Source organism: Streptomyces sp. NPDC048643 (assembly GCF_040650615.1).
In the GTDB taxonomy this organism is placed as follows: Bacteria; Actinomycetota; Actinomycetes; order Streptomycetales; family Streptomycetaceae; genus Streptomyces.
In genome coordinates, this window is record NZ_JBEZHO010000066.1 from 1 (window position 1) to 47,321 (window position 47,321).

41 protein-coding genes and 1 pseudogene are annotated in these 47,321 nt (G+C 72.2%); 23 read left to right on the forward strand and 19 right to left on the reverse strand.

What is annotated here, in order from left to right; genetic code table 11:
- Positions 1 to 104 precede the first annotated feature (104 nt).
- Positions 105 to 533 carry a hypothetical protein gene (locus AB0C62_RS38045; RefSeq protein ID WP_362981254.1) on the reverse strand — a complete coding sequence of 143 codons (429 nt, stop codon included), beginning with the start codon at positions 531 to 533 and terminating at the stop codon, positions 105 to 107.
- A 310-nt stretch (positions 534 to 843) separates the two neighbouring features.
- Here AB0C62_RS38045 and AB0C62_RS38050 point away from each other — a divergent pair, with 310 nt between their 5' ends.
- Positions 844 to 1,122, forward strand: coding sequence for an SHOCT domain-containing protein (locus tag AB0C62_RS38050; RefSeq protein ID WP_362981256.1), 279 nt, complete (start codon positions 844 to 846; stop codon positions 1,120 to 1,122).
- 87 nt (positions 1,123 to 1,209) lie between these two features.
- Here the strand turns inward: AB0C62_RS38050 and AB0C62_RS38055 are convergent, their stop codons facing one another.
- Together AB0C62_RS38055 and AB0C62_RS38060 are read right to left on the reverse strand one after the other, a co-directional pair.
- Positions 1,210 to 1,704 (reverse strand): NUDIX hydrolase, encoded by a 495-nt coding sequence (locus AB0C62_RS38055; RefSeq protein WP_362981258.1) that lies wholly within the window; start codon positions 1,702 to 1,704, stop codon positions 1,210 to 1,212.
- Positions 1,705 to 1,750: 46 nt separating this feature from the next.
- Positions 1,751 to 2,830 carry an ADP-ribosylglycohydrolase family protein gene (locus AB0C62_RS38060; RefSeq protein WP_362981260.1) on the reverse strand — a complete coding sequence of 360 codons (1,080 nt, stop codon included), beginning with the start codon at positions 2,828 to 2,830 and terminating at the stop codon, positions 1,751 to 1,753.
- 207 nt (positions 2,831 to 3,037) lie between these two features.
- Between AB0C62_RS38060 and AB0C62_RS38065 the strand changes: the two genes are divergently transcribed.
- Positions 3,038 to 4,189: a glycerate kinase gene (locus tag AB0C62_RS38065; protein ID WP_362981262.1), complete on the forward strand. Its 1,152-nt coding sequence runs from the start codon at positions 3,038 to 3,040 to the stop codon at positions 4,187 to 4,189.
- Positions 4,190 to 4,716: 527 nt separating this feature from the next.
- Here AB0C62_RS38065 and AB0C62_RS38070 read toward each other — a convergent pair.
- The gene (locus tag AB0C62_RS38070) at positions 4,717 to 5,961 is read right to left on the reverse strand and encodes a helix-turn-helix domain-containing protein (RefSeq protein ID WP_362981264.1); all 1,245 of its coding nucleotides are present in this window, start codon (positions 5,959 to 5,961) and stop codon (positions 4,717 to 4,719) included.
- A gap of 180 nt (positions 5,962 to 6,141) precedes the next feature.
- Here AB0C62_RS38070 and AB0C62_RS38075 point away from each other — a divergent pair, with 180 nt between their 5' ends.
- The 5 genes from AB0C62_RS38075 (at position 6,142) to AB0C62_RS38095 (ending at position 11,189) form a co-directional block, all read left to right on the forward strand.
- A complete protein-coding gene (locus AB0C62_RS38075) occupies positions 6,142 to 6,948 on the forward strand; it encodes an ABC transporter ATP-binding protein (RefSeq protein ID WP_362981266.1) in 807 nt (268 codons plus the stop codon).
- Between the two features lie 177 nt (positions 6,949 to 7,125).
- Entirely contained in the window at positions 7,126 to 7,911 is a 786-nt protein-coding gene (locus AB0C62_RS38080) for an ABC transporter ATP-binding protein (protein ID WP_362981322.1), read from the forward strand.
- The gene (locus AB0C62_RS38085; protein WP_266851557.1) at positions 7,908 to 8,798 is read left to right on the forward strand and encodes a branched-chain amino acid ABC transporter permease; all 891 of its coding nucleotides are present in this window, start codon (positions 7,908 to 7,910) and stop codon (positions 8,796 to 8,798) included. The genes AB0C62_RS38080 and AB0C62_RS38085 overlap by 4 nt, the downstream gene beginning before the upstream one ends.
- Positions 8,799 to 8,877: 79 nt before the next feature.
- The gene (locus tag AB0C62_RS38090) at positions 8,878 to 9,924 is read left to right on the forward strand and encodes a branched-chain amino acid ABC transporter permease (RefSeq protein WP_362981324.1); all 1,047 of its coding nucleotides are present in this window, start codon (positions 8,878 to 8,880) and stop codon (positions 9,922 to 9,924) included.
- Positions 9,921 to 11,189, forward strand: a complete 1,269-nt coding sequence (locus AB0C62_RS38095; RefSeq protein ID WP_362981268.1) for an ABC transporter substrate-binding protein — start codon at positions 9,921 to 9,923, stop codon at positions 11,187 to 11,189. Before AB0C62_RS38090 ends, AB0C62_RS38095 begins: the two co-directional genes overlap by 4 nt.
- Positions 11,190 to 11,257: 68 nt before the next feature.
- Here the strand turns inward: AB0C62_RS38095 and pssA are convergent, their stop codons facing one another.
- The 9 genes from pssA to AB0C62_RS38140 all read right to left on the reverse strand — a co-directional run bounded on the left by pssA (position 11,258) and on the right by AB0C62_RS38140 (position 22,200).
- On the reverse strand, positions 11,258 to 12,076 hold the full coding sequence (pssA, locus tag AB0C62_RS38100) for a CDP-diacylglycerol--serine O-phosphatidyltransferase (protein WP_081220192.1): 819 nt from the start codon (positions 12,074 to 12,076) through the stop codon (positions 11,258 to 11,260).
- A 22-nt stretch (positions 12,077 to 12,098) separates the two neighbouring features.
- Positions 12,099 to 12,755, reverse strand: coding sequence for a phosphatidylserine decarboxylase (locus AB0C62_RS38105; RefSeq protein ID WP_081220193.1), 657 nt, complete (start codon positions 12,753 to 12,755; stop codon positions 12,099 to 12,101).
- 170 nt (positions 12,756 to 12,925) lie between these two features.
- Entirely contained in the window at positions 12,926 to 14,131 is a 1,206-nt protein-coding gene (locus AB0C62_RS38110; protein WP_081220194.1) for an acyl-CoA dehydrogenase family protein, read from the reverse strand.
- 2 nt (positions 14,132 to 14,133) lie between these two features.
- Positions 14,134 to 14,646 carry a MaoC family dehydratase gene (locus tag AB0C62_RS38115; protein ID WP_362981270.1) on the reverse strand — a complete coding sequence of 171 codons (513 nt, stop codon included), beginning with the start codon at positions 14,644 to 14,646 and terminating at the stop codon, positions 14,134 to 14,136.
- 5 nt (positions 14,647 to 14,651) lie between these two features.
- Entirely contained in the window at positions 14,652 to 15,617 is a 966-nt protein-coding gene (locus tag AB0C62_RS38120; RefSeq protein WP_362981272.1) for a CoA ester lyase, read from the reverse strand.
- Entirely contained in the window at positions 15,614 to 17,662 is a 2,049-nt protein-coding gene (locus tag AB0C62_RS38125) for a protein meaA (protein WP_362981274.1), read from the reverse strand. Before AB0C62_RS38125 ends, AB0C62_RS38120 begins: the two co-directional genes overlap by 4 nt.
- A gap of 8 nt (positions 17,663 to 17,670) precedes the next feature.
- Complete coding sequence (gene ccrA / locus AB0C62_RS38130; RefSeq protein WP_362981276.1) at positions 17,671 to 19,008, reverse strand: crotonyl-CoA carboxylase/reductase; 1,338 nt, start codon at positions 19,006 to 19,008, stop codon at positions 17,671 to 17,673.
- A 431-nt stretch (positions 19,009 to 19,439) separates the two neighbouring features.
- Positions 19,440 to 20,258: a TetR family transcriptional regulator gene (locus tag AB0C62_RS38135; protein WP_362981278.1), complete on the reverse strand. Its 819-nt coding sequence runs from the start codon at positions 20,256 to 20,258 to the stop codon at positions 19,440 to 19,442.
- Between the two features lie 136 nt (positions 20,259 to 20,394).
- Positions 20,395 to 22,200: a 3-hydroxybutyryl-CoA dehydrogenase gene (locus AB0C62_RS38140; RefSeq protein ID WP_362981280.1), complete on the reverse strand. Its 1,806-nt coding sequence runs from the start codon at positions 22,198 to 22,200 to the stop codon at positions 20,395 to 20,397.
- A 370-nt stretch (positions 22,201 to 22,570) separates the two neighbouring features.
- Between AB0C62_RS38140 and AB0C62_RS38145 the strand changes: the two genes are divergently transcribed.
- Entirely contained in the window at positions 22,571 to 23,149 is a 579-nt protein-coding gene (locus tag AB0C62_RS38145; RefSeq protein ID WP_362981282.1) for an adenylosuccinate lyase, read from the forward strand.
- Between the two features lie 53 nt (positions 23,150 to 23,202).
- Here the strand turns inward: AB0C62_RS38145 and AB0C62_RS38150 are convergent, their stop codons facing one another.
- From AB0C62_RS38150 to AB0C62_RS38165, 4 genes are all read right to left on the reverse strand, one after another.
- On the reverse strand, positions 23,203 to 23,730 hold the full coding sequence (locus AB0C62_RS38150; protein WP_362981284.1) for a GNAT family N-acetyltransferase: 528 nt from the start codon (positions 23,728 to 23,730) through the stop codon (positions 23,203 to 23,205).
- Complete coding sequence (locus AB0C62_RS38155) at positions 23,727 to 24,125, reverse strand: RidA family protein (protein ID WP_362981286.1); 399 nt, start codon at positions 24,123 to 24,125, stop codon at positions 23,727 to 23,729. The genes AB0C62_RS38150 and AB0C62_RS38155 overlap by 4 nt, the downstream gene beginning before the upstream one ends.
- 60 nt (positions 24,126 to 24,185) lie before the next feature.
- Positions 24,186 to 25,769 (reverse strand): alpha/beta hydrolase, encoded by a 1,584-nt coding sequence (locus AB0C62_RS38160; RefSeq protein WP_362981288.1) that lies wholly within the window; start codon positions 25,767 to 25,769, stop codon positions 24,186 to 24,188.
- A 183-nt stretch (positions 25,770 to 25,952) separates the two neighbouring features.
- Entirely contained in the window at positions 25,953 to 26,993 is a 1,041-nt protein-coding gene (locus AB0C62_RS38165; RefSeq protein WP_362981290.1) for an Rv2578c family radical SAM protein, read from the reverse strand.
- A gap of 183 nt (positions 26,994 to 27,176) precedes the next feature.
- Here AB0C62_RS38165 and AB0C62_RS38170 point away from each other — a divergent pair, with 183 nt between their 5' ends.
- From AB0C62_RS38170 to AB0C62_RS38220, 11 genes are all read left to right on the forward strand, one after another.
- A complete protein-coding gene (locus AB0C62_RS38170) occupies positions 27,177 to 27,620 on the forward strand; it encodes an SRPBCC family protein (protein WP_081220206.1) in 444 nt (147 codons plus the stop codon).
- A 193-nt stretch (positions 27,621 to 27,813) separates the two neighbouring features.
- On the forward strand, positions 27,814 to 30,204 hold the full coding sequence (locus AB0C62_RS38175; protein WP_362981292.1) for an MFS transporter: 2,391 nt from the start codon (positions 27,814 to 27,816) through the stop codon (positions 30,202 to 30,204).
- Positions 30,205 to 30,433: 229 nt separating this feature from the next.
- On the forward strand, positions 30,434 to 31,267 hold the full coding sequence (locus AB0C62_RS38180) for a M55 family metallopeptidase (RefSeq protein ID WP_362981294.1): 834 nt from the start codon (positions 30,434 to 30,436) through the stop codon (positions 31,265 to 31,267).
- On the forward strand, positions 31,260 to 32,573 hold the full coding sequence (locus tag AB0C62_RS38185) for a M20/M25/M40 family metallo-hydrolase (RefSeq protein ID WP_362981296.1): 1,314 nt from the start codon (positions 31,260 to 31,262) through the stop codon (positions 32,571 to 32,573). Before AB0C62_RS38180 ends, AB0C62_RS38185 begins: the two co-directional genes overlap by 8 nt.
- A 9-nt stretch (positions 32,574 to 32,582) precedes the next feature.
- Complete coding sequence (locus AB0C62_RS38190; RefSeq protein WP_362981298.1) at positions 32,583 to 34,556, forward strand: prolyl oligopeptidase family serine peptidase; 1,974 nt, start codon at positions 32,583 to 32,585, stop codon at positions 34,554 to 34,556.
- Positions 34,557 to 34,761: 205 nt separating this feature from the next.
- A complete protein-coding gene (locus AB0C62_RS38195; protein ID WP_362981300.1) occupies positions 34,762 to 35,709 on the forward strand; it encodes an LD-carboxypeptidase in 948 nt (315 codons plus the stop codon).
- Between the two features lie 191 nt (positions 35,710 to 35,900).
- Positions 35,901 to 37,691, forward strand: coding sequence for a CocE/NonD family hydrolase (locus AB0C62_RS38200; RefSeq protein WP_362981302.1), 1,791 nt, complete (start codon positions 35,901 to 35,903; stop codon positions 37,689 to 37,691).
- 110 nt (positions 37,692 to 37,801) lie between these two features.
- On the forward strand, positions 37,802 to 38,050 hold the full coding sequence (locus AB0C62_RS38205) for a DUF1049 domain-containing protein (protein WP_362981304.1): 249 nt from the start codon (positions 37,802 to 37,804) through the stop codon (positions 38,048 to 38,050).
- Between the two features lie 23 nt (positions 38,051 to 38,073).
- Positions 38,074 to 38,622, forward strand: a complete 549-nt coding sequence (locus AB0C62_RS38210; protein WP_362981306.1) for a GNAT family protein — start codon at positions 38,074 to 38,076, stop codon at positions 38,620 to 38,622.
- Positions 38,623 to 38,717: 95 nt separating this feature from the next.
- Positions 38,718 to 39,614 carry an arginase family protein gene (locus tag AB0C62_RS38215; RefSeq protein WP_362981308.1) on the forward strand — a complete coding sequence of 299 codons (897 nt, stop codon included), beginning with the start codon at positions 38,718 to 38,720 and terminating at the stop codon, positions 39,612 to 39,614.
- A 51-nt stretch (positions 39,615 to 39,665) separates the two neighbouring features.
- Positions 39,666 to 41,642: a DUF5107 domain-containing protein gene (locus AB0C62_RS38220; protein ID WP_362981310.1), complete on the forward strand. Its 1,977-nt coding sequence runs from the start codon at positions 39,666 to 39,668 to the stop codon at positions 41,640 to 41,642.
- Positions 41,643 to 41,714: 72 nt separating this feature from the next.
- Here AB0C62_RS38220 and AB0C62_RS38225 read toward each other — a convergent pair whose 3' ends face one another.
- Positions 41,715 to 42,062 (reverse strand): VOC family protein, encoded by a 348-nt coding sequence (locus tag AB0C62_RS38225; RefSeq protein ID WP_362981312.1) that lies wholly within the window; start codon positions 42,060 to 42,062, stop codon positions 41,715 to 41,717.
- A 145-nt stretch (positions 42,063 to 42,207) separates the two neighbouring features.
- Between AB0C62_RS38225 and AB0C62_RS38230 the strand changes: the two genes are divergently transcribed.
- The 4 genes from AB0C62_RS38230 (at position 42,208) to AB0C62_RS38245 (ending at position 47,190) form a co-directional block, all read left to right on the forward strand.
- Complete coding sequence (locus AB0C62_RS38230; RefSeq protein ID WP_362981314.1) at positions 42,208 to 42,702, forward strand: phage holin family protein; 495 nt, start codon at positions 42,208 to 42,210, stop codon at positions 42,700 to 42,702.
- A gap of 417 nt (positions 42,703 to 43,119) precedes the next feature.
- Positions 43,120 to 44,517 (forward strand): NAD(P)/FAD-dependent oxidoreductase, encoded by a 1,398-nt coding sequence (locus AB0C62_RS38235; RefSeq protein ID WP_362981316.1) that lies wholly within the window; start codon positions 43,120 to 43,122, stop codon positions 44,515 to 44,517.
- Positions 44,514 to 46,361, forward strand: a complete 1,848-nt coding sequence (locus AB0C62_RS38240; protein WP_362981318.1) for a transketolase — start codon at positions 44,514 to 44,516, stop codon at positions 46,359 to 46,361. The genes AB0C62_RS38235 and AB0C62_RS38240 overlap by 4 nt, the downstream gene beginning before the upstream one ends.
- Before the next feature lie 103 nt (positions 46,362 to 46,464).
- On the forward strand, positions 46,465 to 47,190 hold the full coding sequence (locus AB0C62_RS38245; RefSeq protein WP_362981320.1) for a GvpL/GvpF family gas vesicle protein: 726 nt from the start codon (positions 46,465 to 46,467) through the stop codon (positions 47,188 to 47,190).
- A 56-nt stretch (positions 47,191 to 47,246) separates the two neighbouring features.
- Here the strand turns inward: AB0C62_RS38245 and AB0C62_RS38250 are convergent.
- Positions 47,247 to 47,321: pseudogene (locus AB0C62_RS38250) on the reverse strand (uracil-DNA glycosylase); the annotation flags it as partial.

Genomic DNA, 47,321 nt, shown 5'->3' on the forward strand with positions numbered 1-47,321 from the left:
CGCAGGCCGTCCCCGAGGGGCTCGACGCGCAGGCCGCCCTCTACCGCAGCGTCCTCGCCCGCCGCCGCGTGCTGATCGTGCTCGACAACGCCCGCCGAAGGGGACTACCGGGCGTGCGCCTCGCGACCCGGGCCCACACACAGGGCCCAGATGACGAACGCGTCGATGGCGATCAGCACGATCGCCCACACCGGCTGGTACGGCAGCCACATGAAGTTGGCGATCATGGACAGGCCGGCCAGGGCGACACCGACGATGCGGGCCCACAGCATGCCCCGGAACAGGGCGAGACCCGCGATGACGACGAGAATGCCGAGGATGAGGTGGATCCAGCCCCAGCTCGTCAGGTTGAAGCTGTACGTGTAGTTGCGGGTCGTGACGAAGACGTCGTCCTTGGCGATGGCGGAGATGCCCTCGAAGATGGCCATCACGCCGCCGAAGATCAACATGACCCCGGCGAACGCGGTCCAGCCGGACACCCACATTCCCGAACTGCCACCGGTGTCGCGCCGGTGCGTATCCGTCGTAGTCATCGCGAGCTCCTTGTGCGTAGACCTCACCACCGACCGGTGACGGCCGGTGGCCCACGATTCAGCTTGCCACGGGAATGACGGACCGGCAGATCTCGGAAAAAGGGGAATACCGATCCCGCATCGACATGCGGAAGAAGCCCCGCGGTGCTCCAATGGAACGGTCTGTCCGGAGCGGTCGGACCCGGAACGCGGGGATTTCTTTCGGCCCTGCGCCCGGGGCTCCGCATCGTCCGTGCGTACCGGAATCACGGCGCGTGGCGGAATTCCGTTCCGGCTCTTCCAACCGCCTTGTGCTCGAGAGGAAAACGCCGTGCCAGGTCTCCTCCGCGGGGTCGCCCGCACCGCTGTGGTGGCCGGTACGGCCACCGCCGTCTCCAACCGTGTGTCACGCCGTCAGGCGGGGCGCTGGGCCCAGCAGGAGGCGCCGGCCCAGGCCTACCAGGAGCCCGCTCCGGCCGCCGCGCCGCCGCCGCCCGCCGACGACATGACCAGCAAGATCGACCAGTTGAAGCAGCTGGGCGACCTCAAGAACCAAGGCGTCCTCACCGAGGCGGAGTTCGAGGAGCAGAAGCGCCGCATCCTCGGTTGAGCGGTTCCCCGGGCCGCCCGGTCCGAACCGCGCCGCTGGGCCGAACCCCTCCCCGCCGGGCCGAACCGCCCGGCGGGGTCGCCCCGTTCAGCTCACCCGTCGGCCGTTCTCCAGCTCCGCTGCCCCCGCGCCTTCCGCCTCCAGCACGTCGAGTGCCGTAAGGACGCGCCGGCCCAGGGCACCCGGCAGGTAGGCGGACAGCTCCGCGCGTGGCACCAGGCGCCAGGACAGCAGCTCCTCCTCCTGCAGCCGGATCGCGTCGAAGTCGCCGTCGCCGAGGACTCCGCCGTCGTACAGGTAGGCCACCAGGGGCGGCCGGCCGGGGCCCTGTACCCAGTCGACGGCCAGGAGCCGGCCGAGCTCCACGTCGAGGCCGATCTCCTCCGCCGTCTCGCGGCGCGCTCCCTGGCGCGGACTCTCGCCGTCGTCGGACTCCACCGTGCCGCCGGGAAGACCCCAGCCCTCACGGTAGTTCGGCTCGACGAGCAGGACGCTCCCCTCGGCGTCGCGGAAGAGGGCGGCGGCCGCGGCGAGGACACGCGGCAGGCCGGCGATGTAGGCGGCGAAGTCCGAAGTGGTCATCCAGGAAGGGTAACGAGCCCTCCGTCCGCACCCAGGACGCGCGGCACTAGGCCCGCGTACCCGCCTCGACCAGTGCGAGCGTGCGGGTGGCCAGCTCGCCGATGCCGACACCGTCGAAACCGAACACCGCACTGCGGACGGTGTCCTCCAACGGGTCCTTCCACTGGGCGGGAACCGCCGCGGCGCCGCACAGGACGCCCGCGACGGACCCCGCGGCCGCGCCGTTCGAGCCGGTGTCCAGGCCGCCGCGGACGGCCAGCGTGACGGTACGGGTGAAGTCGCCGTCGCCGTACAGCAGGCCGGCCGTCAGCACCGCGGCGTTGGGGACCGTGTGGAGCCGGCCGAGCGTCGCTGTCTCCTCGGACACCGTGGTGAGCGTGTCCTCCCAGGTCATCCGGGTCTCGTGGAGGGCGAGGACCCGGCGCACGGCACGGGCGAGGCGGCTGCTCGCCGGGATGACGGTGAGCGCCGTGTCCAGCGCGTCCCGGACGGTCGCGGCGCTGAACGCGGCGGAGATCAGCGCCGCCGCCCACATCGCGCCGTACACGCCGTTGCCGGTGTGCGAGAGGACCGCGTCCCGGCGGGCCAGGGAGGCGGCGCGGCGCGGCAGCCCCGGGCAGGTCCAGCCGTAGATGTCGGCGCGGATCAGCGCGCCGATCCACTCCTGGTACGGGTTCTCGTACGTCGCCGTCAACGGGGGCCTCAGCCCCTGGGCGAGGTTGCGGTAGGCGGCCCGCTCCGCCGTGAACGTCCGCAGATACGGCAGACGCAGCAGCCACAGGTAGCCGACCTGTTCGGTGCTGAAGGAGAAGCCGTGGGTCTCCAGCAGGTACAGACCGAGGATGGCGTAGTCCACGTCGTCGTCCCGGACGCTGCCGTGGATCCGGCCGCGCACGCACCCCTGCAGCTCGGGCCGCGCCGTGAAGTCCTCGCCCGCCCCGTCACCGGCGGGCGCGGGGAGGAGGTCGGTGAGGGGCAGGGCCGAGGCCTGTCGCAGGTGGCGGTCGATGCGGTCCCGCGTCCAGTGGTCGCCCTCCTCGACCGGCTTGCCGAGCCTGTTGCCCGCGATCCGGCCCAGCCAGCCCCCGAGGACGCGGTCGGCGAGTTCGGTGCCCACAGGGGTCATGGCTTGGGTGTACCCGTTTCCGGACGCTCCTGCCCGTCCGGCGCGGAGCCTTGCGTTCCGGAGGCCCCCGGCCAGGGATCGGGAGCCGGCCCGCGGGCCGTCCCGCGGGCCGGGCGGGGCATGACGGCGAGGGCTTCCTCCGGTTAAGGTCGCAGCGGCGCGACTGGCCTTGACGTGTGCAAGGCCCGAAAGCAAGGGGAATACAAGGTGGCGGACGCTGCAGTGGATCGGACCCCCCGTGTGCTCATCGCCGCGGACAAGTTCAAGGGATCGCTGACGGCCGTACAGGTCGCCGAGCGCGTGACGGCCGGACTGCGCCGGGCCGTGCCGGACGTCGAGGTCGAGTCGCTGCCGGTGGCCGACGGCGGCGACGGCACCGTCGACGCGGCGGTCGCGGCCGGGTTCGAGCGCCGCGAGGTGCGGGTCGCAGGGCCGCTCGGCGACGAGGTGACCGCCGCGTACGCGCTGCGCGGGGACACCGCGGTGGTGGAGATGGCCGAGGCCAGCGGGTTGCAGCGGCTGCCCGCGGGCGTCTTCGCGCCCCTGACGGCCTCGACGTACGGCTCCGGGGAGCTGCTGCGTGCCGCGCTGGACGCCGGTGCGCGCACCATCGTCTTCGGCGTCGGCGGCAGTGCGACCACGGACGGCGGCGCGGGCATGCTGGCCGCGCTCGGCGCGCGTTTCCTCGACGCGGACGGTACGCCGGTGGCGCCCGGCGGCGGCGCGCTGCGTGACGTGGAGAGCGCGGACCTGTCCGGCCTGGACAAGCGGCTCGCCGCCGTCGACCTCGTCCTCGCCAGCGACGTGGACAACCCGCTGACGGGGCCCAAGGGGGCGCCCGCCGTGTACGGCCCGCAGAAGGGCGCGAGCCCCGACGACGTGGCGACGCTGGACGCCGCGCTCGCGCACTTCGCCACGGTTCTGGAGAAGGCGATCGGGCCGAAGGCCGCCGAGTACGCCGCCGCGCCCGGCGCGGGTGCCGCGGGTGGCATCGGCTACGGGGCGCTCGTCCTCGGCGCGCGCTTCCGGGCCGGGATCGAGGTCATGCTCGACGTCCTCGGGTTCGCGCCCGCCCTGGAGCGGGCCACGCTGGTGATCACCGGCGAGGGGTCCCTCGACGAGCAGACCCTGCACGGCAAGGCTCCCGCCGGGGTCGCGGCCGCCGCCCGTGCCGGGGGCAAGGACGTCGTCGCGGTCTGCGGCCGGCTCGCCCTGCGGCCGGAGGCCCTCGGCACTGCCGGGATCCGCCGGGCCTACCCCCTCACCGAGGTCGAACCCGACATCGCCAAGTGCATCGCCGACGCGGGCCCCATCCTGGAACGCGTCGCGGAGAACATCGGGCGCGACTTCCTGTCCTGACCTCACGGGGCGGGCCGGCCACGACTTCTCGTCCCGGCCGGCCCGCCCCGCGAAGGACCCGCGCCGCACGACCCACGCCGCCCCCGTTCCGCCTGCGGCGACCCGCCGTGCTCTGCGACCGGGCCTTCCCGGCGCGGGCCGTACCGCCGTAGGAAGCCGACGTGCCGCACCGTGCCGCTCCGTGACGCATCGTGCCGCTCCGTGATGCGGAGGCTCCACCTCCGCACGCGGCGCGCGGCGGCAGGCCGTGGTGTCCGATCTCGCCGTTCTCCCCGCGCGGGCTCGCGAGGGCCGCCCGCGGTCTCTCGGCGAACCGCCGCGCACGTGCCGGCGGCCTCGGCTGCCGCTCGTGGTGTTGCACCGTGCCGCTCCGCCGGGGGCGGGCATCCCCTCCCAGCGCGGTCTGCGCGACCGGCCGCGGTGTCGGGCCACGCCGCTCGCCGCGCGGGCCCGCGGCGGTGATCCCTGGTGTCTCGGCGGGTCGGCGCCCGCGGCCCGTACCGCCTTCGGTAGCGGCTCGCCGCGGCTCACCGAGCCGTCCCCGTTCCCGTCCCCGCCAGCCGGTACGCGTCCAGGGCCAGGGTCATCTCGATCAGGTCGCGGGGGCGGGCCAAGGAGCGGGACGTCAGTTGCTCCAGGCGGCGCAGCCGGTTGAAGACGGTGTTCCGGTGGCAGTACAGGCGGCCCGCGGCCCGGCCCGCCGAGCCCTCGCAGGCCAGCCACATGTCCAGCGTCTCGATCAGCACGGCCCGGTCGCCGGGTTCGAGCTCCAGCAGCGCGCCGAACACGTCCGACACCAGCCGGCCCGCCAGTTCCGGCTGGCTCACCACGAGCGCGGTCGCCATCCGCTGGTCGAGGCGTACGACGCCGGTCGCGTCCGGCGGACAGGTGCGCAGCGCCAGTTCCGCCCAGCGCCTGGCCCGCCCCAGCTCGCCGAGCCCCGAGACGACCGGGCTGATCCCGCCCGGACCCGAGCGCCGCCCGTCCAGCAGCCGGGCCACGGCGTCCAGGCCCTGCCCGGGGTCCAGCGCCACCACGCCGATCTCGCAGTCGGCCCGCATCCGCCAGATGAACCGCAGCCCCGCGCCGAGCATCGGCCGGACACACCCGTCACGCCCGTCCCGCACATCCCGTCCGTCGCGTGCGTCGTGGCGCTCGGTGCGCAGGACGACGACGGCGTACGGGCCGTGCTCGGGCAGGTCGAGCCCGGCGGCGGCGCGGGCCGCGAGACCCGGCGCCTCCTGCCCCTCCAGCAGCGCGTCGAGCAGGGCCTGCAACCGCTCGTCGGTGCGCCGCCGCAGCTCCCGTTCGGTCGCGAGATAGGACTCCGAGGCGGTCGCGGCCTGCACGTCGACCGCCGACCACACCATCGTGGCGCACCGCATGAGCACGGAGAGCCGCTCGGGCTCGCGGCCGGCCGCGCTCTCCATCAGCGCGTCCCACACCAGATAGCCCGCGGAACGGTAGGCGTGCACGAGGAGTTCGAGCGGCAGCCCCTGCTGGGCCCGCCGCCGGCCGGCCTCCTCGGCGTGCTCCAGATCGCGGCGCGGTGAGTCCCGTGGGGCGGAGATCGCCTGGATGCCGATGCGCATCGCGGTCTCCGCCTCCCGCCACTGCTGGTCGTGCGGCAGCACCTGTCCGTAGACGGGGGAGTACTCGGTCAGCTGCCTGATGTGCTCGTCGACGAGCTCGGGCAGCCGTTCCAGCAGAGCCACACACGACTCCGCGAGCAGCTTCCAGTCATGACCGGTTCGCGGTCTGCGCCCACCCATGGCCGGAGGATGCCACCCCGGCGGGGGCCCGCACAGGCCCCTGACACGCGGTGTTGTGCGCGTGCACAACGGGCGGGCACCACCGCTGGGCTGCCGCCGCGATTCGGCCGCGGGCCGTGGACGGGCCGTTGTGCCGGTGCTGAGGTGAGCGCCACACCGAGCGAGAACAAGGGAGGTGCCATGGGCGGTTCCGCTCTGCTCGTGCGGGAACTGTCGGTCGGATACGGCCCCGTACGCGCACTGCGCCACGTGTCGTTGGAGGTGCCGGAGGGGACCGTCGTGACGGTCCTCGGCGGCAACGGCGCGGGCAAGTCGACGCTGCTGCGGGCGGTGTGCCGGACGCTCTCCTTCCACGGGGGAGCGGTGACCGGCGGCACGGTCACGCTGGGGGGACGACCGCTGGACCGGCTGGCGCCGGACCGGGTGGTGGCCGCCGGGGTGTCCCAGGTCCCGGAGGGGCGCCGGGTGTTCGCCCGGATGACGGTCGCGGACAACCTGCGCGCCGGGGCGCTCGGCGGCACCGGCGGCCGGGTGGACCGGGCGCGGGCCCTGCGGCGCGTGCACGACCTGTTCCCGGTGCTCGCCGACCGCGCCCAGCAGCGGGCGGGACTGCTGTCCGGAGGGGAACAGCAGATGCTCGCCGTCGGCCGGGCCCTCATGGGCGCCCCCAAGGTGCTGCTGCTCGACGAGCCCTCGCTCGGGCTCGCCCCGCTGATGGCCGCGCGGATCGCCGACACCGTGCGGGAGATCAACGAACAGGGCACCTCCGTCCTGCTCGTCGAACAGAACGCCGCCCTCGCCCTGCGGCTCGCCACCACCGCCTACGTGCTGGAGGTCGGCGAGGTGACCCTGTCGGGTGCCGCGGACGAACTCGCCGCCTCCGACGAGGTGCGCCGCCGCTATCTCGGCGTCGTCGACGAGGACGCCGCGGCCGACGGGGCGACCACGCGCGACGGCCTCCCGTCCCTGTCCCGCTGGAAGGGGTGAGCCGCCGTGAAGGAACGCGACGGAGCGGCACCGCACGACACCACGCAGACCACCGGCGCCGCGCGGACGGGGCAGCCGGCCGGGCCCGTACCGGACCCCCCGTCCGACCCGCCCGGGCACGCGCCGGGCACCGGCACCGGGGGACCCGCCGGGGCCCGGGACGGCGCGGCCCCCGGCATCCCGCCGCTGGAGGTCAGGGACGTGACGGTCCGGTTCGCCGGGCTGACCGCGCTCGACGCGGTGAGCTTCACCGTCCGCCCCGGCACCGTGCACGCCCTGATCGGGCCGAACGGCGCGGGCAAGTCGACCTGCTTCAACGTGCTGTCCGGCGTCTGCCGGCCCGCCGCCGGCAGCGTCCGGCTCGGTGACCGGGAACTCACCGGGCTGCCCCCGCACCGCATCGCCGGTCTCGGCGTGGCCCGCATCTTCCAGAACCTCGCCCTGCCGCCGCACGCCACCGTCGAGGACTGCCTCCTGCTCGGCCGGCACCGGCTGACCCGCACCGGATTCGTCGCCGCCGGGCTGCGACTGCCGGCGGCGGCCCGCGAGGACCGGCGGCACCGCGAACGCGTCCGTGAGATCGCCGCGTTCGTCGGACTCGAAGGACAGCTCGACCGGCCCGCTGGCTCCCTCCCGTACGGGCAGCAGAAACTCGCCGAGCTGGCACGGGCGCTGTGCATGGAACCCCGGGTGCTGCTCCTCGACGAGCCCGTCGCCGGCATGACCGCCGACGAACGGCGCCGTACGGCGGCGGTCGTCGCGGGCGTCCGCGACAGCCTCGGCATCTCCATCGTCCTGGTGGAGCACGACATGGGGGTGGTGATGCGGCTCGCGGACGCGGTGACCGTACTGGACTTCGGGCGCCGCATCGCCGACGGCGCCCCCGCAGACGTACAGAACGATCCGGCGGTGGTGCGGGCCTACCTGGGCGAGCGCGCCGAGCCAGAGGAGACCGCTTCATGAGCACCTTCGTCGAACTCCTGCTCAACGGCCTGTCCATGGGCTCCGTCTACGCCCTCATCGCCCTCGGTTTCGTCGTCATCTTCCGGGCCACCGAGGTCGTGAACTTCGCGCACGCCTCGCTGCTCCTCGCGGGCGGCTACGTCACCGCGACCCTCCACGACGACATCGGCTTCTGGCCCGCCCTGCTCGCCGGGGTCGCGGGCGCGGCCCTGGTGGGGGCCGCCGTGGAGTTCCTCGTGATGCGGCGCTACCGGGGCACCGACCAGAGCGTCCTCGCCATCGTCACCATCGGCGTCGACATCCTGCTCACCACCGAACTGACCCGGCGGATCGGCACGGACGTCCTCGCGATGGGCGACCCCTGGGGCAACGCCGTCCTCACCGTCGGACCGGTCTCCCTCGCGCACACCAGGATCGCCGCGTTCGTCACGGCGGCCCTGCTCATCACCGTCTTCCTGCTCGCCTTCCGCTTCACCTCCTGGGGCGTGGCCATGCGGGCCGCCGCGGAGAGCCCGGAGACCGCGGCCCTGATGGGCGTGCGGCTCGGACGGGTGTCGCTGGGCGCCTGGGCGGTCGCGGGCGCACTCGCCGCCGTCGCCGCGCTGTTCCTGACCGTCTTCCCGACCCCCGGGCTGGAACGCGCCACCTCGCTCGCCGCGCTCAAGGCGTTCCCCGCGGCGATCCTCGGCGGCCTCGACTCGACGACCGGCGCGCTCGTCGGCGGCCTCCTCGTCGGGGTCACCGAGTCACTCGCCACCGGCTACCAGAGCGACCTCACCTTCCTCGGGCGCGGCCTCGGCGACCTCGCGCCCTACCTCGTGATGGTCGCGATCCTGCTCATCCGGCCCGCCGGGCTGTTCGGTACGAAGGAGCTCGCCCGTGTCTGAGGTCCTCACCCGCGACGAGGCGAGCAGCGCGCCGCCGACCGCTCCACGCCGGGCCGTCCGACGGCCCGGCACCCGTGCCGTGCTGTGGGCCGCGGGCGTCCTCCTGCTGCTCGCCCTGCCGTTCTACCTCGACCGGTTCTGGCTCCAGGCGGGACTGTTCGCGATGGCCGCGGCGATCGGCGCGATCGGCCTGAACCTCCTCACCGGAGCCACCGGCCAGCTCTCCATGGGTCACGCCTTCTTCCTCGCGGTCGGCGCCTACGGCTACTGCGTGTTCGCCGCCGACGGGGGCGAAGGCCTGACCGGGCTGGGCCTGCCGACCTGGCTGGCGGCCGTGCTCGCCGTGGCCGTCTCCGGGATGGCCGGAGGACTGTTCAGCCCGATCGCGGGCCGGCTGCGCGGTGCCTACCTCGGCATCGCCACGCTCGCCCTGATCTTCATCGGGCAGCACGTCCTGTTCAACGCGACGGATCTGACCGGCGGCTTCAACGGCCGCGACGTACCGCCGCTGAGCCTCTTCGGCCTCACCTTCGACGAGCGTGAGGTCGTCGTCGCGGCCGTGCCCTTCGGCTCGGCGGAGAAGCTCTGGTACGCGGGTCTCGTGCTGCTCCTCGGCTGCGGGCTGTTCGCCCGCGGGGTGCTGCGCGGCCGTCCGGGGCGGGCCATGAACGCGATCCGCGACCACCGGATCGCGGCCGGGGTGATCGGCGTGCCGGTCGCCCGCTACCGCGCCGCCGTGTTCGTCCTGTCCTCGATGTACGCCGGAGTGGCCGGGGTGCTGCTCGCCCTGGTCTTCCAGCGGACGGTGCCCGACTACTTCGGGATCACGCTCTCGCTCGAATACCTCGCCATGATCGTCATCGGCGGGCTCGGTTCGGTCTCGGGGGCGGTGGTGGGAGCCGTCTTCGTCTCGCTGCTGCCCCAGCTGCTCACCCGTTACAGCGACGCGCTGCCCCTGGTCTCCGACCCGGGCACCGGCGGGATCGCACCCGGTGAGGCAGCCCGGTACCTGTACGGCGCCGCTGTCGTGGCGGTGGTGCTCTTTCTGCCGGGCGGCCTGGTCAGGGTGGCCGCCCGGCTCCGCGTCCGGCCCCGTCCCGGGGCCATTGCAGGGGAGGAACGATGAGAACGACACATACGGCCAGGATGGCCGCCGGGGCGCTGGCCGCACTGCTCGTGCTGGCCGGCTGCAGCTCCAAGGCCAAGGACGACGACGGCGGTGACAAGCCCGCGGCAGGCGGGGTGAAGACCGGCGACGGGATCTCCGGCAAGACGATCAACCTCGGCGTGCTCACCGACATGACCGGCGTGTACGCGACACTCGGCAAGAGCGTCACCCAGGCCCAGCAGCTGTACGTGAAGCAGACCAACGCCGACGGCGGGGTCTGCGGCTACAAGCTGGCGCTGACCGTCCGGGACCACGGCTACGACCCGCAGAAGGCCGTCTCCGGCTACACGGAGCTGGCACCGAAGGTGCTGGGCTTCACCCAGTTCATCGGCTCGCCCTTCGTGGCCGCCGTCAAGCAGCGCATCGACGGCCAGGACAAGGCGCTCGTGCTGCCGCAGGCCTGGTCGGCGACGCTGCTGGGCAGCCCGTACATCCGGGTCATCGGCTCCACGTACGACATCGAGACGATCAACGCGATCGACTTCCTGATGAAGGAGAAGGGCCTCAAGAAGGGCGACAGGATCGGGCACGTGTACTTCGAGGGGGACTACGGCGAGAACGCCCTGACCGGCTCCCGGTACATGGCGAAGGAGGCGGGTCTCAAGGTCGTCGAGCAGAAGATCAAGCCCACGGACAACGACATGACCGGGCAGGTCGTCGCCCTGAAGAAGGCGGGGGTCAAGGCCATCGTGATCAGCGCGGGCCCGCGGCAGGCGGCCTCGCTCGTCGGGGTCGCGGCGGCGAGCAAGTTCGGCGTCCCGATCATCGGGAACAACTCGGCGTACGCCCCGCAGCTCCTCGCCACCCCTGCCGCCCCCGCGCTGGAGGCGAACTACTACGTGGCCTCGCCGTCGCTGCCGATCGGGGCCGACACCCCGCAGGCGAAGAAGCTGGTCGCGGACTACAAGGCCGCCTACCCCAAGGACAGCCTCGACAACGGCGTGGTGGCCGGCTGGACCGCCGCCTCCGCGTTCGGGGAGGCCCTGAAGAAGGCCTGCGCGGCCAAGGACCTCACCCGCGAGGGCGTGGACAAGGCCCTGCTGACCATCGACGCGTTCGACCCGGGCTTCGGCGTCACCCAGAACTTCGGCGACCCGAAGGCGGCCTCCTCCAAGGAGAGCGTCATCCTGCGGCCCGACAAGAGCGCCGTGGGCGGCATGAAGGTCGTCCAGGAGGCCGAGGCCTCGTCCGCCGCCCAGGGATACACCCCTGGCGCTTCCTGACCCGTCCCGCTCACGCACAAGGGCCCCGAACCGGATGGTTCGGGGCCCTTGTGACGATGTACGCGGGGTTACGGGAGCTGAGCGGCCCGTGCCTCGCGGCGGTTGTCCCGGAAGTTGTTCACCCGGCGGGCCGTGGCGAACAGCGGGATGACCGCTCCCATGACCAGCTGGAGCGCACAGCCGGTCTGCAGGAGCAGCTGACCGCTCGGGGCGTCGAACGCCCACGCGGCCAGGAGACCCATCGAGAGGACGATCCAGGAGAGCATCGCGACCGCGAGGCGGCCCCGCGGCTTCGGGTACTCGACCCGGCTCACCATCAGCCAGGCGGTGCCGATGATCGCCATGAGCGTGGCGACGAACGGCAGCTCCAGCAGCACGATGGAGACGACGGTGAGGGCTCCGAACGGGGACGGCATGCCCTGGAAGGTGCCGTCCTTGACCGTCACGCACGAGAACCGCGCCAGTCTCAGCACCACCGCCAGCAGCACCACGATGGCACCGACGGCAGCGACCCGCTGATGCGCGTCGTCCGCGACCATGCCGTAGACCAGGACGAAGTACGCCGGCGCGAGGCCGAAGCTGATCAGGTCCGACAGGTTGTCCAGCTCGGCGCCCATGGGGGAGGAGCGCAGCTTGCGGGCGACCAGACCGTCGAAGAGGTCGAAGACGGCCGCGCAGAGCATGAGGATGACGGCCGTGGCGGCGCTGTGCCGCGCCATGCCCGTCTCCTGGCTGCCGGTGAGGTGCGGGATCAGAATGCCCGTGGTGGTGAAGTACACCGCCATGAAGCCGCACGTGGCGTTACCGAGGGTGAGGGTGTCCGCTATCGACAGACGGAGCGAGAGGGGCATCTCCTCGTCGTCGTCGATGTCGTCGGCCTCCGGCACCCAGCCGGCCTGTGTCTCAGGATCAACCACGGTCAATTCGAGTCACCCCAGCCACGGTCTTCTGACCGACCTCCACATCGACCTCGACACCCTCGGGCAGGTAGATGTCGACGCGCGAGCCGAAGCGGATCAGTCCGATCCGGTCGCCCTGCTCGACCTTGGTGCCCTGGGGGATGTAAGGGACGATGCGACGAGCCACGGCGCCGGCGATCTGGATCATCTCGATGTCACCGAGCTCGGTGTCGAAGTGCCAGACGACGCGCTCGTTGTTCTCGCTCTCCTTGTTGAACGCCGGAACGAACCCGCCGGGGATGTGCTCCACCGACGTCACCGTGCCGGAGAGGGGCGCACGGTTGACGTGGACGTTGAGCGGGCTCATGAAGATCGCGACGCGGGTCCGTCCGTCCTTCCACGGCATGATGCTCTGCACCACACCGTCGGCGGGCGAGATGACCCGGCCCTGAGCGATCTCGCGCTCGGGGTCGCGGAAGAACCACAGCATCCCGGCCGCGAGCGCGGTGGCGGGTACGGCCACGGCCCGGGCCGCGCCGGAGCGGCGCGAACGGGCCAGGCTGAGTGCTGCGGTGGCGACGGTCGGGAGGAGCCACGGCGATGCTCCGCGCGCGAGGCGGACGCCGGTCCGGCTGTCGCGAGGTGCAGAGGTTTGGCTGTGGGGCATGGATGACCTTCGTAGCGGATGATGCCGCGCTCTTACGGGGGACGGCGGCTTTCACGCGATCGTACCGGTCGCGCACCACAACTGGGCAAGCCAGGAAGCGGAGTCGACGGCCGAAGAGTGTTGACGGGGTGTGATCTTCTTCGCGATGAAAACACCCCGAACCAGGACATCTAGCCCTGGAGTCGATACTCTTCGAGCAGCCTGCGGCCGATGATCATTTTCTGGATTTCGGCGGTACCTTCACCGATCAACAGCATCGGCGCCTCGCGGTAGAGGCGCTCGATCTCGTACTCCTTGGAGAAGCCGTAGCCGCCGTGGATCCGGAAAGCATCCTCCACGACCTCCTTGCAGTACTCGGAGGCGAGGTACTTCGCCATCCCTGCTTCGAGGTCGTTTCGTTCCCCGGAGTCCTTTTTGCGAGCCGCGTTCACCATCATTGCATGGGCCGCCTCGACCTTGGTAGCCATCTCGGCCAGCTTGAACTGGATGGCCTGGTGCTGGGCGATCGCCTTGCCGAAAGTGTGGCGTTGCTGGGCATACGAGACGCCCAGTTCGAAAGCACGCTGGGCGACACCGCAGCCACGGGCCGCGACGTTGACCCGGCCGACCTCCACTCCGTCCATCATTTGGTAAAACCCTCGGCCCGTGGTGCCGCCGAGCACCCGATCGGCCGGAATGCGCAGTCCGTCCATGATGAGTTCGGTGGTGTCGACCCCCTTGTAACCCATCTTGTCGATCTTCCCGGGGATGGTGAGGCCGGGGCGGACCTCGCCGAAGCCGGGCTCCTTCTCCACCAGGAAGGTCGTCATCGACTTGTGGGGCGCCGTGCCCTCGGGGTGTCCTTCGTCACTTCGGACCAGAACGGCCACCAGCGTCGACGTCCCGCCGTTCGTCAGCCACATCTTCTGGCCGTTCAGGACGTACTCGTCGCCGTCCTTCACCGCCTTCGACGAGATCGCCGACACGTCCGAGCCGAGCGCCGGCTCCGACATCGAGAACGCGCCGCGCACCTCGCCGAGCGCCATCCGCGGCAGGAAGTGGTCCTTCTGCTCCTGCGTGCCGTGCTGCTTGAGCATGTACGCCACGATGAAGTGCGTGTTGATGATGCCGGAGACGGACATCCAGCCGCGCGCGATCTCCTCGACGCACAGCGCGTACGTCAGGAGGGACTCACCGAGACCGCCGTACTCCTCGGGGATCATCAGGCCGAACAGGCCGAGTTCCTTCAGGCCGTCGACGATGTCCTGCGGATACTCGTCGCGGTGCTCCAGCTCGGTCGCGACCGGAATGATCTCCTTGTCCACGAAGTCCCGGACGGTGGAGAGGATCTCCCGCTGGACGTCCGTGAGACCGGCGGTCTGGGCGAGTCGCGCCATGGCTACTTCTCCTGCTCCTTGAGCCGGGGGCGGCCGGGCTGCTCGCCGCCGCGCTCCTTGATGTACGTCTCGGTGGGGACCATCACCTTGCGGCGGAAGACACAGACCAGCGTGCCGTCCTGCTTGTAGCCCTTGGTCTCGACGTACACGATCCCGCGGTCCGACTTGGAGCGGGAGGGCGTCTTGTCGAGGACCGTCGTCTCGCCGTAGATCGTGTCGCCGTGGAAGGTCGGCGCCACGTGCTTCAGCGACTCGATCTCCAGGTTGGCGATCGCCTTGCCCGACACGTCCGGTACGGACATGCCGAGGAGCAGCGAGTAGACGTAGTTCCCGACGACGACGTTGCGGCCGAAGTCGGTGGTCTTCTCCGCGTAGTTGCTGTCCAGGTGGAGCGGGTGGTGGTTCATGGTCAGCAGGCAGAACAGGTGGTCGTCGTACTCGGTGACCGTCTTGCCGGGCCAGTGCTTGTAGACCGCGCCGACCTCGAACTCCTCGTAGGTGCGTCCGAACTGCATGGTGCTCAGGCCTCCGGGGCTTCGAAGGTGGACGTGCGCCGCATGCCGGCGGCCCGGCCCTTGCCGGAGATGACGAGGGCCATCTTGCGGCTGGCCTCGTCGATCATCTCGTCGCCGAGCATCGCGGAGCCCTTCTTGCCGCCCGCCTCGGACGTGTAGTAGTCGTACGCGTCCAGGATCAGCTCGGCGTGGTCGTAGTCCTCCTGGGAGGGGGAGAAGATCTCGTTGGAGGCCTCCACCTGGCCCGGGTGCAGCACCCACTTGCCGTCGAAACCGAGCGCGGCGGCGCGCTGCGCGACCTCGCGGTAGCCCTCGACGTTGCGGATCTGCAGGTAGGGGCCGTCGATCGCCTGGAGGTTGTTGGCGCGGGCGGCCATCAGGATCTTCATCAGGATGTAGTGGTAGGCGTCCGCCGGGTAGCCGGGCGGCTGCTCGCCCACGACCAGCGACTTCATGTTGATGGACGCCATGAAGTCGGCCGGGCCGAAGATGATCGTCTCGACGCGCGGGGAGGCCTGCGCGATCGCGTTGACGTTGTTGAGCCCCTGGGCGTTCTCGATCTGCGCCTCGATGCCGATCTTGCCGACCTCGAAGCCCATCGTCTTCTCGATCTGCGTCAGCAGCAGGTCGAGCGCCACCACCTGCTGGGCGTCCTGGACCTTCGGCAGCATGATGCAGTCGAGGTTCGGCCCCGCGCCCTCGACGACCGTGACGACGTCGCGGTACGTCCACTCGGTGGTCCAGTCGTTGACGCGCACGACCCGCGTCTTGCCGGTCCAGTCGCCCTCGTTGAGGAACTTGACGATGGTGTGCCGGGCGTCGGGCTTGGCCAGCGGCGCGCACGCGTCCTCCAGGTCGAGGAAGACCTGGTCCGCGGGGAGCCCCTGCGCCTTCTCCAGGAACCGCGGGTTGCTTCCCGGCACCGCGAGACAGGAGCGGCGCGGACGCAGACGGTTGACGGGCGTAGTCATGCGGGGACCTCCAGGGGGCCGAGCTTGTTCGCTTTGCGGATCTCGTCGACGATACGGCCGATGATTCCGGTGATGTCGAAGTCCTTCGGGGTGAAGACGGCGGCCACTCCCGCGGCACGCAGTTGTTCGGCGTCGGCGTTCGGGATGATCCCGCCCGCGATCACCGGGATGTCGGCGGCGCCGGCCTTGCGCAGTTTCTCCAGGACGTCCGGCACCAACTGGGCGTGTGAGCCGGACAGGATGGACAGGCCCACGGCGTGCACGTCCTCGTCGACGGCCGCGTCCACGATCTGTTCCGGGGTGAGCCGGATGCCCTGGTAGACCACCTCGAACCCGGCGTCGCGGGCCCGCACGGCGATCTGCTCGGCGCCGTTGGAGTGCCCGTCGAGGCCCGGCTTGCCCACCAGGAACCGGAGCTTGCCGACCCCCAGGTCCCGGGCCGTCAGCTCCACCTTGCGGCGCACCAGGGCGAGTCCGGTGCCCTCCCCGGCGCTGACCGCGACGGGCGCGGACGAGACGCCGGTGGGGGCGCGGAACTCGCCGAACACCTCGCGCAGGGCCCCGGCCCACTCGCCGGTCGTGACGCCGGCGCGGGCGCACTCCAGGGTGGCCTCCATGAGGTTGCCGGTGCCCTCGGCGGCCTCCGTCAGCCGCTCCAGCGCCTTGCACGGGCGCGGGTGGTTGAAGGGCGGCTGGTAGCGCGTGTCCCGCCAGGTCTGGAGCGCGGCGACGACACGGGCCTCGACGGCCGGGTCGACCGTCTGGATCGCCGCGTCCAGGTCGGCCGTGAGCGGGTTCGGCTCGGTCGACTCGTAGATGTTGACGCCGACGATCTTCTCCTGGCCGGACTCGATACGGCCCCGCCGCTCGGCGTGCGAGGAGACGAGCTGCGACTTCAGGTAGCCCGACTCGACGGCGGCCATCGCGCCGCCCATCTCCTCGATCCGGTCCATCTCGGCGAGCGACTCCTCGACGAGGGCCGCGACCTTGGCCTCGACGACGTGCGAGCCCTCGAAGATGTCCTCGTACTCCAGCAGGTCGCTCTCGTGTGCGAGGACCTGCTGGATGCGCAGCGACCACTGCTGGTCCCAGGGGCGGGGCAGGCCCAGCGCCTCGTTCCAGGCGGGCAGTTGGACGGCGCGGGCGCGGGCGTCCTTGGAGAGCGTCACGGCGAGCATCTCCAGCACGATCCGCTGGACGTTGTTCTCCGGCTGCGCCTCGGTCAGACCGAGGGAGTTGACCTGGACGCCGTAGCGGAAGCGGCGCTGCTTGGGGTTCTCGATGCCGTACCGCTCGCGCGTGATCTTGTCCCAGATCCGGCCGAACGCCCGCATCTTGCACATCTCCTCGATGAAGCGGACGCCCGCGTTCACGAAGAAGGAGATCCGGGCCACGACATCGCCCTTGCGGTCCTCGGCGATCTGTCCGGACGCGAACACCGCGTCCAGGACGGCGATCGCGGTGGACATCGCGTAGGCGATCTCCTGGACCGGTGTGGCGCCCGCCTCCTGCAGGTGGTAGCTGCAGATGTTGATCGGGTTCCACTTGGGGATGTGGTTCACCGTGTACGTGATCATGTCCGTCGTGAGACGGAGGGAGGGGACCGGCGGGAACACGTGCGTGCCCCGCGACAGGTACTCCTTCACGATGTCGTTCTGGGTGGTGCCCTGGAGCTTGGTGATGTCGACGCCCTGCTCCTCGGCGACGACCTGATAGAGCGCCAGCAGCCACATGGCGGTGGCGTTGATGGTCATCGAGGTGTTCATCTGGTCCAGGGGGATGTCCTGGAACAGCCGGCGCATGTCACCGACGTGCGAGACCGGGACCCCGACCCGGCCCACCTCGCCGCGGGCGAGGATGTGGTCGGGGTCGTAGCCGGTCTGGGTGGGCAGGTCGAAGGCCACGGACAGGCCCGTCTGCCCCTTGGCGAGGTTGCGGCGGTACAACTCGTTGGACGCCTCGGCGGTGGAGTGTCCGGCGTACGTGCGCATGAGCCACGGCCGGTCCTTCTCCGCCCTCGCCGGGGCGGGCTGACGCTCGGTCATGGCGGACCTCAGACGTTCCGGAAGCGGTTGATGGCGTCGATGTGCCGGGCGCGCTTCTCCTCGTCGCGCACGCCCAGACCCTCCTGGGGTGCCAGCGCGAGCACGCCGACCTTGCCCTGGTGGAGGTTGCGGTGCACGTCGTAGGCGGCCTGCCCGGTGTCCTCCAGGGAGTAGACCTTGGAGAGCGTGGGGTGGATCTTGCCCTTGGCGACGAGCCGGTTGGCCTCCCACGCCTCGCGGTAGTTCGCGAAGTGCGAGCCGATGATCCGCTTGAGCGACATCCACAGGTAGCGGTTGTCGTACTCGTGGTTGTAGCCCGAGGTCGAGGCGCAGGTGACGATGGTGCCGCCCTTGCGGGTGACGTAGACGCTCGCGCCGAAGGTCTCGCGGCCCGGGTGCTCGAAGACGATGTCCACGTCCTCGCCGCCGGTCAGCTCGCGGATCTGCTTGCCGAAGCGCTTCCACTCCTTGGGGTCCTGGTGGTGCTCGTCCTTCCAGAACTTGAAGTCCTCGGCGTTGCGGTCGATGATCGCCTCGGCGCCCATCTTCCGGCAGATCTCCGCCTTCTGCTCGCTGGAGACGACACAGATCGGGTTGGCGCCGCCGGCCAGCGCGAACTGCGTGGCGTACGAGCCGAGGCCGCCGCTCGCGCCCCAGATGAGGACGTTGTCGCCCTGCTTCATCCCGGCGCCGTTGCGGGAGACCAGCTGCCGGTACGCGGTGGAGTTCACCAGACCGGGAGCGGCGGCCTCCTCCCAGCTCAGGTGGTCGGGCTTCGGCATCAGCTGGTTGGACTTGACGAGCGCGATCTCGGCGAGGCCGCCGAAGTTGGTCTCGAAGCCCCAGATGCGCTGCTCGGGGTCGAGCATCGTGTCGTTGTGGCCGTCCGAGGACTCCAGCTCGACCGACAGGCAGTGCGCGACGACCTCGTCGCCGGGCTTCCAGGAGTTCACGCCGGGGCCGGTGCGCAGTACGACGCCCGCGAGGTCCGAGCCGATGATGTGGTAGGGCAGGTCGTGGCGCTTGGTGAGGTCGCTGAGCCGCCCGTAGCGCTCCAGGAAGCTGAAGGTCGAGACCGGCTCGAAGATCGACGTCCAGACCGAGTTGTAGTTCACGGAGGACGCCATGACGGCCACCAGGGCCTCGCCGGGGCCGAGCTCCGGCACCGGCACGTCGTCCAGGTGGATCGACTTGCGGGGGTCCTTGTCGCGGGTGCTGAGCCCGTCGAACATCTCCGTCTCGTCCTTGTGCACGGTGATCGCGCGGTAGGACTCGGGGAGCGGAAGAGCGGCGAAGTCGGCGGACGTGGCCGTCCGCGACTGGATCGCGTCCAGGATTTCCTTCACGTGGTGCCTCCGGCGATGAGCGTCCTGAGGGGAACGCTGAGGGTTACGTCGGTGCTGCTGCTGAGGGTGGAGGTGTGCCGTCGGTCCGGCGGAGGTGGTGCTGGGCAGCGCTTGGTGTGCGCGAGAGGTTGCCTGTGACGCAGGCGTCCGGGCGCGCAGGCCATCGGCTTGCGGGGACAGCCGGCGTACGAAGGGTCTCTGCACGCCGGCCGCCCGGACTCCTTCAACGTATGGCACGCCGTGTCACCTGACAAGGCACGCAGTGCCAAAAGTTGCGCTCAGATGAAATCTTTACGTAACACGTGAGCGATGATCGATCAGGTCAGGGCATAAAAACACCGGACGCGCTCAAAAGGAGCCCGTCCGGTGCTGAATCAACCCGTCCGGCCACTGCGGAGGGGCGGTACTGCCGAAGGTGTGTAAGGGGCCCGTTACGACCGGTCCTTGAGTGCCTGCTCGATGGTGCGCATCACCTGGTCCAGCGGTGCGTCCACCCGGGCCACGGTCACCAGTACGTCCCCCTCGGTGAAGGACGAGGCGGCGGCGGCCGGTCGCGGCGCGGTCTCCCGTCCCGCGCCGATCCCCGTGCCGAACGTCTTGCGGACGATGGCGAAGGCGTGGTCCAACTGCGTCTCCACGTCGCCCTGGCCGCCCGCCCGCAGCCACCGTCGCAGGACGTGGTTGTGCGCCGTGACCACGGCCGACGCGGCGACCTCCGCGAGCAGCGGATCGTCGTTGGCGTCGTCGTCGTGCGCGTGCTCGTCGAAGTGGCCGAGGAGATAGCGCGTGAAGAGCCGCTCGTAGCGCGCCACGGAGGCGATCTCGGCCTCGCGCAGCGTCGGTACCTCGCGGGTCAGCTTGTAGCGGGAGACGGAGATCTCCGGCTGCGCCGCGTACATCCGCATGACTTCCTTGATGCCGCGGCACACGGTGTCGAGCGGATGCTCGTGCGCCGGCGCCGCCTTGAGCACCGCCTCGGCCCGGATCAGGGTGTCGTCGTGGTCGGGGAAGATCGCCTCTTCCTTGGAGCGGAAGTGGCGGAAGAAGGTGCGGCGGGCCACCCCCGCCCGCGCGGCGATCTCGTCGACGGTGGTCGCCTCGTACCCCTTGGTCGCGAACAGCTCCATGGCCGCGGCCGCCAGTTCCCGGCGCATCTTGAGCCGTTGGGCCGCCGCGCGGTTGCCCGCGGCGCTCTCCGGAGGAGCGTCGGACGTGGCGGGGGTACGTGAGGACTTGGCGGGCTGGGGCATGACCCGAACGTACTGCATGTGTGCAGGAGAGCGCGCATGTCCGGGGATCCCCCCGCCCGGGACGGGCGAGGGGTTTCCGGCCGGTTCGAGCAGTCCGCCCCAGTCGGCGTCCGCCGCGAACGAGTCGCCCGGACGCTCAGCGGCGGGCATATTCGCGGAAACCGCGGCCCGTCTTGCGGCCGAGGCAGCCCGCGGCCACCAGGTGCTCCAGGAGCGGCGCGGGGGCCAGTCCCGGGTCGCGGAACTCGCGGTGCAGGACCTTCTCGATGGCCAGCGAGACGTCGAGACCGACCACGTCGAGCAGTTCGAACGGGCCCATCGGGTAGCCGCCGCCCAGCTTCATCGCGGCGTCGATGTCGTCGAGCGAGGCGTAGTGCTCCTGCACCATCTTGATCGCGTTGTTGAGGTACGGGAACAGCAGCGCGTTCACGATGAAGCCGGCCCGGTCACCGCAGTCCACCGGGTGCTTGCGGATCTTCGCGCAGACCTCGCGCACGGTGGCGTGCACGTCGTCCGCGGTCAGCACGGTCCGCACGACCTCGACGAGCTTCATCGCCGGGGCCGGGTTGAAGAAGTGCATGCCGATCACGTCCTGCGGGCGCGAGGTGGCGCGGGCGCAGGCGACGACGGGCAGCGAGGAGGTGGTGGTGGCGAGGATCGCGCCCGGCTTGCAGACCTTGTCGAAGACGCCGAACAGCTGTTGCTTGACCTCCAGGTCCTCGGCGACCGCCTCCAGCGCCAGGTCGACGTCGGCGAAGTCGTCGTAGCTGCCGGTCGGCGTGATCCGCTCCAGGGTCTGCGCCGCCGCCTCGGCGGTCAGCCGGCCCTTGTCGACGGAGCGGGAGAGGGACTTGCCGATCCGCGCCTTCGCGGCCTGCGCCTTCTCCTCGCTGCGGGCCGCGAGGACGACCGTGTGGCCGGCCTTCGCGAAGACCTCCGCGATGCCGGAGGCCATCGTCCCGGACCCCGCGACACCGACCGAGCGGACGGTGCGGCCGGGGGCCTGCGTGCCTCCCTCCGGCGGCGTCAGCGCGTCCCGCACGACGGTGGCGCCGCCGGGGGCGTCGTAGGAGTAGAAGCCGCGCCCGGACTTGCGCCCGGTCAGGCCCGCCTCGCTGAGCTGCTTGAGGACGGGCGCGGGGGCGTGCAGCCGGTCCTGCGACTCGGCGTACATGGCCTCCAGGACCGTGCGCGCGGTGTCCACGCCGATCAGGTCGAGCAGCGCGAGCGGGCCCATGGGCAGTCCGCAGCCGAGCTTCATGGCCGCGTCGATGTCCTCGCGGGAGGCGTACTTCGCCTCGTACATCGCGGCCGCCTGGTTGAGGTATCCGAACAGCAGTCCGTCGGCGACGAATCCGGGGCGGTCCCCGACCGCGACGGGCTCCTTGCCGAGTTCCAGGGCCAGGTCGGTGACCGCGGCGACGGCGGCCGGCGCGGTCAGCACCGAGGAGACGACCTCGACGAGCTTCATGGCCGGCGCCGGGTTGAAGAAGTGCAGGCCGAGGACGCGCTCGGGGCGGGAGGAGTCGGCGGCGAGCCGGGTCACGGACAGCGCGTTGGTGCCCGTCGCGAGGATCGTCTCGGGCCGCACGATGCCGTCCAGCGCCCGGAAGACCTGCTGCTTGATGTCGTACGACTCCGGAGTCACCTCGATGACGAGGTCGGCGTCGGCGGCGGCCGCGAGGTCGGTGGAGGTGCGGAACCGGCCGAGGGCGTCCGTCCGCTCCTGCTCGCTGAGCCGCCCGCGCCGCACGGCGCGTTCGGTGGAGGCTTCGAGGGCGGCGACGGCCTGGACGGCCGCGGCCTCGCTGACGTCGATGCCGATGACGTCGCGGCCGGCCCGGGCCAGGACTTCGGCGATGCCGGTGCCCATGGTGCCGAGGCCGACGACGGCGACGGTCTTCAGCGGGGACAGGGGGGTGTCGGACAGGGGAGTGGCCATCGCGGGACTCCTGGGAGAGGGTGACGACTGAGGAGTGCACCCGGGTACGCCGACAGGCGCACACAGTGCGGAGGTTGCGGGTGTTGGCCGGGCTGACGAGCGCACACGCCCGGTTGCGAACGGGGCGCCGAAGAAAGCGCGCCCGTGTGGCGGTGGAGCCGACCGGCCCTGTCCCGGAGCCGTGTCGTACTGCGATACCTGAGGTACCGAACCGACTGCTCTCACGGCGGCTGCGTCACCAGGCCACCGAGAGGTCCAACACGAGTGGGTAACTCGCTCGTCTGAGCTTAACCCGCCGGTAACGAGCGCGCCAGCCCCCGACTTTGTGATGTAGGTCCCCGCACCTCACGGGCGTGCCTAAGCTCGGCCCATGGACGAAGCGTTGCGATCACTCACGGAGCGTGTGCGGGCCGAGGCGGGGGGCTCCGCGGGGTACGAACGACTCGCGGCGACCGAGGACCCCGACGTCCTGGCGGCGGCGCTGACCGAGCCGGGACAGCCGCTGTGGGCAAGGGAGTTGGTCGCCTTCCGGCTCGGGACCGCCGGTGACCGCCGCGCCTTCGAGGCACTCGTCCTGCTGCTCAACCACCGCGACCCCGAGCGCTGCGCGTCCGCGGCCCGCGCCCTGGCCCGGCTCGGCGATCCGCGGACGGCCCGCGCCGCCGCCGCGCTCGCCACGAACGAACTGCGCGTCGCCTACGCGCTCCAGCCGGTCCTGCTGCTGGTCGAACTCCGCGCCCCCGAGGCCGTACCCGCGCTGATCACCGTCCTGCGCCGCAGGCTGCTCCCGCACGACCCGTACCGCAGGGTCGCGCTCGCCTGCGCGGAGGGCCTCGGCGCCCTGGGCGACGCCCGGGCCCGCCCTGTCCTGAACGAGGCGCTGGCCCACCCGGCATTCGCCGAGACCGCCGTCCGCGCACTGGCCCGGCTGCCCCGGGAGGAGAGCTAGCGGCACGGCTGTGACCGGTGCACGGCTGCCGGGTCAGGTGTTCGGCGGCCGGGTCACTCGGGGGTCAGTGCCCGGACGTAGCGCACCTCGGGCACCTCGACACCGGCCGCCTCGAAGGGCTCCTCGGCGCCGTCGGCGCCGAAACCGGCCCGCTCGTAGAACCGGCGGGCCGGGGCGTTCTCCCTGAGGACCCACAGCAGCATGCGCTCACGCCCGGCCGCCACGCACCGGGCGACGGACGCCCGCAGCAGCGCCTGCCCGACCCCCTGGCCCACCAGGTCCGGGTGTACGTAGATCGCGTACAACTCGACGTCTGCGGGGCCTACTTCGCCGTCGCGGTAGGGGCCGTGGCACACCCAGCCGACCACCGCGCCGTCCCGCTCCGCGACCAGGTTCACCACGGAGCCGTCGGCGCGTTCGAGGTGGCCGCGGCGCCGCGCCGCGTCCTCGGTCACGCTGAGCGCGTCCAGATACGACTGCGGCATCAGGCCCCTGTACGCGCTCTGCCAGCCGCGCACACGGATCTCGGCCACCCGCGGACAGTCGTCGAGGGCCATCTCGCGGACCCGGAGCGCGCTCACGCGCCGACCACGGCGAACGCCTCGATCTCCATCAGGAACTCGGGTCTCACCAGCGCGGCGACCTGGACGGCGGAGGCGGCCGGAAGCCGGTCGGCGGGCAGGTGCGCGGTCCGGGCGGCCCGGATCGCGGGCATGTGGGCCATGTCCGTGACGAAGTAGGTCAGTTTGACGACGTCGTCGAAGGTGGCGTCCGCCGCCGCCAGACAGCGGCGCAGGTTCTCGAAGACCTGGCGGGCCTGCGCCGCGGCGTCGCCCTCCCCGACGATCTCGCCGGCCTCGTCCAGGGGGAGCTGGCCCGAGACCGCCACGAAGCGCCCCGTGGCCGTCACCACGTGGGAGTACGCGGCGGCGGGGGCGACCCCGTCGGGGGCGGAGACACGCGTCGGATCACTCATGGGTCCATGGTGGACCACGGGTCCGACAGCGCCCCCGACGGGGCATCGCTCAGCGGGGGTTCAGCCCCGGAAGCCGAGCAGTCCGTGCAGCGCCGAGCCCCGCGCGGAGGGGGACGCCGCCTTCGTGGTCAGCGGCTTGGGGTCGGGCAGCGTCTTGCACACCGCGTCGACCTCACCACCGCCGCGCGGCACCTTGCCGTCGGTCAGATACGTCGCCAGGTACGTGTCCAGGCAGGTGTTGCCGCTCAGCGTGATGCCGTGGTTCCCGCCGCCCTGTTCGACCACCAGGCTGGAACCGCGCAGCTGCTGATGGACCGTGACGCCGCCCTCGTACGGGGTGGCCGCGTCGTTGGTCGCCTGGAAGAGCAGGGTGGGCGGCAGCCGGTGGTTGGAGATGTCCACCGGTCGCAGCGAGTCCGTCGGCCAGAACGCGCACGGCGCATTGTACCAGGCGTTGTTCCAGGCCATGAACGGCGCCTTGTCGTACACCGCCCAGTTGTCCTTGCGCCACTGGCGCCAGTCGCGCGGCCAGGAGGCGTCACGGCACTGCACCGACGTGTAGACGCTGTACCCGTTGTCTCCCGAGGCGTCGACGGCCGCGAAGTTGTCGTAGGCCTCGACGAGCGGGTCCGGGTCCTTGCTGTTCACGTAGGACGCGAACGCCTGGGCGAGGTAGGGCCAGTAGCCGTTGTAGTAGCCGCCCGGGATGAAGGTGTCCTCCAGCTCGGAGGCGCCCACCTTCTTCTGCGCCGGCTTCTTGGCCAGCGCCGCGCGCATCGCGTACCACTTGGCCTCGACCTTGGCCGGGTCGGTGCCGAGCTTGTAGGTGGCGTTGTTCTTCGCGACCCACGCGAGGAACGCCAGGTGACGGTCGTTGAAGGCGTAGTCCTGGCTGAGGTTGTCCTCGTACCAGACGCCGGTGGGGTCGACGATGGAGTCCAGGACGAGCCGGCGGACCCGCTGCGGGTAGAGCTTGGCGTAGACGGCCCCGAGATAGGTGCCGTACGAGTACCCGAAGTAGTTGATCTTCTTGGCGCCGAGCGCCCCGCGGATCGCGTCCATGTCGCGGACGGTGCTGATCGTGTCGATGTACGGCAGCAGGTCCGCGTACTTCGTGCCGCAGGCCTTGGCGAAGGACTTCGCGCGGTCGAGGTTGGCCTTCTCCAGGGCCTTGGTGCTCGGCACGGAGTCCGGGCGGACCGGCTTGAACTGGCCCGGTTTGCAGTCGAGGGCGGGCCTGCTCGCGCCGACGCCGCGCGGGTCGAAGCCGATGACGTCGTACTGCGCCGCCACTGCCTTGGGCAGCGCGGAGGCGACGAATCCGGCCAGCGAGAGACCGCTGCCGCCGGGACCGCCGGGGTTCACCAGCAGCGGCCCCTGGTACGTCTTCGCGGTGTGCGGGACGCGGGACAGGGCGAGGGTGATCCGCTTGCTGTAGGGATTCGAGTGATCCAGCGGCACCTTCAGGGAGGCGCACTGGAGCGTCGGGTAGTCGCTGGTGGCGCACTTCTTCCAGCTGAGCTTCGCGGCCGGGGCGCTGCGCGGTGCGGCCGCGAAGCCGGCGCTCGCGTCGGCGGGGACCGACGTGATCATCCCGGCCAGCACGGCGGCAGCCCCGCACAGAGCAGCTGCGCGTTTCTTCACAAGGCCTCCCAGGACGGAGGATTTCGAGCCGTGCACGCCACGGCCTTCGCCGTATCGTCCCGGACAGGGGCCCCGGACGAACGCCTTCCGGCAAGACTCGACCCGATTGGTCCGCCCGATGCGCTCGGATGCCGCCCCGGACCGGCCCTTCGGCCCTTTTCGGCCACACGTCCTGAGGGAGTGTCAGAGCAGGGTCAGCTGGGTGGGCTCCGGGGCCGCCGGCGCGGTCGGCTCGGGGGCGGTGATCCGGCGCGGCATCCCCGCGCGCGTGGGACCGATGCCGTACTCCTCGGCCAGTTCGTGGACCTGACGGGTGATCCGGCGCTGGTACCACTTCGGGGCGTAGGCGCCCTCCGCGTACAGCCGCTCGTAGCGCGGCACGAGATGCGGGTGGTGGTGCCCGAGCCAGGCCATGAACCACTCGCGGGCGCCGGGCCGCAGATGCAGCACCAGCGGGGTCACGGAGGTCGCCCCCGACGCCGCGATCGCCCGTACGGTGGCGCGCAGTTGGGCGGGGTGGTCGCCGAGGAACGGGATCACCGGCGCCATCAGGACGCCGCAGTCGATGCCGTGGTCCGTGAGGGTGCGGACCACGTCGAGGCGGCGCTCCGGGGCCGGTGTGCCCGGCTCGACGGTGCGCCACAGCTCGGCGTCGGTGAAGCCCACGGACACCGAGATCCCGACGTCGGTGACCTCGGACGCCTGCCTCAGCAGGTCCAGGTCGCGCAGGATGAGCGTCCCCTTGGTCAGGATGGAGAAGGGGTTCGCCCGGTCGCGCAGGGCCGCGATGATGCCCGGCATCAGCCGGTACCGGCCCTCGGCGCGCTGGTAGCAGTCGACGTTGGTGCCCATCGCGATGTGCTCGCCGTGCCAGCGGCGTGAGGCGAGCTGGCGGCGCAGCAGCTCCGGAGCGTTGACCTTGACCACGATCTGCGAGTCGAAGCCGAGGCCGGTGTCGAGGTCCAGATAGCTGTGCGTCTTGCGCGCGAAACAGTAGACGCACGCGTGCGTACAGCCTCGATACGGATTGACGGTCCACTCGAACGGCATCCGCGACGCCCCCGGCACCCGGTTCACGATCGAGCGCGCCCGGATCTCGTGGAACGTGATTCCCCGGAACTCGGGGGTGTCGAACGTTCGTGTCGTCACCCGGTCCGCGCCGAACAGCGCGGCGTCCCGGGCGGGGTCCCCGGCGGGGTCCACGGTCAGGTTCTCCCAGCGCATGACGCCTCCTCGGTAGCACTGACCACAGAATAGAACACATGTTCCCTTGATCGTGCGACCGTGTTTCCCCGGAGTCCCGGCCGACCCCGCCCGTACCCCACGGGCACCCCGATTTGGGCGGCCGGGCCGCCGGGTGGTTGGCTGACCGCACACCCCGAGGAACCAACTGCTGGAGGAAGTGCCATGGCGCAGGTCGAGGCGACGACGGAGCGGGTCATCGCGGCGGACGCGGAGGCGGTGTTCGACGCCCTGGCCGACTACAGCGGCACGCGGCAGAAGCTGCTGCCCGAGCACTTCAGCGAGTACGAGGTCCGCGAGGGCGGCGACGGCGAGGGCACCCTCGTGCACTGGAAGCTCCAGGCCACCAGCAAGCGCGTCCGGGACTGCCTCCTCGAGGTGACCGAGCCCACCGACGGTGAACTCGTCGAGAAGGACCGCAACTCCTCCATGGTGACCACCTGGCGGGTGACCCCGGCCGGCGAGGGGGCGTCGCGTGTCGTGGTGACCAGCGTCTGGAACGGCGCGGGCGGCATCGGCGGCTTCTTCGAGCGGACCTTCGCGCCCAAGGGACTCGCCCGCATCTACGACGCGGAGCTCGCCAACCTCGCGGCCCACGCCGAGAAGTGACGCCGGTGACGCGGCGGTGACCCCCCTGCCGGGGATCGCCGCCGTCAAAAGGGGCCGCCCGAGGGCGTGTTGATCTCTCACCGGTTCGAGTGGATCTCCCGTCCACCGGCGTTCGTGCCGTAACTCGTCGCGCTTGCTCGCAGTTGTCGCCATAAGCGGCAATTGTGCGTGGGTGCGACGAGGGGAGCGGTACGTGGGCGGGATCACTCTGGTGCAGGACGAACCGGTCGTCGCACCCACGCCGGAGGTCGCGCCACCGGCCGTCGAACCCGCCGGACTCGCCCCGCGCCAGGTCAGGTTGGTCTTCTGCGGGCTCATGCTCGCGCTGCTCCTCGCCGCCCTGGAGCAGATGATCGTCGCCACCGCGCTCCCCAGGATCGTCGGGGAGCTGCACGGCCTGGACAAGATGTCCTGGGCGATCACCGCCTACCTGCTCACCTCCACCGTCGGACTCCCGGTCTACGGCAAGCTCGGCGACCTCTTCGGCCGCAAGGGCGTCTTCCAGTTCGCCATCGTCGTCTTCGTCATCGGCTCGGCACTCGCCGGACGCGCGCAGACCATGGACCAGCTGATCGCCTTCCGCGCGGTCCAGGGAACCGGCGCCGGCGGCCTCATGATCGGCGTGCAGGCGATCATCGCCGACATCGTGCCGCCCCGCCAACGAGGCCGTTACATGGGCCTGATCGGCGCCGCGTTCGGGCTCGCGTCGGTCGCGGGACCGCTGCTCGGCGGCTACTTCACGGACCACCTCTCCTGGCGCTGGTGCTTCTACGTCAACGTGCCCTTCGGCCTGCTCACCCTCGCCGTCGTCACCGTCGTGCTGAAACTGCCGAAGCCGGCCGTCCGCGGCCGTGTCGACGTCCTCGGCGTGCTCCTCCTCGCCGCCGCGTCGACCTGCCTCGTCCTGCTGACCAGTTGGGGCGGCACCGAGTACGCCTGGGGCTCACGGGTCATCCTCGGGCTCGCCGCCGGCGCCCTCGCCGCGACCGCGCTCTTCCTCGTCGTCGAGCGCTTCGCCGTCGAACCCCTCATCCCCCTGCGGCTGTTCAGGGACGGCGTCTTCAACGTCACCGCCCTCGTCGGCCTGGTCGTCGGCGTCGCCCTCTTCGGCGCCGCCAGCTACCTCCCGACCTTCCTCCAGATGGTCGACGGCGCCAGCGCCACCGAGTCCGGCCTGCTCATGCTGCCCATGATGGGCGGCATCGTCGGCGCCTCCATCGTCTCCGGCCAGCTCATCAGCCGTACCGGCCGCTACAAGCTCTTCCCCGTCCTCGGCAGCGCCCTGTCCGTCGTCGGCATGTGGCTCCTGTCGCACCTGGAGGTCGACACCCCCCGGCTGCACTACAGCCTCTGGATGGCGGTCCTCGGCGCGGGCATCGGCATGGTGATGCCGGTCCTGGTGCTCGCCGTCCAGAACTCCGTGCGCCCGGCCGACCTCGGCACCGCGACCAGCGCCAACAACTACTTCCGGCAGATCGGCGGCAGCGTCGGCGCCGCCATCTTCGGCACCCTGTTCGCCAACCGGCTGGCCGACGCCCTCGCCGAACGCCTCCCCGCGCGCGCCGACACCCCCGCCGGGGACTCCGAGTCCATCACCCCGCAGCTCGTCCACGCGATGCCCGCCGCCCTGCGCGACCAGTACATCGGCGCGTACGCGGACGCCATGCCGCGGATCTTCCTCTACCTCGTACCGGTCCTCGTCCTCGGACTGGTCATCGCCTGCTTCCTCAAGGAGAAACCGCTGGTGTCCCACAACGCCCCCACCGCCGAGCCGGACTCCGCGCAGGTGAACACCCCCATTCCACCGGCCCGTTCGGGACACGCCGCCGGGATCCCCGTCTGCGGCACGGTGCAGCACTCCGACGGCACGGTCGTCCCCCGGGCCGCCCTCACCCTCATCGACGTCGGGGGACAGCAGATCGGGCGGGGCGCGAGCGGCGAGGACGGGCGGTACGCGCTCTCCACGCCCGGCGCGGGATCGTACGTGCTGATCGCCGCGGCCGGCGGACACCAGCCGCAGGCCGTCTCCGTGACCGTCGGCGAACGACCCGTCGAACTCGACGTCGTGCTCGGCGGCGCGGGACGTCTCGCCGGCGGCGTGCTGACCGCGGACGGCACCCCGGTGCGGGAGGCCACCGTGACCCTCACCAACGTGCACGGCGAGGTGGTCGCCACCACCCGCAGCGGACGCGAGGGCGCCTACGTGATCAGCGAGCTGGTGGCCGGCGAGTACACCCTCGCCGCCAGCGCGCCCGCGTTCCGTCCCGCCGCGCTCCCGGTGACCGTCCAGGCCGCGCGGGAGACCCGCCAGGACGTCGAACTCGCGGGGGGCGCCGTGCTGCGCGGTACCGTCCGCGCGGGCGGCGGACGCCCCGTCGAGGACGCGCGCGTGACCCTCCTGGACGCCGCGGGCAACGTGGTGGACACCCTGACCACCGGACCCGACGGCACGTTCCGGTTCGTCGACCTGGCGTCCGGCGAGTACACGGTCATCGCGGCCGGCTACCCGCCCGTGGCAACCGTGCTCCAGGTCGCCGGGGGAGGCCGGACGGAACGGGACCTGCAACTGGGCCACGAGGACTGACCCGGCAGATGGGGCGCGAGCACTGACCCGGCCGGGAGGCGCTCTCCGACCGGTGCGCTCGACCGCGCTGCCGGGCCCCCTCCGCAGCCTGCGCGACGGAGGGGCCGCGCCGCGGACCGCGTCGAAAGGACTGGTGGCGGGGCACGCCGAACGATGCCAGTGGTCTGGACCGGTGAGAGTTGTCCACAGGCTCTGCCGGGCCCGGGCACAAGCGCGTACGGTTTCCGGCATGAAGATCCTCATCAGCGCCGACATGGAAGGCGCCACCGGTGTGACCTGGCCGGCCGACGTGCTGCCGGGCACCCCGCAGTGGGAGAGGTGCCGCGCGATGTTCACCTCGGACGTGAACGCCGCGGTGCTCGGCTTCTTCGACGGCGGCGCCGACGAGGTGCTCATCAACGAGGCCCACTGGACCATGCGGAACCTCCTGCTGGAGCAGCTCGACGAGAGAGCCGAGATGCTCACCGGGCGGCACAAGTCGCTGTCCATGGTCGAGGGCGTGCAGCACGACAACGTGGACGGCATCGCGTTCGTCGGCTATCACGCCGGCGCCGGCATGGAGGGCGTCCTCGCCCACACCTACCTCGCGAACTCCATCACCGGCGTGTGGGTCGACGGCGTGCGCGCGAGCGAGGGCCTGCTGAACGCCCGGGTGGTCGCGGAGTACGGCGTGCCGGTGGTGCTGGTCACCGGCGACGACGTGGCATGCGAGGACGCCCTCGGCTACGCGCCAGGCGCCCTGAAGGTCGCCGTGAAGGACCACGTGTCGCGGTACGCGGCCGTGTGCCGCACCCCCGCCAGGACCGCCGCTGACATCCGGGCGGCCGCCAAGGAGGCGGCGGCGCTCGCCGTGCGGCACGAGCCCGTCGCCGCGGGGCCGTTCACCGTCGCCCTGGAGTTCGACGCCGAGCACCTGGCGATGGCCGCCACCGTCGTGCCCGGAGTGGACCGCACCGGCGAGCGGAAGATCGCCTACACCAGCGACACCATGTACGAGGGGATCCGGACGTTCAAGGCGGTCACCACGATCGTCTCGGCCGCGGTGGAGGAGCAGTATGGCTGACGCACAGGCGCTGGACGAGGTGGTCCGGTTCACCTCCGACCTCATCCGGTTCGACACGACCAACCGGGGCGGCGGCGACTGCCGCGAGCGCCCCGCCGCCGAGTACGCGGCGGCGCGACTGGCCGAGGCGGGCCTGGAGCCCACACTCCTGGAGCGCACCGCGGGGCGGACCAACGTCGTGGCCCGCGTGCCGGGCACCGACCCGTCCGCCGACGCCCTCCTCGTGCACGGTCATCTGGACGTGGTGCCCGCGCAGGCGCAGGACTGGACCGTCCACCCGTTCTCCGGCGAGGTCCGCGACGGCGTGGTCTGGGGGCGCGGCGCGGTCGACATGAAGAACATGGACGCGATGATCCTCGCCGTCCTCCGCTCCTGGGCCCGCGAAGGGGTACGGCCCCGCCGTGACCTCGTCATCGCCTTCACCGCGGACGAGGAGGCGAGCGCCGAGGACGGCTCGGGCTTCCTCGCCGACCGGCACCCGGAGCTCTTCGAGGGCTGCACCGAGGGGATCAGCGAGTCGGGGGCCTTCACCTTCCACGACGGCAGCGGCCGGCAGCTCTACCCGATCGCGGCGGGCGAGCGCGGCACCGGCTGGCTCAGGCTCACCGCGCGGGGCCGCGCCGGCCACGGCTCCAAGGTGAACCGGAGCAACGCGGTGACCCGTCTCGCCGCCGCCGTCACCCGTATCGGCGCCCACGAGTGGCCGTTGCGTCTCACCCCGACCGTCCGGGCCGCCCTGACCGAACTCGCCGCCGTGTACGGCGTGGACGCGGACCTGGACGACCCGAACAACGTCGACGGCCTGCTCCAGAAGCTCGGCCCGGCCGCCGCCCTCGTCGAGCCGACGGTCCGCAACAGCTCCAACCCGACGATGCTGAGCGCCGGTTACAAGATCAACGTCATTCCGGGAGAGGCCGTCGCCCACGTGGACGGCCGCTATCTGCCCGGCGGCGAGGACGAGTTCCGCGCCACCCTGGACCGGCTCACCGGGCCCGACGTGGAGTGGGAGTTCGAGCACCACGAGGTGGCGCTCCAGGCACCCCTGGACACCCCGACGTACGCGCGGATGCGGGCGGCCGTCGAGGAGTTCGCGCCGGAGGGCCACGTCGTTCCGTACTGCATGTCCGGCGGCACGGACGCCAAGCAGTTCTCCCGCCTCGGCATCACCGGCTACGGATTCGCCCCGTTGAAGCTGCCCGAGGGCTTCGACTACCAAGCCCTGTTCCACGGAGTCGACGAGCGCGTGCCGGTCGAGGCGCTCCACTTCGGTGTCCGCGTTCTCGACCGCTTCCTGCGCACGGCCTAGGGGGACGACATGCAGACCTTGCCCTACGGATCCTGGCCCTCGCCGATCGACGCGACGCTCGCCGCCGCGCACGACGGGCACCCCGAGTTCGTCGGCTTCGTCGGCGCCGAGATCTGGTGGACCGAGCCCCGGCCCACCGAGGGCGGGCGGCGCACCCTGGTGCGCCGGACGGAGGACGGCGGGCAGGAGCCCGTCCTGCCCGCCCCGTGGAACGTGCGCAGTCGCGTCATCGAGTACGGCGGCCTGCCCTGGGCGGGCGTCATGCGCCCCGAGGGCCCCCTGATCGTCTTCGTCGACTTCTCCGACCAGCGCCTCTACCGGTGGGAGCCAGGCACCGAACCGACCCCGCTGACTCCCGTCTCCCCCGTGGGCGGCGGACTGCGCTGGGTCGACCCGCAGATCCGGGGGGAGCGGGACGAGGTGTGGTGCGTCCTGGAGGAGTTCACCGGCGACGGCCCGAGCGACGTGCGCCGGGTCCTCGCCGCCGTACCGCTCGACGGATCGGCGGCGCGGGACCGTGACGCCGTCCGTGAACTGTCCGACGGGCCGCACCAGTTCGTCACCGGCCCCCGGATCTCGCCCGACGGCCGACAGGCGGCCTGGCTCGCCTGGGACCATCCCCGGATGCCCTGGGACGGCACCGAGGTGGTCCTCGCGGACGTCACCGCCGAGGGCACGCTGTCCGGCCCGCGCACCGTCGCCGGAGGCCCGGAGGAGTCCGTCGTCCAGGCCGAGTGGGCACCGGACGGCACCCTCCTGTACGTCAGCGACCGCACCGGCTGGTGGAACCTCTACCGACTCGGCCCGGACGGCGAGGGCCTGGCGCTCTGTACCCGCGAGGAGGAGTTCGGCGGTTCGCTCTGGCGCGTCGGGAACCGCTGGTTCGCCCCGCTGGAGAGCGGCCTGATCGCGGTCGTGCACGGGCTGGGGTCCACCGCGCTCGGCATACTCGACCCGGAGACGGGCGAGCTCGTCGACGCGGCCGGCCCCTGGACGGAGTTCGCGCCGACCCTCGCCGCACAGGGCACCAGGATCGTCGGCGTCGGAGCGAGCCCTCGCAGCGCGTACGAGGTCGTCGAGCTGGACGCGCGCACCGGGCGGGCCCGGGCGGTCGGCGCGGCGCACGACGACCCGGTGGATCCCGCGCACTACCCCGAGCCCCAGATCCGCTCCTTCACCGGCCCCGCCGGACGCGAGATCCACGCGCACGTCTACCCGCCGCACCACCCGGGCCACGTGGCCCCCGGTGACGAACTGCCGCCGTACGTCGTCTGGGTGCACGGCGGTCCCACCGGCCGCTCGCCCCTCGTCCTGGACCTGGAGATCGCCTACTTCACCTCCCGGGGCATCGGGGTCGCCGAGGTCAACTACGGCGGCTCGACGGGCTACGGACGGGAGTACCGCAACCGGCTGCGCGAGCAGTGGGGTGTCGTCGACGTCGAGGACTGCGCGGCCGTCGCGCTCGCGCTCGCCGCGGAGGGCACCGCCGACCGGCGGCGCCTCGCGATCCGCGGCGGCAGCGCGGGCGGCTGGACGACCGCCGCCTCCCTCGCCGCCACCGACGTGTACGCCTGCGGCACGATCATCTACCCGATCCTCGACCTCACCGGATGGGCGTCCGGGGAGACCCACGACTTCGAGTCGCAGTACCTGGAGTCGCTGGTCGGGCCGATCGCCGAGGTGCCCGGCCGCTACGCCGAGCGGTCGCCGTCCGAGCACGCCGACCGGATCACCGCGCCGTTCCTCCTGCTCCAGGGACTCGACGACGCGATCTGCCCGCCCGTGCAGTGCGAGCGTTTCCTGGCCCGGCTGGAGGAGGAGGGCCGTCGCGTGCCGCACGCCTACATCGCGTTCGAGGGCGAGGGCCACGGCTTCCGGCGCGCCGAGACGATGGTGCGCGCCCTGGAAGCCGAACTCTCCCTGTACGCGCAGGTGTTCGGTCTGAACCCGCCGGACGTCCCCCTCCTGGAGCTGTCCAAGTGAGGCCACCGTGGCCCAGGGACTCGACCGGGGCCGGCCCCGCGCGGACCGGGGGAGCGGACCGGGCGGTCTCGCACCACCACGAACAGCACATGAACGGCCGCCACGCGAGAGGCTGTCGCACTGGCGGCCGCCACACGAGCGGCCGTCACCCGCACAACCGGCAGTACCCGCACGGACATCGGCACCAGGAACGGGAGCAGTACGCGTGACCCGATCGACCTCGACCGTCAACCCCCTGACCCGGCCGGCGCGGCTCGCCGCCGGGGCCCGCGTCGCCGTGGTCGCGCCCAGCGGCCCCGTCCCCGAGGAGCGTCTCGAGGCCGGACTCGACATCCTGCGGGGCTGGGACCTCGACCCGGTGGTGGGCCCCCATGTCCTCGACCGGCACGGCGAGTTCCGCTACCTCGCCGGGACGGACGCGGACCGGGCCGCCGACCTCCAGGCCGCCTGGTGCGACCCGGAGGTGTCCGCGGTGCTGTGCGCCCGCGGCGGCTACGGCGCGCAGCGCATGGTCGACCTGCTCGACTGGGACGCGATCCGGGCCGCCGGCCCCAAGGTCTTCCTCGGGTTCAGCGACATCACCGCGCTGCACGAGGCGTTCGCGACCCGGGTGGGGCTCGCCACCCTGCACGGGCCGATGATCGCGGCCCTCGACTTCCTGAAGAACGCGCGGGCGCAGGAACACCTCCGCGCGACCCTCTTCGAACCGGACTCCGTGCGGACCATCTCCTCCGGGGAGGCCACCGCGCTGGTGCCCGGCCGGGCTCGCGGGGTCACCCTGGGCGGCTGCGTGTCCCTGCTCGCCGCCGACCTCGGCACCCCGCACGCCCGCCCGTCCGCCCGCGGCGGGCTCCTGCTGATCGAGGACATCGGCGAGGAGGCCTACCGGACGGACCGGATCCTGACCCAACTGCTGCGCGCCGGCTGGCTGGACGGCGTGGCCGGGATCGCGCTCGGCTCCTGGGTCGACTGCGGACCCTACGAGGAACTGCGCGCGGTGTTCGCCGATCGTCTCGGGGGCCTCGGGGTGCCGGTCGTCGAGCATCTCGGCTTCGGCCACGGCGAGGGCGCGCTGACGATGCCGTTCGGTGTCCGGGCCGAACTCGACGCGGACGCCGGGACGCTGACCCTGGAGGAGCCCGCGCTGGCCTGACGACGCCCAGTGCACGACGCGTTCACCGAATCCCCGTCAAGAACCACTCGTACCGGTGATTGACCCCGGATGACACGTGTCACAGCATGACTACCGACCGGTACCTACCGGTCGGTATCGCGACGCGTTCCCGGGTCCCGGCCCGGTGGACGCGTCGCGGCCTGTCGGCTGTTCTCAGCGTGGAGGTCTTCGTGTCCGGTCGCTCGCGCGGGTCCACGTCCCGTGCTCCGCTCGCCCTGGCGCTCGGTGCGGCGCTGGCCGCTCCGCTCGCGTTCACGGCACCCGCCGCCTCGGCCGTCGGCCGGTACACGGTCACCCCGCTGACGTTCACCGTCCGGGCGGGGGACCGCGACTGCACGGTCGACGCCGACCTGTACCGGCCCGCGGGGGTGGACCGGGCGCACCCCGCACCCGCCGTGCTCGCGACCAACGGCTTCGGCGGCAGCAAGTCGGACGGCTCCACGGACGGCATCGGCAAGGCGTTCGCGGCCCGGGGCTATGTGGGCCTCGTCTACTCGGGGCTAGGCTTCGGGAAGTCGGGGTGCCTGATCTCCCTCGACGATCCGCGCATCGACGGGCAGGCCGCCTCCGGACTCGTCGACTTCCTCGCGGGCACCCGCGCCGCCGACGACGGCACGACGGTCGACTACGTCACCCGGGACGGCCGGGACGACCCCCGCGTCGGCATGATCGGCGGCTCGTACGGCGGCGCCGTCCAGCTGGCCACGGCCGCCGTCGACCACCGCGTCGACGCCCTCGTCCCGCTCATCACCTGGAACGACCTCGCGTACGCCCTCGACCCGAACAACGCGGCCGGCGCGCGGCAGGTGCCCGGCGCCTTCAAATGGCAGTGGTCCAACGGCTTCTACCTGATCGGCGAGAGCCAGCCGCTCACCACGGCCAACCTGGACCCCACCCGCGTCAACTCCCTGGGCTGTCTGCACTTCGTGACCGACGCCTGCGCCACCGTGCGCACGCTGAACTCGGGTACCTACCCGGCCGCCCGGACCCAGTCGCTGCTGCGGTACGCGCGCAGCGTCTCGCCCGTGTCGTACCTGCGCGGGGTGCGGGCACCCACCCTGCTCGTCCAGGGGCAGGCCGACAGCCTCTTCAATCTCAACGAGGCCACCGCGACGTACAGGACGCTCAAGGCGCAGGGCACCGAGGCCCGGATGATCTGGCAGTCCTGGGGGCACAGCGGGGGCCTCACCGATCCCGCGAGGGGTGAACTCGCCCTGAGCCAGGGGAATCTGGAGACCAGCTATGTCGGCCGGCGGGTCCTCGCCTGGTTCGACCGCTACCTCCACCGGCGCACGGGCGTCGACACCGGGCCCGCCTTCGCCTACTACCGCGACTGGATCACGGACCCCGACGACACGTACGCCACCGCCCCGCGGGTGCCCGCGCCCGACCGGACGTTCTACCTCTCCGGGGACGGGAAGCTGGTCGACAACCGCGCGAAGGTCGCCCGGGGGAGCCGGGTCTACCGCAACCTGCTGGTGCCGAGCAGCCACTCCGAGCGTTCCCTCGCCGGGCTGATCGGGCTGCCCGACCCGGCTCCGTACGACACCGCGGGCACCTACCTCGGCTGGACCGGCGAGAAGCTGACCCGGCCCCTCGACGTCGCCGGCTCGCCCCGGGCCCGGCTGAAGGTCGTCTCCCCGGTGACCGAGCGGGTCCAGCACTCGGGCGACGCCGCCGACAAGCTGGTCCTCTTCGCCAAGCTGTACGACGTGGCGCCCGACGGCAGCAAGACACTCGTGCACCGGCTGGTGGCCCCGGTGCGGGTCCCGGACGTGACGAAGAGCTTCACCGTCACGCTGCCGGGCATCGTCCACCGGTACGAGACGGGACACCGGCTCCGGTTCGTCGTCGCCGCCAGTGACGACGCCTACGCCGGGAACAAGGGGGTGAAGCCGGTGACCGTGACGAGCGCGCCCGGCGACTCCGGGACCCTGGAGCTGCCGGTCGTCGGCGACTGAGCCCGGCGACCTGGTGCGGGGGACCGGTCCGTGGACCGCGACGGACGACCTGGGCTCCCCCGAGATCCCCCCGTCGTGCGGACCCGTGCCCGCGGGCTCATGCTGGACGCATGAGCCGGAAGACCACCGAGAGCGCCCCCACCGGCGCCAAGAGACCCCGCGAGGGGCTGGTGACGCCCGCCAGGATCGTCGTCGCCGTGCTGGGCGTCCTCGCCCTGATCTTCATCTTCGAGAACACCCGCAGCACCAGGATCCGGCTGATCGTCCCCGAGGTGACCATGCCGCTGTGGGTGGCGCTCCTCGCCACCGCGCTGATCGGCGCGCTGTGCGGTGCGTACGCCATGCGACGCAGGCGCTGATCACCCTCGACTAGGGTGACGGGATGCCTGAGAACGCCGGTTACCTCGCCGAGGGCCCACGGGTGGGCCTGCGACCCTTCACCCTCGACGACGGTGCCGAGTTCACCGCGCGGGCCAGGGAGAGCAAGAGCCTCCACCAGCCGTGGCTGTTCCCGCCCGGCAGCCCCGACGGCTACGCCGCGTACGCGGGACGGCTCATCGAGGACCGGACCAAGGCCGGGTTCCTCGTCTGCGAACGTGACGGCGGGGGCATCGCCGGCTTCGTCAACATCAACAACATCGTCGAGGGCGGCTTCCTGTGCGGAGCCCTCGGCTACGGGGCCTTCGCGCACGCCGCCGGCCGCGGGCTCATGTCCGAGGGCCTCGGACTCGTCGTCCGGCACGCCTTCGGGACGATGGGGCTGCACCGGCTGGAGATCAACGTACAGCCGGGCAACGCCGCGTCCATCGCCCTCGCCCGGCGGTGCGGCTTCCGTCTCGAAGGGTTCTCGCCGGCCTTCATCCACGTCGACGGTGCCTGGCGCGACCACGAACGGTGGGCGATCACCGCGGAGATGACCGCGTCCGCCTGACCGCCGGTGCGCGGGAAGCGGACCGAGCGGCCGCCTCGCCCGGCCGCTCCGCGACCCCCTTCCCCGGCGCCCTCCTCGCGGGTGAGGATGACCCCATGCGGAACATCGTCGTGCTGGACGCCCCCTCCAACCTGGGCCTGCGGCCACCCGCGCCCGGCACCGTGCCCGGCTGCCACAAGCTGGCCGGCGCACTGCGTGAACAGCGGATCGTGCAGCGGCTCGGCGCTCTGGAGGGCGGGGTCGTCGTGCCACCGCGCTACGACCGCGGCGACTGGAAGGAGGGCGACGGCGTCTTCAACGCGGCGGCCATCGCCCGCTACACGCGGGTACTCGCCGACCGCGTCGAGCGGCACGTCCGCGCCGGCGACCTGCCCGTCGTCCTCGGCGGTGACTGTTCCATCCAACTCGGCGCTTCCCTCGCCCTGCGCCGCATCGGCCGGTTCGGGCTCGCGGCCATCGACGGTTCGGCCGACTTCCGGCACCCCGGCAACTCCGACCGGATCGGCGCGGCGGGCGGCGAGGAACTCGCGATCGCGACCGGGCGCGGCCAGGAGGACCTGTCCGACCTCGAAGGGCTCGGGCCCTACCTGAGGGACGAGGACGTCCACCTCTTCGGGATCCGCGACGACGACTCCGACCTGGAGGAGCTCGCCGCCCTGAGGATCCCCACGACAACCGTCGGGGAACTGCGCACCCGGAGCGCGGAAGCGATCGCCCGAGCCTCCCTGGCCGCCCTCGAACTCCCGCCGCTGGACGGCTTCTGGGTGCACCTGGACGCCGACTGTCTCGACCCCGCGGTGATGCCCGCCGTGGACAGCCCGGACCCCGACGGTCTGCTCCCCGACGAACTCCTCGCGCTGCTCGGGCCATTGGTCCGCTCCCCGCGCTGCGTCGGCCTCAACGTCACCGTCTACGACCCGGATCTGGACCCCGAGGGCGCCGCGGGCGCGCTCCTCGCGGACGTCGTCGTCGGGGCCTTTGCGCAATCCTGACCCGAACCTGACGAGCGGAGACCCTGGTCAGCTGCCCGATGACCATGTTCCATGGTCATCGTGACGACGATCCGACGTGACGTACTGACCCTCCCGGCGGCGGAGTTGGGACCGAGCAACCCGCTGCCGCCCCTGCGGACCCTCGACGAGACGCACACCATCGACGACCGCGACCGCGTCGGCCTGCCGCGCGACATGGCCCGCCAGATCGGTTACGAGCCGCTGCACAGCGTGCTGCCGGAGCGCATCCGCGACGGCTACGGACGCGAGCGCCGGCCCGGTGAGCTCGACACCGTGGTGATCGAGAACGACCGGCTGCGGGCCACCGTGCTGCCCGGCTACGGCGGCCGCGTCGTCTCCCTCTTCCACAAGCCCTCGGACCGGGAACTCCTCTACCGGAACCCGGTGGTGCAGCCCGCCTGCTTCGCCCTCAACGGCGCGTGGTTCTCCGGCGGCATCGAGTGGAACATCGGCGCCACCGGGCACACCACCCTGTCGTGCTCGCCCGTCCACGCCGCCCGCGTACCCGCCCCCGACGGCGGCGAGATGCTGCGCCTGTGGGAGTGGGAGCGGCTGCGCGACCTCCCCTTCCAGGTCGACCTCTGGCTGCCGGACGGCTCCGACTTCCTGTACGTCGGCGTCCGCGTCCGCAACCCGCACGAGCGGCCCGCACCGCTGTACTGGTGGTCCAACATCGCGGTCCCCGAGGAGCGCCGGGTGATCGCGCCGGCCGAGGAGGCCTGGCACTTCGGCTACGAGCGTCGGCTGCGCCCGGTGCCCGTGCCGGAATACGACGGAACCGACCGCACCTACCCGCTGAACAGCACGTTCCCCGCGGACTACTTCTACGAGGTGCCCGACGGGCAGCGCCGCTGGATCACCGCGGTCGACGACGCGGGCGACGGGCTCGTGCAGACCTCGACCGACACCCTGCGCGGGCGCAAGCTGTTCGTCTGGGGCTCGGGTCCCGGCGGCCGCCGCTGGCAGGAGTGGCTCACCGAGCCGGGCACCGGCGGGTACTGCGAGATCCAGGCCGGACTCGCCCGCACCCAGCTCGAACACGTACGGCTCGAAGCGGAGAGTGACGTCTCCTGGCTGGAGGCGTACGGCCCGCTGTCCGTCGACGCGGAGACCGTCCACGCGGCGGACTGGGACGCCGCGCGGGCGGAGACCGAGCGCCGGCTGGACGGCGTCCTCTCCCGGGAGGCCGTCGACGCCGCGTACGCCGCCTGGCTGCCGCACGCCGACACCGAACCGGGCGAGATGCTCGCCGTCGGCTCGGGCTGGGGAGCACTCGAAGTCCTGCGGGCCGCCCACAAGCTGCCGGGGACGCCCTTCGACGAGTCCACCCTCGGCGAGGACCAGGCGCCGTGGCGCGAGCTGCTGCGGTCGGGTGCGTTCCCCGAGCCCCGGCGGGCCGGTCCGCCCGGGGAGTCGCTGGTCGCCCCGCACTGGCGCGACATGCTGGAGACGGCACCCGCCGTGCCCGTCGCCGAGTACCACCTGGGCGTGGCCCAGTGGCACGCCGGTGATCTCGCGCAGGCCGTGCGCAGCTGGGAGCGCGCGCTCGAACTCGCCCCGTCGATCTGGCCGTTGCTGCGCTGCCTCGCCGTCGCCGACCAGCAGAGCGGCAACCCCGAGCGGGCCGCCGACCGCTACCGGGAGGCCTTCGACGACCTGTGCCGGGAGCGGCGCGACGACGGGGAGCGCTGGACCGCGGCGACGGCCGCGCTCGGCCGCGAGGCCATCGAGGCACTGCTCGCCGTACGGCGCCCGGCGGACGCCCGAGCCGTGTGGGAACGGCTGCTGCCGGCCGTCCGGGAGCGCGGCCGGTTCCGCCTCGTCGAGGCCGAACTGCTGCTCGCCGAGGGGAACCGCGAGGGGGCACGGGCCGTCTTCGACGCCGGTTTCGAGGTCGCCGACCTGCGGGAGGGGGCGGAGACCATCGGTCTGCTGTGGTCCCGGCTCAGCGACGAACCCCTGCCCGCGCGCTACGACTTCCGCATGCGGCCGCCGACCGCCCTCTGAACGGCCGTCGCACCGCCGTGGCCACGGCCCCGGACTCCTCCGTCCCGCGGGGGAGTCCGGGGCCCGCCGCGGTCAGCCGTTGCGGTCGGCGTACTCGTACACCGAGCCGTCCGGATGCAGGGCGATGAGGTTGCGACCGCCCGGTGTCGCCACCGGGCCCGCGATGACACGGGCGCCCAGATCGGTGAGGACCCGCCCGGTCTCCTCGACGTCCTTGACGGCGATCGTCGCGGCGACCTTGCGCAGCACCTCCAACTCCGACTCGGGCCCGCTCATCAGCAGGAAGCAGCCGATCGCGGCGACCGACACGCCGCCGCGCTCGAAGCGCAGCGCGCGGACGCCCGCGAGCCGTTCGTAGAAGGGGACCGCGGTCTCCAGGTCGTCGACGCAGACGCGCAGCGTGGCTCCCAGAATCTCCATGCGGACGAGCCTAGTTGGGGTCGGCGCGGGACGGAGATCGTTTCGGACGATCGCCGTCCGCCGACGCCCCGGGACCGGCGGTGCGGACCGACGCCCCTCCGCCGAAGGACCGTTAACGGGACGGACACCCGGGTACCCGCACACCATGAAGCCCACCGAGCACCTGGATCACCTGGAGCATCTGGACAAGGGACTCGTCGACGAACTGACCGCGGTGGCCCGCGCGACCATCCGCGACGAACTGCGTGCGCAGACGCGCAAGCAGCGGCGGACGGCCGCGCTGTACGCCGCCTCGGGCGCCGCCGCCCTGTACGGCGGAGCCGCGCTGGCGCTGGCCCTCGGCCTCGCGCTCGCCCTCGGGCTGCCCGGCTGGGCCGCCGCCCTGGTCACCGCGGCGGCGCTCGGCGTCGCCGCGTTCGTGCTGCGCGGCATGGCCCGGCCGGCCACCGCCCATCCGCACACCGGCCACGCGAGCGAGCTCACCCCGCCAGGACGGATCCTCGGCGGCACCGCGCCGGCGTCCCCGCCGGGCGGCATGGGCGTCCTGTATCCGCCGGTCCCGACCGTGACGCCCGGCGCGCCCGACCCCGGCACCCACCTCGCGAGCGACCCCGACACCTACCTTCACCAGGCGCGATAGCCGTCCGCCCAGTCGTTCCGCCCCGGCCGGGGCGCAACGACCGGCCCTCCCGCGGGCGTCCCGCGGGCGTCCCGCCCGTCGTGCCGAAGCCGTCCGCCGGGAGCAGACTGGAAACCGTCGAGGCCCGGAAGGCCGGGCCGACCCCACCGGACGGGCAGGCCCGGCTCAGGGCCCCGCCGGCCCGGAGAGCCACGGCGCCGGTGCCGCGTGGGCCGGCGCCGAGGCGCCCCACGACGGCGGCGCCGATCCGTGTCCCGGCAGGCAGCCGCGCCCTGCTGGTCCAGGCGCGCCCCGCGGCCGGAACGCTCTCGCCGAGTCGGCGCGACGCCGGGGGTGCCCGTGTTTGGGCCATCCCGTCAGGGGGACGCGGAAAGACCGTACGAGCGACACCGCAAGCGACACCGCCAGAGGAGCATCGTGAGGCGACCCCGCATTCTGATCGTCGGCGCCGGTTTCGCCGGTTACCGGACGGCCCGCACCCTGTCGCGGCTGGCCCGGGGCAAGGCCGAGATCACTCTGCTGAACCCGACCGACTACTTCCTGTACCTGCCGCTGCTGCCCCAGGTCGCCTCCGGTGTCCTGGAGCCACGCCGCGTCACCGTCTCGCTGACCGGGACGCTGCCCGGGGTCCGCCTCGTGCTCGGTGAGGCGGCGTCCGACGGGATCGACCTCGACGCCCGCACCGTGCGCTACACCGACCCCGAGGGCGACAGCGGCACGCTGACGTACGACCGTCTCGTGCTTGCCGTCGGCAGCGTCAACAAGCTGCTGCCCGTGCCCGGTGTCGCCGAGCACGCGCACGGTTTCCGTGGCCTGCCCGAGGCGCTCTACCTGCGGGACCACGTGACCCGGCAGATCGAACTCGCCGCCGGCTCGGACGACCCGAAGAGCGGTACCGCCCGCACCACCTTCGTCGTGGTCGGCGCCGGCTACACCGGAACCGAAGTCGCCGCGCAGGGGCAGCTGTTCACCGACGCCCTGGTGCGCGAGCGGTCGCTGCCCGAGGGCGTCCGGCCGCGCTGGCTGCTGCTCGACACCGCCGACCGCGTCCTGCCCGAACTGGACGAACGGCTCTCGCGCACCGCCGACCGCGTGCTGCGCGAGCGCGGCGTCGACGTGCGCACGGGCACCTCGGTGAAGGAGGCCACGCCCGACGGAGTCCGGCTCAGCGACGGCGAGTTCGTCGACACCAGGACCCTCGCATGGTGCGTCGGCGTCCGCCCCGACCCCCTGGTCGAGGGACTCGGGCGGCCCCTCGAACGGGGCCGGCTCCTCGTCGACCCGTTCCTCCAGGTGCCGGGCCACCCCGACGTGTTCGCCTGCGGTGACGCGGCGGCCGTTCCCGACCTGGAGAAGCCCGGCGAGTACACCCCGATGACGGCCCAACACGCCTGGCGCCAGGGGAAGGTCGCGGCACACAACGTCGCCGCCTCGCTCGGTGTCGGCGAACGCCGCGCCTACCGCCACCGCGACCTCGGCTTCACCGTCGACCTCGGCGGCGTCGACGCCGCGGCCAACCCCCTCGGGGTTCCCCTGTCGGGACCGCTCGCCGGAGCCGTCACCCGCGGCTACCACCTCGCCGCCATGCCCGCCAACCGCGTCCGCGTCGCGGCCGACTGGCTCCTGGACGCCGTACTGCCCCGCCAGTCCGTGCAGTTGGGCCTGGTCCGCGCCTGGTCGGTGCCCCTGGACACCTCCGCGCCCGAACTGGCGCGGGTGGCCGGAGCGCCGCCCGGTGCGGTGATGCCCGCCGAGGCCGCCGGACCCGGCGCCGACCGCCCGGAAGCCGCGAGCCGCCCGGAAGGAGACTCATGAACACGCGTCAACTCACCGACCTGGCGCAGCAGCTGCGGGTCGACAGCGTGCGCGCCGCCGACACCGCGAACTCCGGACACCCGACCTCGTCGATGTCCGCCGCCGACCTCGTCGCGGTCCTGTTCGCGCACCACCTGCGCTACGACTTCGAGCGCCCCCAGCACCCCGGCAACGATCGCTTCATCCTCTCGAAGGGGCACGCCTCGCCCCTGCTGTACGCGGCCTACAAGGCGGCCGGCGCCGTGAGCGAGTCCGAGCTGCTCACCTTCCGCAAGGAAGGCAGCCGGCTCGAAGGACATCCGTCGCCGCGGCGGCTTCCCTGGGTCGAGACGGCCACCGGGTCGCTCGGCCAGGGCCTGCCCGTCGGCGTGGGCATCGCCCTCGCCGGCAAGCGGCTCGACCGCACCGGATACCGCGTCTGGGTGCTGTGCGGCGACAGCGAACTCGCCGAGGGCTCCGTCTGGGAGGCCGCCGAGCACGCCGGCTACGAGCACCTCGACAACCTCACGGTGATCGTCGACGTCAACCGTCTCGGCCAGCGCGGACCGACCCGGCACGGACACGACCTGGACGCCTACGCCCGCCGCTTCCAGGCGTTCGGCTGGCACACCGTCGAGGTCGACGGCCACGACGTGGACGCCGTCGACCGCGCCTTCGACGAGGCCGCGTCGACCGGCGCGCAGCCCACCGCGATCCTCGCCCGCACCCTCAAGGGCAAGGGTGTCGCCTCGGTCCAGGACCGGGAGGGTCTGCACGGCAAGCCCCTGCCGGACGCCGCGGAGGCCATCGCCGAACTCGGCGGCGTGCACGACCACCACGTCGACGTCCGGCAGCCGCCCGCCGCACGGATGCTGCACGCCGTGAGCTCCGGGCACCTCGACCTGCCCCGCTTCGAGATCGGCGGCGAGACCGCCACCCGCGACGCCTTCGGGCAGGCGCTGGCCGCGCTGGGCAGCGCCCGCCACGACGTCGTCGCGCTGGACGGCGAGGTGGGCGACTCGACGCGCGCCGAGCTCTTCGCCAAGGAACACCCCGACCGCTACTTCGAGTGCTACATCGCCGAGCAGCAACTCGTCGGTTCCGCCGTCGGGATGGCCGCTCGCGGCTGGGTGCCGTACGCCACGACGTTCGCGGCCTTCCTCACCCGCGCCCACGACTTCGTGCGGATGGCCGCCGTCAGCGGCTCCGGTATCAACCTCGTCGGCTCCCACGCGGGCGTCGCCATCGGCCAGGACGGCCCCTCCCAGATGGGCCTGGAGGACCTGGCGATGTTCCGCGCCCTGTACGGCACGACCGTGCTGTACCCGTGCGACGCCAACCAGACCGCGAAGCTCGTCGCCGCGATGGCCGGCCTGGAGGGCATCCGGTACCTGCGGACCTCGCGCGGCGACAGCCCGGTCATCTACAGCCCCACCGAGGAGTTCCCCGTAGGCGGCAGCAAGGTGCTGCGCGCCTCCTCCGACGACCGGCTGACGATCGTCGCCGCGGGCGTCACCGTCCACGAGGCGCTGGCCGCCGCCGACGCCCTCGACCGCGAGGGCATCCAGGTCCGCGTGATCGACCTGTACTCCGTGAAGCCGGTCGACCGCGCGACCCTGCGCGAGGCCGCCGAGGAGACGGGATGCCTGGTCACCGTCGAGGACCACCGCGAGGAGGGCGGTCTCGGCGACGCGGTGCTCGACGCCTTCACCGACGGCCGCCCGGTGCCCCGCCTCGCCCGGCTCGCCGTCCGGACGATGCCCGGCTCGGCGAGTCCGGCCGAGCAGCTGAGCGCCGCCGGCATCGACGCGGAGTCGATCGCGGCGGCGGCCCGGCTGCTCGTCGAGACGGCCGTGGTGCGCTGAGCACGGAACGGAGAGCACGATGGTGACAAGGCCCCTGAGGCGGCCCGGTGCCGTGCGCCGGGTCCCCGCGCCGGGCACGGGGACCCGCGGGAGGAGAGACCCCATGAGCGGACTGCCGTACGTCTACGCGATCTGCCGCCCCTTCCCGGCCGCGCTGTCGGCCGAACTGACCGGTGTCGCGGGCGTCCCGCCCAAGCTGCTGCGCCACGACGATCTGGTCGCCGTGGTCGGCTCCGTCCCGGAGCAGGAGTTCGCCGCGGACCCGCTGCGCCGCAGGCTGGAGGACGTGGCCTGGCTGGAGGCGACGGCGCGCGCCCACCAGGGCGTCATCGACGCTCTCACCGGCGTCACCAGCCCGCTGCCGCTGCGGCTCGCCACCGTCCTGCGGGACGAGAGCGGCGTCCGCGTGATGATGGAGGAGCGCCGGGAGGAGTTCCTCGCGACGCTGGACCGGCTCGACGGGTGCGTCGAGTGGGACGTGAAGGTGTACGCCGACACCGCCGGGGCCTCCGGGTACACGGGGGAGCGGGCGGACGGGCTCGCGCACCGGCTGCACGACACCCTCGCCGGCCGCGCCGCGGAGACCAGACTGCACGCCCCGCAGAGCGCGGCGCCCTCCGATCTGGCCTACTCCCAGGTGCTCAACGCCGCCTATCTGGTGCCGCGCGCGGAGTCCGAGAAGTTCGTCGAGCGGGTGAACCGCGGCGTGCGCGAGCAGCCCGGACTGCGGGTGGAACTCACCGGACCCTGGGCCGCGTACTCCTTCACGGAGCTGCCCGGTCTCAGCGGCTTCACCGATCTCGCGGGCTTCACGCGTACCGCGCGGTGATGACGACGCCCGGGCGGTACTGACAGAGGCGCCCGCCCCGGACCACTGGGCCCGGGCCCGACGATGAGGACGCGCACCTCGTCGAAGGGCTGCTGGAACGCCCTCAGGACGTTCGCGCCGGCCGGTAGATA

Excerpts from the sequence above, each read along its gene's own strand:
- AB0C62_RS38045 (WP_362981254.1), bottom strand. The coding sequence starts at position 533 with ATGACTACGACGGATACGCACCGGCGCGACACCGGTGGCAGTTCGGGA.
- AB0C62_RS38055 (WP_362981258.1), bottom strand. The coding sequence starts at position 1,704 with ATGACCACTTCGGACTTCGCCGCCTACATCGCCGGCCTGCCGCGTGTC.
- AB0C62_RS38060 (WP_362981260.1), bottom strand. The coding sequence starts at position 2,830 with ATGACCCCTGTGGGCACCGAACTCGCCGACCGCGTCCTCGGGGGCTGG.
- AB0C62_RS38070 (WP_362981264.1), bottom strand. The coding sequence starts at position 5,961 with ATGGGTGGGCGCAGACCGCGAACCGGTCATGACTGGAAGCTGCTCGCG.
- AB0C62_RS38075 (WP_362981266.1), top strand. The coding sequence starts at position 6,142 with ATGGGCGGTTCCGCTCTGCTCGTGCGGGAACTGTCGGTCGGATACGGC.
- AB0C62_RS38085 (WP_266851557.1), top strand. The coding sequence starts at position 7,908 with ATGAGCACCTTCGTCGAACTCCTGCTCAACGGCCTGTCCATGGGCTCC.
- AB0C62_RS38095 (WP_362981268.1), top strand. The coding sequence starts at position 9,921 with ATGAGAACGACACATACGGCCAGGATGGCCGCCGGGGCGCTGGCCGCA.
- AB0C62_RS38105 (WP_081220193.1), bottom strand. The coding sequence starts at position 12,755 with ATGCCCCACAGCCAAACCTCTGCACCTCGCGACAGCCGGACCGGCGTC.
- AB0C62_RS38110 (WP_081220194.1), bottom strand. The coding sequence starts at position 14,131 with ATGGCGCGACTCGCCCAGACCGCCGGTCTCACGGACGTCCAGCGGGAG.
- AB0C62_RS38115 (WP_362981270.1), bottom strand. The coding sequence starts at position 14,646 with ATGCAGTTCGGACGCACCTACGAGGAGTTCGAGGTCGGCGCGGTCTAC.
- AB0C62_RS38120 (WP_362981272.1), bottom strand. The coding sequence starts at position 15,617 with ATGACTACGCCCGTCAACCGTCTGCGTCCGCGCCGCTCCTGTCTCGCG.
- AB0C62_RS38125 (WP_362981274.1), bottom strand. The coding sequence starts at position 17,662 with ATGACCGAGCGTCAGCCCGCCCCGGCGAGGGCGGAGAAGGACCGGCCG.
- AB0C62_RS38135 (WP_362981278.1), bottom strand. The coding sequence starts at position 20,258 with ATGCCCCAGCCCGCCAAGTCCTCACGTACCCCCGCCACGTCCGACGCT.
- AB0C62_RS38140 (WP_362981280.1), bottom strand. The coding sequence starts at position 22,200 with ATGGCCACTCCCCTGTCCGACACCCCCCTGTCCCCGCTGAAGACCGTC.
- AB0C62_RS38145 (WP_362981282.1), top strand. The coding sequence starts at position 22,571 with ATGGACGAAGCGTTGCGATCACTCACGGAGCGTGTGCGGGCCGAGGCG.
- AB0C62_RS38155 (WP_362981286.1), bottom strand. The coding sequence starts at position 24,125 with ATGAGTGATCCGACGCGTGTCTCCGCCCCCGACGGGGTCGCCCCCGCC.
- AB0C62_RS38165 (WP_362981290.1), bottom strand. The coding sequence starts at position 26,993 with ATGCGCTGGGAGAACCTGACCGTGGACCCCGCCGGGGACCCCGCCCGG.
- AB0C62_RS38170 (WP_081220206.1), top strand. The coding sequence starts at position 27,177 with ATGGCGCAGGTCGAGGCGACGACGGAGCGGGTCATCGCGGCGGACGCG.
- AB0C62_RS38180 (WP_362981294.1), top strand. The coding sequence starts at position 30,434 with ATGAAGATCCTCATCAGCGCCGACATGGAAGGCGCCACCGGTGTGACC.
- AB0C62_RS38185 (WP_362981296.1), top strand. The coding sequence starts at position 31,260 with ATGGCTGACGCACAGGCGCTGGACGAGGTGGTCCGGTTCACCTCCGAC.
- AB0C62_RS38190 (WP_362981298.1), top strand. The coding sequence starts at position 32,583 with ATGCAGACCTTGCCCTACGGATCCTGGCCCTCGCCGATCGACGCGACG.
- AB0C62_RS38205 (WP_362981304.1), top strand. The coding sequence starts at position 37,802 with ATGAGCCGGAAGACCACCGAGAGCGCCCCCACCGGCGCCAAGAGACCC.
- AB0C62_RS38210 (WP_362981306.1), top strand. The coding sequence starts at position 38,074 with ATGCCTGAGAACGCCGGTTACCTCGCCGAGGGCCCACGGGTGGGCCTG.
- AB0C62_RS38215 (WP_362981308.1), top strand. The coding sequence starts at position 38,718 with ATGCGGAACATCGTCGTGCTGGACGCCCCCTCCAACCTGGGCCTGCGG.
- AB0C62_RS38220 (WP_362981310.1), top strand. The coding sequence starts at position 39,666 with ATGGTCATCGTGACGACGATCCGACGTGACGTACTGACCCTCCCGGCG.
- AB0C62_RS38225 (WP_362981312.1), bottom strand. The coding sequence starts at position 42,062 with ATGGAGATTCTGGGAGCCACGCTGCGCGTCTGCGTCGACGACCTGGAG.
- AB0C62_RS38230 (WP_362981314.1), top strand. The coding sequence starts at position 42,208 with ATGAAGCCCACCGAGCACCTGGATCACCTGGAGCATCTGGACAAGGGA.
- AB0C62_RS38240 (WP_362981318.1), top strand. The coding sequence starts at position 44,514 with ATGAACACGCGTCAACTCACCGACCTGGCGCAGCAGCTGCGGGTCGAC.
- AB0C62_RS38245 (WP_362981320.1), top strand. The coding sequence starts at position 46,465 with ATGAGCGGACTGCCGTACGTCTACGCGATCTGCCGCCCCTTCCCGGCC.